Source organism: Hymenobacter sediminis (assembly GCF_003231285.1).
GTDB classification, from domain to species: domain Bacteria; phylum Bacteroidota; class Bacteroidia; order Cytophagales; family Hymenobacteraceae; genus Hymenobacter; species Hymenobacter sediminis.
On record NZ_QKNS01000003.1, the window covers coordinates 343029 to 400053 of the forward strand.

Here is a 57025-nt window from a genome sequence, read left to right on the forward strand (position 1 = left end):
GCGCGGCGGCCTCGTGCCCCTAGACGACTACCTGAGCATGCTGCACGACAAAGTGCAGTACGACCGCACCCGCACCGATACCACCTACAGCCTCAGCCGCCTGGGCCTGAACTCGTTCAGCGACGAGGGGCAGCGCCAGTACGGCAACATTTACCAGCGCGGGGCCCTCACGGCGGGCCTGCTGGATCTGCGCCTGCTGGAGCTGAGTGGCGGTAAGCGCGGCCTCCGCGACGTGCTGCTGGAGCTGGCTAAGCAGTATGGCCCCAACAAGCCCATCAGCGAGAAAAACTTCTTCCAGGACTTCACCAAGATGACCTACCCCGAAATTGGGGACTTCTTTAAGCGCTACGTACAGAATGCTGAGCCGCTGCCCCTGCAGGAGTACTACAGCAAGGTGGGCATCCGCTACGAGCCTATTCAGCACACCGGTAAGCAGGTGGCTACCCTGGGCGCACTGGGCCTAGCTCCGCGCGAAACCAGTGTATACTTCACCAAGGTAGGCGGCCCGCTGCAAGCCGCCGGCGTGCAGGTAGGCGACCAACTGGTGGCCGTAGATGGCGTGCGCAACGACTTCACGGCCCTGCGCCGGGTAGCCAGCCGCCAGCCTGGTTCTGAGCTTCCTCTCACCATCAGCCGCAACGGGCAGGAGCAGACGGTGCGCGTGAAGCTGGGCAGCACCGAAGAGGTGAAGCGCTACGTCTTCAGCCAAGACCCGGCCGCTACCCCCGCCCAACTAGCCATGCGCCAAACCTGGCTGAAAAACCTGTAGGCGCCTACCCCTCCATACAAGCAAAAGCCCCGGCAACACGTGTTACCGGGGCTTTTGCTTGTATGGAGGGGTAGGGCAGCTTAGGCGAACTGCCGGGTCCGGGCTAGTTGGGGGCGGTTAGTGGGCTGGCTGTGCGGGGGCTGCGGAACGGCGGGCGTCTGCACAATGGGGGTAGTGGCCGTGATGTTGCCAGCCGCGTCGCAGTAGCATACTACGTATTCAATCAGGCCAGTGCCAGCGGGTACTGCTCTGTCAATGTGGGGGCTGCAGGCATTGTGGGCGATGCACAGCCAAGGCTGGTTGGTCTGGCGGCGGTACACGTAGGCAAAAAGGCCGGGCATGCGAGAAAAGTCGAGCCGGCATCCGGCTGGCACCAGGTGCAATTGCAAATCAAGGGAAGTAACAGTCGGAGCAGTCATGCGTTTGAAAGAACTTAAGAATTTATTGGCTTATTCTGGTTGAAAGATAGACAAAGCCAACCTTGCTTTAGCTCCCGGGTTTCTACGTATTTGCTTCCGGGAAAACCCGTATTTCGTTGGTAATCTGAACGGTGAACGTCAGATGTAGGGCAGTTAAGTGAACGATACGGCTTCTTGAACGGCTCGTTTTGCTTCGGACCACCCGGCACGACACCCCCTTTCCCTGATCCTCTCCGCTGAAAATCCGCAGCATTGGGCGCGCTTACCTGCACCAACGGTAAGAAGGCATTGGGATGACCGTTTCCATTACAACGTCAGCACGCGAGATGCCTCGACCAGCTCGGCAGGACTTTCTGCAATAAGATGCGCTGCGCGCCTACCCTCGCGCGCTAGTGAGCATGGAAGGTGAGTACGGGCGAGGCAGCATGCAGCGCCACGTTTTCTGAGATGCTGCCTTGTAGCAGGTGGCCCAAACCGGCGCGCCCATGGGTTAGCATCACAACCAGATCGGCGTGGGCCTGCTCAGCAAAGCGCGGAATTCCGGTGCTGGCGTTCGGCGCGTCGAATACGTCGGGCTCGTAGTGGGTAAGCTGGTGACGGTCAGCGAAGCGGTGAATGCGCATCATGGCGGCCGTGCGCTGGTTGGGGTCTGGCACTACATCCAGCAGGTGCAGCAAGGCCTCCGGAAATATTTCCTGAACCCGGCGCAGGCTGGGCACGGCCAGGTCTGCTTCGGGGGAGAAATCGGAAGCGAAAACAATGTGGCGCACCTCGAAGTGAGGGGTAGGGTGCTTTACTGTGAGCACCGGGCAGGGTGCGCGGCGCACCATGTGCTCGGTGCGTGAGCCCCCGAAAAACTGCTCCCACGAGCTGTGTTCCTTGGCGCCCATTACTACTAGGTCAATCTGGCGCTCAGTAATGGTTTCCAGCATGGCCGCCTCGAAGTCGGCGGTGTGCACCACATCGCGGACCAGCACGCCGGGGGCAGTGCGGGCGGCTTCGGCCATCAGCTCGTGCATGCGGTGCTTTACCACTTGCAGCAGCTTAAGGGTGTACACATCGTTGAGGCCGCCACCCCCGGCCAAGCCACCTGTAGTGGCAAAGCGTGCCGTTTCGGGCAGGTCCACCACGTGCAGCAGGCTAATGTTGCCACCAGTGCGCTGGGCCATCTGCAGGGCCACTTCAAAGGCGTGGTGGGCCGTGGGCGAAAAATCTGTGGGTACCAGTAGATTCTTCATCGTAGTATGAGCTAGTGGAAGATAGGTAGTCCGGCAGCATGGGGTAAGGGTTGTATAATATAGATAAATGATTGGGTAATTGCAAGCATAGGGTTTGATGAATCCCTTATTTGAATAGTTCACCGGTTTCTGATTATATTGACCTAAGCTGTCGGGCTACGGCTGACCAAGCGCGTAGCGAATGCCGCCCAGCAGGTGACGCACGAACAAGGGCTCAGAGTAGCATTCGGGGGTGTGGCCGCCAGCCGTGTAAAAGGCGCGGCCTCCGTCGTAGGTGTGGTACCAGGCAAAGGGGTGGGTAGGGCCATTAGTGCCGCCGGAATAAGTAGTTTCATCCAGGGTAGCCAGAACCGTCAGGTCCGGCCGGATGCTCTTGAAGTTGTACCACTCATCGGTGCGGGGCCAGGCAGCTGGCAGAAAATTGGTAGCAGGGTGCTGTTTATCGACGACGCGCACGGTGGCAGCCTGAACTGCGGGGTGGCTGCTGAAATAGGCGCCTACCAACCCGTTGTACCAGGGCCAGTCGTACTCCGTATCGGTGGCCGCATGCACCCCCACAAAGCCCTTGCCCGCTCGGATGTACTGCTCGAAAGCCGTTTGCTGGGCCGGATTGAGGACATCCTGGGTGGTATTCAGAAAAACCACGGCCCCGTACGGGCGCAGCAAATCCGAAGTAAAGCGAGTGGCGTTGTTGGTGGTGTCAACCGTAAAGCCATGCTCCGCGCCCAGTTGCTGAATGGCGAGCAGCCCCGCCGGAATCGACTCGTGCCGGAATCCGGCCGTCTTGTAGAAAACCAGCAGGGCGGGTTTGGCCGGGTTATGAGGGGTAGCCGGATTGGAGCTGGTGCAGCTCAGCAGCAGGGCCGCTACCAGGCCAGCAGGAAGCCAGGATGTAATCATAGGGAAAGGGGGTAGGGAACAGAATGGAAGATACTCATTGCCAAGGGGGCAGCGTAGTGCTCAAGGTATATACTAGATGAGTAGCAAAAAGGCCGTCAGGCGGAGGGTTGCTCTACCTGGCGGCCTTTCACTACTCAAACGTCTTATGGCCTGCTATCTAGCGTTCCAGCTTGAAGTCGGGGTCTACCGTCACGCGCTGCGGGGCCGCTGATACGGCCCAGCCGGTGGCGTACATCCAGCGCGTCATGCGGGTGAGCTTGGCCACATCAATGCGCGAGGCCTCGTCGCGGGGCGTGTGGTAGTCGGGGTGGAGCAGGGTAGTGAAGAAGATGGCCGGGATGCCCGCGCGGGCGTAGGGCAGGTGGTCGGAGCGGAAGTACCAGCCCTCGGGGTGCTTGGCCTCGTCCCAGGAGGTGTCAAGGGCAAACTTGGTGTGGTCCTGGTTGGCTTTCAGGGCCATGTCAACTAGGGCCCTGGAGTTGCGGTGGGGCGGGATGGAGCCTAGCAAAGCGGCCGAGTCGGGCGCGTTGCGGCCCATCATATCGCCGTTCAGCACAGCCACAATGGAGGCCTTATTCACGGTGGGATGCTCGGCGTACCAGCGCGAGCCCAGCAGGCCGCGCTCCTCAGCTCCGTGCCACACAAACAGGGCCGAGCGCGCCCCCGGCCGCTGCTTCCAGGCCCGGCCAATGGCCAGCAGGGCCACGCTCACCGTCGCGTTATCATCGGCCCCGTTCCAGATGGAGTCGCCCTGTACGGGCGTCCCGATGCCGTCGTGGTCGTGGTGGCCGCTGAACAGCACATGCTCCGCGCGGCGGGCCGGGTCGGTGCCGGGGGCACGGGCTACCACGTTCATGGAAGGGTAGAGGTAGTCGTTAGCGGCCAGCTCGGCTTGCAGGCGGGCTCCCTTGGCCCGGAGTTGGGTAGCCACGGCCTGGCGCACCAGCAGCACCGGCACGGGAGAGGCGGGCAAAGGCATAGAAGGCAACAGGTACAGGCCATCTTCGTAGCGGTGCCCCACAAACTCCAGGCTGGGCTCGGCGGTGGCATCGGCAGTCAGCACAATGCCGGCTACCCCGCGGCTACGCAAGGCGGCGCTCTGCTGCCCGATGCCGGCCAGGGTGTAGCGCATAGCCCAGAGGCTCATCTTCGGGGCCGGGAGGGGGGTAGGCGCCTGCAGGGGCATGGCTACAATCTTGCCCCGCAGGTCGCGGCGTACGGTGTCGGCCAGGGAGTTAAGCCACACCACCGGCCCATCAAGGCGGGCGTTGAGCGGCGAGGTTACCCAAGCATCTTTCCAGAGGGCCAGTGGCTTGCCGCCAATGGTAAGGCGGGTAGAAGCGGCCACCGTTACGCGGCGCAGCGGGTAAAACTGGAAATACGTGCCATCGTCGCCGGCAGGTTCGAGGCCAGCTTCGCGGGCCCGCTCGGCCACCCACACGGCGGCGCGCAGCTCATCGGGAGTACCGGCGCGGCGGCCCCGGAAGTTATCATCGGCCAGGGCAAACAGGTCGCGCTTCACTTCATCTTCCCGAATAGCACTCAGCAGGGGCTCGCCGGGGGCTTTGGCAGCGGTGGAAGAGGTAGGGCCAGGAGTGCGGGCGCAACCCGATAGTACTATAGTAGCCAAACTCAGGCTCGCCAGAAGGGTAGTAAAGCGCATAGGCAGGAAGAAAAAGTAGAATAAGGCTTTGGAAGTCAGAAGGGGGTAGGAGCTTAGGTCCTGAAGGTAGGTAATTCAAGTTGCGAACGATAAATCAGAGCTAGAACTAGTTCCCCTCCTTAGATAAGGAGGAGCCAGGGGCGGTTGATAATCGGTGAACGATGCTGGAGTTCGAAGCTAAATAATGTTCCAGCGCTCCGGTCAACCACCCCCAGCCCCTCCTCAGCTGAGGAGGGGAGCTAGGTTCTATTTCTAACTTTAGCTACACACTGAGCCACTTGAAGCAGGCAGGGGCGCCCACCAAATTCCAAGAAATCAGCGGAATACGTTTGAAGCCGTGATGGTTACTCGCCGCCGTATTTGCTTTTGCCCCCGCCGCCGGCATCCATGCGCACAATGCGGGGGCGGAAAGAGCCGAGTACATCCACCAAATCTTGCTGGTGGGCCATTACCTGGTGAATATCCTTGTAGGCCTGGGGCGCTTCGTCGAGGCCGCCGCCGATCAGCTCGATGCCCTGGTCGCGCAGGAGGCGGCGCAGTTCTCCCTCGCTTACCTGCTGCTTGGCCTGGGTGCGCGAGAGGCGCCGCCCTGCCCCGTGGGAGGCCGACTGGATGGAATCCCGCTCGCCGCGGCCCCGCACAATAAAGCCAGGGGCCGTCATCGAGCCCGGAATTACGCCCAGCACGCCCTGGCCGGCGGGGGTAGCACCCTTGCGGTGCACAATGGCCTCGCGCCCATCGGGCAGCGTTTCTTTCCAGGCGAAGTTATGGTGGTTTTCCACTTTGGCCAGGGGCTTTTCGCCCAGTGCCAGACTGAGGCGGCGGTGAATGTCGCGGTGACAGGCCGAGGCGTAGTCGCCGGCCAGGTTCATGGCCCGCCAGTACTCCTGGCCCTCCTGGGTATCCAAGTCGAGCCAGGCGAGGTAGCGCGCCTCCGGCGGCAGGGGGCACTTCTGCATGGCTACTTTGGTGTAGTGCTGGGCAATGGCGGCGCCCAGGCCGCGGGAGCCGGAGTGGGACAGCAGCCCCAGGTATTGGCCAATGGGTACGCCCAACTCGTTGTCTTCGGTGGTAATATCCACGATGCCCCACTCCACGAAGTGGTTGCCGGAGCCCGAGGAGCCCAGTTGGTTGATGGCCGCCTCGCGCTTGCCCTTCACCACCGGAATTTCCCGGAACTCGGGCCGGTCCAGAATGGGGTCGTCGGCGGGGTTCTTGAACACTTCCTTGGCCCCGAAGCGGGTGTGGTTGTGCAGCAGCTTTTTCAGTTCCTGGGTGCGCTGCTCAAGGTAGCGCGGGGGCAACTCAAACACCGACAGGGCCATGCGGCAGCCAATATCCATGCCTACCCCGTAGGGAATCACGGCATTGTCTACGGCCAGCACCCCGCCAATGGGTAGGCCGTAGCCCTGGTGAGCATCGGGCATGAGGGCCCCATCCAGCGTTACCGGGAGCTTCATGGCGGTGTCCATCTGCTTGCGGGCGCCGTCTTCAATAAAGGCCTCGCCGTAGCGGCGGTAGTCCTTTATTTCGGGGCTCAGGGTCACGTCGCGGCTGGGGTCGGGCACGAATTCCTTGGCCAGTTCCCGCCACAGCGAGTCGCGGAGGTAGGCGTAAGGGTCTTCCTTGATTTTTTGAAGCAGAGCCAGGGCGCTGCCTTTGTCCATCTTCTTGAGTTGGCGGTCTTCCAGAATATCCAGGGCTAGGCTAGTGGCCCGGCCTTCGGGGTAGCCAATTTTGCGCAGGTCGTTGCCGCGCAGCTTTTGCGTTGCCATAGGAGGGAGGGGTAGGGTGGTCAGAAGGTTGTAGCGTGATTTCGGGATAGGGGTTATGGCCGAGCTTTCTTTCCCCCGCCCCGGTCCGACGCCACATGTGCCTGATCCATTGTCGCCTATACCGCTAAAACAGCATCCGCCTACCCCCTCTGCTTGCTTAAACCCGCCGGGCAAACGTCAGCATAAAACCAACCGGACGGAGGCATGCGGCGCTGCATCGGGGCGCGGAAGCGCTGGCCGAAGCAGAGGAGCCGAAGCCCGACTCACCAGCCGCTGCTACGGTTTAGCTGGCGGGTTTGCTGAGCACAACGGTGGAAACTTGTAGGGTCGTTTCGCGTTTTCGATGTCGTTGGTGCTTGCTTCCGCAGGCACCCTTTTGCTTTCTTCCTATGTCTGCTACCCCCCAATCAATAGATCAGGCTTCGTTCCAAAACTCCTTTGTGGAGGAGCTGCGCGGCGAAGCTTCCATGGATAAGCGCCCGCGCCAAGTGCCCGGCTACCACTACTCCCGCGTGGACCCTACCCCCGTGCAGGACCCCCACCTGCTGGCCTGGTCTGAGGAGCTGGCGGCCTTCCTGGGGCTGCAGCGCCCCCCAGAGCGCGGCCCGGCCGTAGAGGTGCTGGCCGGCAACCGGCAGGCTACTACCATGAAACCCTTTGCGGCCCGCTACGGCGGCCACCAGTTCGGCAATTGGGCCGGGCAGCTCGGCGACGGCCGCGCCATTTCTTTGGGCGAGCTAACCGCTGTGGATGGTACTACCTGGGAAATTCAGCTGAAAGGGGCCGGCCCTACGCCTTACTCGCGCCGCGCCGATGGGCGGGCCGTGCTGCGCTCCTCGGTGAGAGAGTTTCTGTGCTCCGAGGCCATGTACCACCTGGGCGTGCCCACCACCCGCGCCCTGAGCCTAGTAGCCACCGGCGACGAGGTAATCCGGGACATGTTCTACAACGGTAATGCCCGCCCCGAGCCCGGCGCCATTGTGGCCCGGGTGGCGCCTACCTTCGTGCGCTTCGGCAACTTCCAGATTTTCCTGGCTACCGGCGAAATCGACAACCTGCGTGCCCTGGCCGACTACGTCATCCGGCGCCACTACCCCGAACTGGGCGAGCCTTCGCCGGATGTATATGTGCGCTGGTTTGAGGAAGTCTGCCGCCGCACCGCCATCATGATTGCGCACTGGCAGTCAGTGGGGTTTGTGCACGGGGTAATGAACACCGACAACATGAGCATCCTGGGCCTCACCATCGACTATGGCCCTTACGGCTGGCTGGAGCCCTACGACCTGGACTGGACGCCCAACACCACCGACTTCGGCGGGCGGCGCTATGCCTTCGGACAGCAGCCGCGGGTAGCCCTCTGGAACCTGATGCAGCTGGGCCAGGCCATCCTGCCCCTCGTCAACGACATCGAGGAGCTGAACTCTGCCTTGCAGGTGTACGTGGATACGCTAGGCTCTACCCGCCACCATATGATGCTGGCAAAGCTGGGGCTTACTGACCTGACGCCGCCGGAAGATGAAGGGCTAATAGAGTCTTTAGAGCAGGCCCTGGCAGGATCAGAGGTCGATATGACCGTGTTCTTCCGCCACCTTTCGCATACGGCCCCGGCCGTGCTGGCCGCCCCGGAAAACGGCGACGCGCAGTGGCGGGAGCTACTGGCCGCCGCTGCCTATTCCATGGCTCCGGCCGAAGAGCAAGCGCTGCTGGGCTGGCTGCAACGCTACTTTGTGCGGCTGCAGCAGGAGCAGGCCAGTCCGGAGGCTATTCGGGAGAAGATGCTGGCCGCTAACCCCAAGTACGTGCTGCGCAACTACCTGGCCCAACAGGCCATTGAAGCCGCCGAAACCGGCGACCTGAGCCTGCTGAACCGATTGATGGAAGTGCTGAAAAAGCCTTTTGATGAACAGCCGGAACACAACGACCTGGCCGCCAAGCGCCCCGACTGGGCCCGTGAAAAGCCAGGTAGCGCTACCCTTTCCTGCAGCTCCTAAGCAAAGACGGGAGAAAAGCAGCCTGCTTTCCAGGGCTAGGAGGCTAACCTTATGCTTCAACTCAGCGTATCAGACCGTTTTTATGACCAAGCCCGCGGCTATGTAAGTAGTCGCGGGCTTGATTTTGCTCAGGAGCACCCGGTTACATGAAGTTAGTTGCTGATTTTCCCTACCTCAGTATTTACCTGCACACCAGCAAATGCCAAGTACTGGAAATGCAATGGAAGGGCTTTGTAAACAGCGCTGACTTTCGGCAAGCCATTAAAACAGGGTTGCAGCTGGCCCGACAATACCAGATAGTAGGGTGGCTGGCCGACGACCGGCTGCTGGGAGCAGTGCGCCCTAAAGACCTGGACTGGAGCTTCACGTACCTGCATCCTGAATTGGCTGCTAGTGGCGTAGAACGCTTTGCGCTGCTGGAAGCAGACGAAACACTTAACCGGTTCATCATTGGGCGCAAGTATGAGGAGGCCGCTTTACCATTTGCACTGCAGCGGTTCACCAACTTGGAAGAAGCGCGGGAATGGGTGTGCCGCTAACCTGAGGCACCCGTGTTAGCAGTTGAAGTCCTACACTGAGGTAGGCAGAGCATGAGAGTCCGGTCTTCCTTTCCCACCTTTGCCGCATGCACACGCTTGCTCAACTACGCGCCGGGGAACTAGCCGGCGCCACCCGCCTCGACTTATCCGAAGGACTAAGAGAGTTTCCGCGCGAAATCTTCGACCTGGCCGATACCCTGGAAATCCTGAACCTGAGCGGCAACCGCCTCTCGGCCCTGCCCTCCGACCTGAGGCGGCTGCAGAAGCTGCGCATCCTGTTCTGCTCCGATAATCAGTTTACTACCCTCCCGGAAGTGCTGGGCGAGTGCCCCGAGTTGAGCATGATTGGGTTCAAGGCTAACCAGATTCAGACCTTGCCCGCCGCGGCCCTGCCGCCCAAGCTGCGCTGGCTGATCCTGACCGACAACCAGATCCGGGAGCTGCCGCCGGAAATTGGAGGCTGTCTGCGCCTGCAGAAGCTGATGCTAGCCGGTAACCAGCTGCAGGAACTGCCCGAAACGCTTGCCAACTGCACCAACCTGGAGTTGCTCCGGATTGCGGCCAACCGCTTCAGCAGCCTGCCCGAGTGGCTCCTGACCATGCCCCGCCTGACGTGGCTGGCTTTTGCTGGTAACCCGTTCAGCCAGCCCGCAGAGGCCGCCGCGGAAGCTCGTAATCCTATCCGGAGTATAGCGTGGGGTAGCCTGGCTGTAGCGCAAAAACTGGGTGAAGGCGCTTCGGGTGTAATTTATCGGGCCCAGTGGGAGCCGTCCGGTAAGGCGGCAGAAGCGGTAGCCGTGAAGCTGTTCAAAGGTGCCCTCACCAGCGACGGACTCCCCCACAGCGAAATGGTAGCTTGCATCAGCGCCGGAGCTCATCCCAGCCTTATCCATGTGCAGGGCAAAATAGCGGAACATCCCACGCAGGCCGAAGGCTTAGTGCTGGAGCTGATTGATCCGACGTTCCGCATCCTGGCCGGTCCACCCAGCTTCGCCTCCTGCACCCGCGACGTGTATGTTCCCGAAACCCATTTCACGCCCGAAGTGGCTTTGCGCATTGCGCAAGGGGTAGCCGGGGCAGTAGCTCACCTCCACGCCCGCGGCATATTGCACGGCGACGTGTACGCTCATAACATTCTCACGAGCCCCGCCGGCCAGGCCCTGCTCAGTGACTTTGGAGCAGCCAGCTTCCTTACGCCCGGTCAGCCCGACACTGCCCTGGCCCTGCAGCGCCTGGAGGTGCGGGCGTTTGGGTGCCTGCTGGAAGAGCTGCTGGAGCGCACCGACTCGGCCACCTTTCCGGCCGCGGCGCAGGCGCTGTGGGCGCTTCAGCAGGAGTGCGTGCAACCCAACGTAGCGGCCCGGCCATTATTCCTTGAGGTTCAGAATGCTTTAGCAGAAATTTCGGTGTCGGGTCCGATGGGCATTGGGTAGCGCCTACCCCCAGCTTGGCAGTTAAGCGGCTTTAAGCCTGCCGCAGCAGCCAGGTGTAGGCGGTAGCCACGTCGTCAAACAGCACTACCATAGGCCTGGTGACAAACTGCATGGCCGTATCCATGGACTTGCGCGCCGACCAGTTGGGCGGGCACACCCAAGCCACAAACTGCATGCCTTCATCGGCCAGGGCCTGGTAGTACTCGCCGCCGACCCACCGGGCCCCCTCTTCCCAGCTGCTGGTTACCAGGCTGTTGTCGTTGAGCATCTTGTGGCAGGGATACCGGTGTAAGTGGCTCAGCACCAAGTTGCCACCCGCCTGAGCTGAAGCAGCGTCGTGCACGCCCCGCCATTCCACGTATAGCCAAATATGGTCAGGGTCAAAGGAAATGGAGAGGGGAGGGGAGTCGTAGAGAATTTTCATGCAGCAGACAGACTGAGCGTAGCGGATGTGCCTCGCTTACTATCTGAAAGTAAGCAGGTTAAGTGGTAACCTCAACACAAAGGTAGTATGATCCGCTGGATAGACGTCCTGAAGTTTGCCAAATACAGCAACCCCGAGCCACCGCGCCGCCTAGAGCTGCCGGAGGCCGCGTGGCAGGCCCGGCTTAGCCCCACCCGGTATCAGGTGCTGCGCCAAAAAGCCACCGAGCCGCCCTACCGCAACGCCTATTGCCGCTCCTACGAGCCCGGGGTGTACGCCTGCGCCGGCTGCGGCACGGTGCTATTTGACTCCGCCACGAAGTACCACGCCATATCGGGCTGGCCTAGTTTCACCCAGCCGGTTGCCAAAAACGTTATTCGCTACGCCTTCGATGCCAGCCATAACATGGACCGCATAGAGGCCCTGTGTAATATCTGTGGCGGCCACCTGGGCCACGTATTCCCCGACGGGCCCGAGCCCAGCGGCCTACGCTACTGCATGAACTCCGAGAGCTTGGTGCAGTTGCCGCCCAGCTAGGGGGTAGGGCGCCTGGTGTGCCTGAGCTACTGAACCCAGCCTGCGCCCTGCAGAAACTGAACCAGGCTCGGGTCATCAGCCGATAACGGCGGCAGCCAGATATCAACCTGCTCGCGGTGCCACCACAGGCCCTCGGGGTTGCCCGGTGGGGCAAAGCGGTAGCGGTAGCGCACTGCCCGAATGTAGCGCGGTGGCTTGTTCGGGAAAGGACTGCGGGCAAACAACCCTACCGCGCCGGGGTCATTGTGCAGTAGCTTCCAAACCAGGTGCAGGGTCCAGGGATACTCGTTGGGCGAGGCCATAGCGGCAAACCACATCTGCCAATCGAGGCGCAGCTGGTAGGGCGCAACCTGCGGCGGGCGCTGGTCGAGGGCTACGGGCAGGCCTCTATAAATGTAGGGTTGCCAGTTAGCCTGTTCGCTCGGGTTTTCGTCCAGGGTGCCCTCAAACACCACGTTTAGCCGCTCCTGACCTACCGTCCCGAAGGCTCCGTAGGTGTTTACCAGCTCCAGCGGGTCGAAGGACGTATTCATGATCTGGCCGGGCGAAACCAGGTTCAGCGCCGGCTGAATGCTCAGCAAGCCAACAATCCCTGTTACCACCCAACTCGTCAGGCGCATGGGCCGGGAGTCTTCGGCTTGCTCCGCCGCGGCGGCCGCCTTTCGGACCAGGCGCTGGGGTAGCACCCGGGCCCAGAAGCTGTCATCGAAGCAGGCCAGCGCCGGCACGATGGTCAGCCAGTTCAGAAACGAGAGGTTGCCGCTGACAATGATGTTGAGCTGAAACAGAATAATGGCTCCGCCTGCTAAGTGCCGCGCCAGCCGGGGGGCAAAAACGAAGAAAGGGGCCACCAACTCGGCCAGCCAGTTAAACCACACGCCCGCCTGCAACATCGGGCGCGGCAAAAAGTGAAACCACCGGCTCAGGGGCCCCGGTATGGGTTGGGTTTCGAAGTGGTAATAGAGAGCCGTGCTGTTGCGCCATATTTCGTCGCCGCGCACCTTAATCAGCCCCGCTCCCAGCATAATGCGAAAGGCCAGCCACCGAAACAGCACGATAATGGGGTAGGGCGGCGCGTACCGCGGAAAGGGCCGCATATCGAGCAGCGGACACAGAAAAATAGCCAGGAAACCCGTTTCCAACAGCTGAATCTCCCAGCCGTAGCCGTACCACTCCTGCCCTACGTGCACAAACGACATGTACAGCATCCAAAGCAGCGCCAGTACCAAGGCGTTGGCGAAGCCCGCTACGACCAGGCAGGAAAGCAACAGGCCCACCCAGGCTCCCACGAGCAGGGCAGTATCAGAATGCCAAAACCAGAAAAAAGAAGGCAGGCGCGCAAACCCCGCCCAATCGGAGCCCAGCACCTGGCTTATCTGGCTCAGGTAAGAGCCAACAGGCAAAAGGCCCTGGGAGCCCATCAGGGGTAGTACTTGCTGCACGGCCACCAGAAAGGCCACTGCATACAGCGCCCCCAACAGGCGCAGAAGTACAAACCGGGTAAGCCAGTACGTAGAAGGCGTACCGGGCACCAAACCAAGAGCAGAGCCGCTATCCATGTTGTGTTGAATGCCAGAATGCAGCCCTGTGGCAGGGCTGCCGGGGAGGATCACCGATATAGTGGGCGCGACCAGGTAGGGGTAGCTGAATACCCTTGTCTGGCAGTGGCCGCTGGCAACTACATACTACGGAACGGCAGGTTGGTTTTGGTCGAGTTTGGGCAAGCTGGACCCTGCAGCGCACTATTAAAGCCACCTACTGCGGAGGCTTACGCCGACATAAGGGGGGTAGAGCTGCGCTGCAAACTTCATCGAGCCAGCACGTAGCCCGCTGCCAGACCAATGGGCAGAAAAAGGCATTCTGCGGCGTGTATGATTACGGCAGGGGAAGTTGGTGCTGACGAAGATTATGTGGGTTCAGGCATGCTGCCTACCCCCGTCACCGGGCCGAATCTACTAGGCGGCCAACCGGTCTTCTTGTTCTTCTATGGCTGGGTGAAGCTCATACTCGAGCTGTTCCAGAAGTTCAAAATCCAGCTGCGTATACTCGTCCATCAGGATGAGCTCAGCAGCGGCAAAGGCGGAAGTGGAGTGCTGGGTCATCATACCTGCCTATACCCATCTGCTCCCGGCTAAGTTTCATTACCCCGCCCAAATGCCATCATCTTATGGGTGGATGCGTATGTCTTTCGGTACCCTTTTTCTACCCCCTTTCGGCGGCATGAGCTACTTCCACGATACCCTACTGCGCTATGGCTTTACGGAGCAGCGCGAAGGTTTCTATACTTACCCCACCGCACCGGGCGGCCCCCTGTACTGCCTGACCAGCGAAAGCGGCTACCCCCGGCAACTGCTGCTCTGGCAGCCGCACCGGGTCCTGCTGCAGGGCGAGGTAGTAACCCTGGCCGCGCTGGAGCAGGTGCTGGGCCGGGTGCTGCCTTCTGCCTAGAAAGCAGGGGCAGCCCGGGTTAGTCGAGGTGCTCTATCACCATTTTGCCGGGGTAGTATGTATCGTCATATTGGTAGTAATCGGGGCGAATGGGCGTGCTGACGCTGATAAAGCCGCGGTTGCCATCCTTGAACAGCTTGTAGGGGTACTGGCGGGTTTTCCAGGTCCGCAGGCGGCGGTAATCATTGAGGGAGAAGACCTCCACGGCCCTCCCCGAGGTGCCGGCGTACAGGGTCTGGGCCTCGGCATCAAAACCAAAGCAGGTAAACTCCCGGTTGCCGCTGCGTGGCAGGCTCGTCAGATACGTCATGCTGCGGCTGTACACCGCGCCCTGGGAGCCTGTCACGTACCAGTCGCCGGTGGGCGAGAACTCAAACAGGCGGCTATCGAGAGGGTAGTCGCTGTGGTAGAGGTCGTTCTGGGAAGACAATAGGCTGCCAGCGGGTGAAAAGCGGAAAAGGACCTGATCAGTAGGGAAAGAGGAAAGGGTGAGGCTGATCAGGCTGGTATTGGTGCCAGGTATTTTTTTCAGGCGCATACCGCTCCGGGCTCGCCAGTCTCCTTGCGAAACCTCTGCCTTCGTAGCCCGGTCGAAAGCCTTTAGCGGACTGCCGAAGGAGTAGTAGGTGCTCGACACAAAAAGCTGGTTATTGTTGGCTACTACGTCCGTTAGTTGGCCCATGTGAGTATCCAGCTCATCGAGTTTGGTAAGGGTAGCCGCGTCGTAAATCAGGATGCGGCCATCCTGGCAGGGTACGTAGAGTTCCTGCCGGCCCTGGTAAGAGCTTAAACTGCCGTACCCGATGGTCTGGCCTACCTGTATATCCTTAACCTGGCCGCTCTCCACACTGAACCTGCGGATGGTGCCACGCTTGTCAAAAAAGAACAGGCTCCGGCTCTGGCTGTCGTACTGCACATCGAAGGTAAAGGCCTCCACACTCTGCACGCCGGGCCGGCGGTGCGTGACGATGTTGCTTTCAATGGTGCGGCCCGAAGACAACACCCCCACCACCTGGTACTGCACGTAGCCGGTATAAGGCATACCCACGTCGCGGTGGCGGCCAATAAACTGTGCCCGGATGGGGAAGGTAGCTTCTGGTTTCGTTGGTTCGGTTGGGCTTTCCTTCCGGATAACGCGGTACTCCACAAAATCGGGGTTGTTGAGCGCCGACCACGTCAGGTTGGCAACGGAGTCGCCCTGCAGCTGTAGCTCGTTCAGCTTGATGCTGTCAGTGAGCGGCGCAGTGGGGGCGGGGTCTTCGGTTTTCTTGGATTCGCAGGCCGCCACTAAGGTCAGCAGAAACAACAGGAAGGGTAAAGGTTTAGGCATAGATAGGGGGTAGGGAGTGGTAATAGAAAGGGGAAAATGGAGAGGTAATAATAAGCTTGTGCCCAGAAGCGTGTCCTGCTGGCCAAGCCTTCGGAACGGTAATATTAGGTAGGATTTTGGCCAGCTAAAAATGCCGGCCGCTACCCCCCGCGGCGGTCCTGTTTTTCACGCGCTAATCAGAGCCGCGCAGCAGGCAGGCCATAACCCTGAGGGCAGGAAACTGGTAACAGCAGGGACTGGCTGCGCTCGGGCCAAAGCTACTACCCCACTGGCAGCCCCGAGCGCGTCGCACGGGCCCACTCTCCTCCGCTATGGCGAAATCTTCGCAGACTCCTACCCCCGGTTCACCCTTCAACGGCTTCGTGCAGGTGCGCGGGGCCCGGGAGCACAACCTCAAAAACATTGACGTAGAAATTCCGCGCGACGCGCTGGTGGTGTTTACCGGCGTATCGGGCTCGGGCAAATCAAGCCTGGCCTTCGGCACGCTCTACGCCGAAGCTCAGCGCCGCTACCTGGAGTCGGTGTCTCCGTACGCGCGGCGCCTGTTTCACCAGATGGCCGTACCCGAGGTAGATGGCATTGAGGGCTTGCCCCCGGCCGTGGCCCTGCAGCAGCAGCGCGGCACACCCACCACCCGCTCGTCGGTAGGCTCGGTCACCACGCTTTCCAACCTGGTGCGCATGCTTTACTCCCGGGCCGGCGACTACCCCGCCGGGCAGTCCATTGTGTACGCCGAGGGCTTTTCGCCCAACACCCCCGAAGGTGCCTGCCCCACCTGCCACGGCCTGGGCCGCATCTATGAGGTAACCGAGCAAAGCATGGTGCCCGATCCGTCCCTGACCATTCGGGAGCGGGCCATTGCGGCCTGGCCCCAGGCCTGGGGCGGCCAGAACCAGCGCGACATCCTCGTGACTCTGGGCTACAACGTGGACATTCCGTGGCACGAGCTGCCCCAGGAGCAGCGCAACTGGATTCTGTTCACGGAAGAGCAGCCGGTGGTGCCCGTGTACCCTGGCTACACCCCCGAGGAAACCCAACGGGCCCTCAAGCGCAAGGAGCCGCCAAACTACATGGGCACTTTCAGCAGCGCCAAGCGCCATGTGCTGCATACTTTCGCTAACACCCAGAGCCCGCTCATGAAAAAGCGCGCCCTGCAGTACATGCTCAGCACCGAGTGCCCCACCTGCCACGGCAAGCGCCTGCGGCCCGAGTCGTTGGCCGTGACGTTTGCCGGGCTGGATATTGCCGATATGTCGGGGTTGCCGCTCAAGCGGGTGGCGCAGCTACTAAAGCCTTATGCTGAGGGCAACGCCACCGGGCGCAAAAAGCAGGATGCCGCCCACCCCGAGCAGGCCATTGTGGCCCAGCGCATTGCCCAGGACCTGTGCGCCCGCCTGTCGGTGCTGCTGGACCTGGGGTTGGGCTACCTGCAGCTGGAGCGCAGTACGCCCACCTTGTCGCCGGGGGAGCTGCAGCGCCTGCGGCTGGCCACCCAGCTGTATTCCAACTTGTTCGGGGTCGTGTATGTGCTTGATGAGCCCTCAGCCGGCCTGCACCCATCAGACACCGAAGCTCTCCTGAAAGCCCTGCACAGCCTCAAGCAGGCCGGCAACTCCTTGTTTGTAGTAGAGCACAACCTCGACGTTATTCGGCAGGCCGATTGGCTGGTGGACGTGGGACCCGCGGCCGGAGAGCAGGGCGGGCAAATCCTGTACAGCGGTCCGCCCGCGGGCCTGGCTGAGGTAAGCGCTTCTCAAACACGCCGCTTCCTGTTCGCAGAGGGCGAGGGGGTAGGCGCCCCGCAGCCCCGCACTCCCACCGGTTGGCTGCGGCTGCAGGGCGTGCGGCGCAACAACCTCGAAAACCTGACGGTGGAGTTTCCGTTGGGCGTGTTTACTACCGTCACGGGCGTGTCGGGGTCCGGCAAATCCAGCTTGGTAAGTCAGGTGCTGGTGGAGCTGGTGGCCGAGTGCTTGGGGCAGACCGTGGAAGCCGAGGAGGAAGAGGCCGACCCGCTGGAGCGAAGTGCAACGCCGCAGACCGGTGGTAAAATTGTGAGTGGGATGGAGCACATCAAGCGGCTGGTGCGCGTCGATCAGAAGCCCATTGGCCGCACGCCGCGCTCCAACATGGCCACCTACACCGGACTCTTTGACCATGTGCGCAAGCTGTTTGCCGCCACCCCCGCCGCCCGCAAGCGCCGCTACGATGCCGGCCGTTTCTCCTTCAACGTAGCCAAAGGCCGCTGCGAAAACTGCCAGGGCGAAGGCTTTGTGATGGTGGAGCTACTGTTTCTGCCCTCGGTGTACGCGCCCTGCCCGGTGTGCCACGGGGCCCGCTACAACGCCAAAACCCTGGAAATAACCTACCGCGACAAAAACATTGCCGAGGTGCTGAGCCTGACCGTGGATGCGGCCTGGGAATTTTTCGATGAGGAGCCCACCATTCAGCGGGCCCTCACGGTGCTGCGCGAGGTAGGGCTGGGCTACCTGCGCCTGGGGCAGCCGGCCACCGAGTTGTCGGGCGGTGAGGCCCAGCGCATTAAGCTGGCCACGGAACTGCAGCGGGCCCAGCGCGGCAACTCCCTCTACGTGCTTGATGAGCCCACCACCGGCCTACACCCCTCCGACGTGGAAAAGCTGCTGGTTCAGCTCGACGGGCTAGTGGAAGCCGGCAACACCGTCATTGTGGTGGAGCACGACATGCGCGTGGTGGCCGCCTCCGACTGGGTGATGGACATCGGCCCTGGCGCCGGCGACGAAGGCGGGCAGGTGGTAGCCGCTGGCACGCCCGCCGAGGTAGCTCGCCATAAGCAAAGCCGCACCGGCCCCTATCTGGCGCGGTTTCAACGAGGCGCCGGGGGTAGCTGATGCAGCCTGCATAGACAGGAACTTCCTGTCGAGCTGGCCGAGGCATCTCGCGTGCCGTCTGGTTAGTAGCACAACGTCAGCACGTAAGATGTCTCGACCAGCTCGACATGACCTGTCTAGAAAAGCACGCGAGGTGCTACGCATTGGTTGATAAATGTCATCTGAGCAGAAGCCGCTTCTGTACAAAACCAGAGAACTACCTGGCCCTGAAACAAGGCATTCGCTACCCCTCCATACCGCTCAAACCTTTCTAGCTAGTATGCTTTCCCCTTTTGTCGAAGAGTTTTTCCGCAACCCGGCCACGGTTGGCTCGCTTACACCCAGTTCTCCGGCCCTGACCGGTAAGGTGATGGAGCCCATTGACTTTGCCACGGCTTCCTGCATTGTGGAGTACGGACCCGGTACGGGCGTTTTTACCGATGCCCTCATGAGCCGGCGCCGGCCCGAAACGGTGTTGGTGCTGGTGGAAGCCAACCGCCGCTTTGCCCAGTTGCTGCGCCAGCGCTACGCCGGCCACGCAGGCGTCCACGTCGTGCACGGCTCGGCCGATAAAACCGGGCAATACCTGCAGGAACTGGGGGTAGGGCAGGTTGATTACGTGGTGTGCGGCCTGCCGTTTTCCTCGTTGCCGCGGCGCCTAGGGTGGCGAATCCTTGAGCACACGGCGCAGATACTTGGCCCAGAAGGCAAGCTTATTCTTTTCCAGTATTCTTTGCAGAATAAGCGGCTGTTCGAGCGTTTTTTCCGGCCGTTGCAGGAGGAGCATGTGCTGCTGAACCTACCCCCGGCCTACGTGCTAACCTACGTGCCTACCCCACCAGGCAAGGTGTAACCTACTCCCGGTCAGTGGCTACGCGGTACTCGGGGTCTTCCAGAATATTGACCTCGATGAGGGCGCCAGCGTTGTGCAGGAGCTGGCGGCAGTCGGGGCTGAGGTGGCGCAGGTGCAGGGTTTTGCCCAGGCGGCTGTACCGTTCGGTGAGCTTGTTCAGGGCCTCGATGCCCGACATATCGGCCACGCGGCTGTCCTGGAAGTCGATGATGACCTGAGTGGGGTCCTGCTGCACGTCGAATTTCTCTGTGAAAGCCTGCACCGAGCCGAAAAACAGCGGCCCAAAGATTTCATAGTGCTTGGCCCCGGCGGCATCCACAAATTTGCGGGCCCGGATGCGCTTGGCGTTTTCCCAGGCAAAGGCCAGCGCCGATACCACTACCCCCAGCAGTACGGCCAAGGCCAGGTTCTGCGAAATGGCCGTTACCAGCGTCACGAGCAGCATCACCAGCACATCGGTCAGGGGCATACGGCGCAGGATGCGCAGACTGGCCCACTCAAAAGTGCCAATCACCACCATAAACATCACGCCCACCAGCGCCGCGAGGGGTAGGCGCTCAATGAGAGAGGAGCCCACCACCACAAACAAGGCCAGCGCCACCGCCGCCACTACCCCGGAAAGGCGCCCGCGCCCCCGGGATTCCAAGTTCACCATCGTCTGCCCAATCATGGCGCAGCCGCCCATCCCGCCGAACAAGCCCGAGGTAATGTTGGCCAGGCCCTGGGCCACACAGTCCTGGTTGCTGCGGCCGCGGGTGTCGGTTATTTCATCCACTACCGTGAGCGTAAGCAGGCTTTCGGTAAGGCCGACCAACGCCATAATCACGGAGTAGGGAAAGATGACGACCAGCGTGTTCCACTCCAGCGGCACCTGCGGCAGATGGAACTGCGGCAGCCCCCCGGCAATAGAGGCAATATCGCCCACCGACTTGGTTTCCAGTCGGCCCAGTATCACCAGCGCCGACACCACTATAATAGCCGTGAGCGAGGCCGGCACCGCCTTCGTGAGCTTGGGCAGAAAGTACACAATGGCCATAGTCAGGGCCACTAGTCCCAGCATCAGCCACAGGGCCGGACCCGTAAGCCAGTGCTCGGCACCCGCGGCATCATGCACCTTAAACTGCTCTAGTTGGGCCATGAAGATGATAAGTGCCAGGCCGTTGACGAAGCCAAATACCACCGGCTGCGGCACCAGCCGGATAAACTTGCCAAACCGCAGCAACCCCACGGCCACCTGAAGCAGACCCATCAGGGCCACGGCGGCAAACAGGTACTCTACCCCGTGCTGCACCACCAAGCTCACAATCACGACGGCGACGGAACCGGCCGCGCCCGATATCATGCCTGGCCTACCCCCGAATACGCTGGTAATAAGACAGATGATAAAGGCTGAGCCGATGCCCACCAACGGGCTGATATGGGCCAGCAAAGCAAAAGCTACTACCTCGGGCACCAGGGCCAAAGCCGTCGTGAGCCCGGCCAGGATTTCGTTTTTGGGGTTGACTTTATACTGCGCGAGGTAAGCGGAAACAGAAAGCATAAGAAGACTGAGAAAAGGCAAAAACAGAGAAGCCCGCTTCCGACAGAAAGCAGGGGTGGGGAGTTGGTTGGCCAGTTCTCAGGGTGGGGTGAGGGCGAAAAGACGAGGAAAGCAACAGCACATAGGCGCCACAAAAATAAGCAACCTGTTTTTGGCGCCCCGACAGCCTAGGCCGAAATCATGGGTAGGAACAAGCCAAGTGTTACTATTTTGCCTCTGCCAGGTGCCTGTCGGTAAAACTTGGTAGCTTGGCTGCGCATTGCTCACGAACAAGCCGTGCCCTACCTCAGCTTCCTGACTATGAAGGGTCAGTGGGCTACGGCTTTATTCCAGGTCTTCTATCTAATTCTTACCGCTATTATGAAACCACTGGTTCTATCCGCTTTACTGCTCCTCTCGCTGGGTGCCTGCCAGAAGGAAAAGGACGTGCAGCCCACTCCCGCATTCCAAACTGAATACGCCGAGTGGTACGCCCTCAGAGCCCCCGATGACCGGGCTATTGAAGCGGTTTCGGGCAATCTGGATGGTACCTTGGTGATTAGTACTGCCTTTCACATCTACCAGACCAAGGACCGGGGCAAGACGTGGAAGCAGGGAAACTACCCAAGTAGTATTGGTGTCATGGGTTTCGCACAGATTCAGGATACTCTGTTGGCGCTGACGGGCCAAGTGAATACAGCCCCGAACACAAGCTATGCTACACACCCCTCTGTTTTCAGCCTGGATGAAGGCCTGACCTGGCAGCGTTACCGTAACTGGAGGCGGGAACATTTCGATCCTCGCGTGGCCCGCGCCGTGGTTACCACCCCAAGTGGCACAGAATATAGCCTAGCGTACAAACTCACGCCAACATCGCCCAACTCCACTTCGTCTTATGTAGAAACGGTAGGCGTTAATTCTTCGGCCGGCCAGCAACTTACCTTGCCGCAGGAGCATCAGCTCAAGACCTTGTACCTGGATAAGCAGTCGAGACTATATGTGGCCGGCTCTGCGGCTCTGTGTGGCCGTCGTGAAAAGTTTGCTTTCTGTGGGGAGCAGAATGGCGTACTGTACGTTTCGAAGAAGCCGCAGCCGTAAGAGGGGGTAGGCCCCAAGCACACCTTGCACTAGACCCCAACTGCCGGGTGCTACCCCCTCATGAGGTGGCAAACCACTCCGTGGGGGGTAGCACCCGGCAGCTACTCACTCAGGGGTTAGGCTTGTTCCCGAATGCAGGTGTGCAGGGCATCCACGAACGTGTCGATTTCCTGGGTGGTGTTAAAGAAGCCAAACGAAATCCTGACAACCCCTTCCAGGCTCAGGGCTTTCATCAGGGGCTGCGCGCTCAGCTCGCCGGCGCGCAAGGCAATGCCCGTGTGCTTGTTAAACCAGCTTTCTGCGTCCTGGGCCTTGATGCCGTCGATGGTGAAGGACACCAGCGGTTCCTTTTCCGGGGCCGTGCCGATAATAGTAACCCGATCAAGGGGCTGCATTTTCTCGGTGGCGTAGTGCAACAGGCTTTCCTCGTATTCCTGAATCTGCTGGCGGCCGATTTGCTGGAGGTAATCTACTACGTGCCCAAAGGCAATAATCTCGGCGAAGGCGTGCGTACCGCCCTCAAACCGCATAGGCGCTGACGCGAATTTGGAATCGGGGGAGGACAGCGTGCGAGCAATGCTGACGGTTTCCACCATGTCTTCGCCCAACTGATAGGGCGGCAGCTTATCGAGCCACTCTTTCCGTCCGTACAATACGCCTACCCCGCTGGGGCTGCCCATCTTGTGGCCCGAAAAAGTATAGAAGTCACAGCCCAGCTCCTGCATATCCACGGGCATGTGCGGGGCGGCTTGCGCGCCATCTACCAGCACCGGAATGTTGCGGCGATGAGCCAGCTCTACCATCTGTTTGATGGGGTTGATGGTGCCCAGCACGTGCGAGGAGTGCTCAATGGCTACTATCCGCGTCTTGTTGGTAAGGGCCTGTTCGAATTGGTCGAGGTCGATTTCGCCGCTGGGCGTGATGGGTAGCACCTGCAGAATGGCCTTGTTCTGGCGGCAGGCCATTTCCCAAGGCAGGTAGTTGGAGTGATGCGCCATTTGCGTCACCAGTACCTCGTCGCCGGGCTGCAGCATGGCCCGCTCGAAGCAGGTAGCCACCAGGTTGATGCCTTCGGTGCAGCCCCGCACAAACACCACTTCATCTTTGGAAGCATTGATCAGATCGGCCACCTTTTGCCGCGCCTCTTCTTTCTGCGCGGTAATGGCCTTACTCATAGGGTGGTTTTCGTAGGGCTTGGCGTACTCGTGCAGGTAGAGGCGCTCCAGGTGCGGCAGGAGCAGAGCCGGTTTGTGGCAGGAAGCGGCCGTATCGAGGTAGATGAGGGGCTGGCCGTTTACCTGCTGCTGCAAGGCCGGGAAGTCGGCCCGGACCCGTTCCACGTCGAAAGGAGCAGAAACCGATTGGGCGAAAGATGAGCTTTGGCTAAGGGCTTGGGTGGACATGAGTTAAGGTTCAGGTGAGGGGAGTTAACCGACGCTGTTCATGGTCCTTATACGGCTTGCGCCTACCCTGCATTTTCTCAGGAAACACCCATTTTGCAGTGATAACCACGGATTATTCAGGCTGTGCCCTCGGTATTTTAACGCGCTGTCCGGGCTCTGTTCTGCTGCCACACGTAAGCGCCGGCCACGGCCGCTACCACGGCGGCTCCCCACCAGGCCCCGCGGCGGCGCGGAGCCGCGGGCGCAAGCCAGCCCCCGGAAACGTCGGAGCCGTGGGGCGCGGGCTGGGGGCGGAACAGGCTGTTTTCGGAAATGGGGGCGGGCTTGGCCTGCGCTAAGTAGCCTCTGAATAGGCGCGCGGTAGTCCAGGCGGTAGTTTGCGGAGCCAGCTGGTACAGCAGCCGGAACACCGGCCCCGACCACCCGACCATGGTAGAGGCTTGCGGGTGCCGGGTCAGGCGCAGAATAGTATCCGCTACTTTCTGGGCCGGAAAAACGGGTGGCGCAGGCTTAATCAGGCGGCCGGTGTAATTGGCTCCGTGCTGGAAACCAGGCGTGTCAATGTACGAGGGGTGCACGTCGCAGATGTGGATGTGGGGCTCGGCGCTCAGCTCAGCGCGCAGCGTGTCCATCAGGCCCCGCAGGCCGTATTTGCTGGCGCTGTAAGAAGCAGTAAACGGCTCGGGCAGCCAGGAGCCCAATGACACCACGTTGATTAGGGTGCCGTGGCCTTGCCGCCGGAAGAGGGGTAGCACCGCGTAAGCCCCATAGAGGTAGCCAAACAGATTAAGGCGCAGCACTTGCTCGTGGGCCGCCAGCGGTACTTTCTCAAACTCCCCAATGGCCCCGCTGCCGGCGTTGTTTACCCACACAGAAATGCTACCCCTGCCAAACTCCGTAGCGGCGTGGGCTAGGCGCTGCACCGCCTCGGCATCGGTCACGTCCGTCGGGACGGCCAGGGCACGGGCACCCAGCCGCTCACACTCCGCCACTACCTCGGCCAGCACCTCGGCCCGCCGGGCCGCCAGCACCAGAGTAGCGCCGTGGCGGGCAAATGTGAGGGCGGTGGCGCGACCAATGCCGCTGGAGGCTCCGGTAATAACAACGGTAGCGTGGCGAAGAGAAGGCTGAGGCATAGCAGAGTACGAAAGGGTACAAGAGTAGCTATACCGCCCGCCGGGCCCCAGAGTTATTGTCGAGCGAGAAGCCAGAGTTTTCTGCCAAGGACACTCTTTCAGAAGAATTTATCCGGCAGTTCATCTTCTTCAATACGGGAAACGTACCTATTTTAGGCGGTGCTTCCTACGTGGTCGGGCAGACTAGTGCCGAGGATATCGAACCTATTTTTAAAGGTAACAACACCAGTGGAAGCTAGGCAACGCTTCTGAGGTAGGCGCCAGCAAACCAACCTTCGTGCTTATGAACGACGACGTGCGGCTATTACTAGATAACGAGGAGCGGTTTCGGTCATTGTTCAATAACAACCCCGATGCAGTGCTTTTTCAAGATAGGACCGGTGTTATTCTGGATGCCAACCCGGCATTTCTGGAGCTGGTACACCAATCTAAGCTTGAGGTACTGAACCGGCCCTTCTCCGATTTTCTGCCGTCGGATGTAAGAAGCCTGTTTAATGAGAAGCTGGCTGAAGCCTTCCGGGGCCGCAAGGTGGGGTTTGAGGTAAGCACGCAACTGCTCGGCGATGTGCCCAGGGTGTTTCACATCACCAAAGTGCCCCTGATAATAAATGAGCAGATAGTGGGCGTGCACATGGTGGGCAAAGACATCACCCAGGAAGCAACCTCCCGGGCCATCATTCATCAGCAAGCCAAGCGCCTCAACACCATTTTCGAAAGCATTACGGATGCTTTCTTTATGCTTGACCGGCACTGGACGTTCAGCTTCGTAAACTCAGAGGTAGAGCGCCTGCTGGGCCTGAGCCGCGCGGAACTGCTGGGCCGCATTATTTGGCAGGTATTCTCCCCAGCCGTAATCAGCTCCTTGTGCATGTTTTCCCGAATCATGCGGCCGTTTTTTATCAGCAGCAGCTTCCGGGGTTTGGTTAGGCGCTGGAAGAAGGGGTAGTGGTAGCCCAGCCAGTTCAGCAGCCAGCTCCAGAAAATAATGGTGCCCACCAGCAGCAGCCCCTCCGGCACCGAGCGGTAGTCGTCGGACATGCCGTTCTGGGCCGCGTCGGCAATGAGCACCACCAGTAGCATATCGGTAATGCCCAGCGTGCCCGACTCGCGCTTGAGCAGCACCCGCAGCAGCACAAAAAGCCCCAGGTACACGAGGCTGCCTCGCACAAAAATTTCCAGTAGCGGCGTTTCGGGCACAAATATGCCCTGCCAATCAACCTCTTCGAACATGGGGTAGGGGTAGGCAAGTACTACAACAAGGTCACCATGAGGGGGCTGGCGCTGAAGCCTATACGCAAAAAAGCACCCCACTGCCGAAGGCGGCGGGATGCTTTTTAAGTAGATGCCATGCTGTGGTCTTGCCGGAGGGTTGGAGGGTCAGGCAGGGGTAGGGGCCAGATGAAACAGCCGATTCAGTTGCAGCAGGCTCAGGCAGCGAGCCAACATGGGGTCAACATTATTAAGCCAAACGTCGGCACCGGCGTTGTGCAGCACCAGCAGCTCCGATATTACGTGACTCACGCCCAGGCTGCGCAGGCATTTTAAGTGGCCGCAGTCAATCAGCAGGCGTGGGCGCGGCTGCCACGCACCGCGTGCCAGGGTGCGAGCGGCTTGAGCAGCCGGTACCACATCTAAATCTACGGTGCTGAAAGCGTGGGTCCAGTTCGGGATAGAATTTGGGGCTGTGGCTGGCATAAGAATAGGCTGGAGGTGTACGGAAACAGAAAGAGACCCGAGTTCCTTTCAGAAGAAAAGGTCTTCAAGCAACCTGCTTATACAAAGCTACCCATCAAATAATCAAGAATATAGAGTTTAAATACTGATTCGGATATCCGTACTTGCCTCTGTTCTGTTGCCGTACTTTTTCCTGAGCCAGCGCCTGTCTAGCTTACGCTGGGCTGCGTGCGGGGGCGGCACTACGTAGTTTCACCGGGGTAGGTGCTGCGGGCCGCCAGCTCAGGAATAAATAGGAAGTTGGCTATTAAAAGCTGAACTTAACGGCCTCGCCGCGGCTTGACACTAGTACCAGCCCCTGCTTTTGCTGGCCCCTCATCTTGTGGGGGCTTGCTGTCCTCTCTGCCCGGCGTATCTGCTGCGGCCTCTCCCGCCGAAATCCTTTTCTCTAATGTCTTTTTATCAGCCAACCGCCGGGCTGTTGCACGCGCTTGGCTTTGTGGCTTTTGCCTCGCCGCCCCGGCAGCAGCGCTACAGTCGGGCCAGCGCCTGCGGGCAGGAAACCATTGTGCTCTACGACGACCAGGAGCTCACCCTGCTGGAAGTAGTGAACGGCCAAATGCTGTACAATTTCCAGGGTAGGGTAGCATCCGAGGCTGAATTTCGGGTGCTCCTGCGCCAAGTCAACTGGGCCGCCGAGCCCTCCTCTTTTCCATAATTTCTTTTTCTATCCTGATCATGACTGATTCTTACCTGCGAAGCCTGGGCTTTGCTGCCACCGATGATTCCCGCAGCTCCTCCCGCCCGACCCATGCCCGGGCCTGGCGCTACCAGCATCAGTCGCTGGCCCACGACGGGGCACAGCTGTTTATTGAGCATCCGTTGGGCATTGATAGCTGCCGCCTGAGCACGATGGCCGCTCCACTGGACGCTCAGGACGTATTTGCTACCCTCTCGTTGCACGATGGCCCCGCGCTGGAAACGGCTATTTCGGCTTTCTATGCAGCGCACGGAGGGGTAGGCACGCTGGCTCCCGTCAGTACTCCCAATGTGTATCGGCCCTACCGCCGACAGCTTTAGGCTAACCGCCTTTTTTCACTTCAACATTCTTCATCATGGATCAGGACTTACAGCTTAGTCTAGCCAACAATGCGAAGGAATGGCTGGCCTTGTCGCTTTCCATCTCCTCGGCCGAAAAACAGGCGTTCAGTAAGATCCATGACGGATTTTTTACGACTTACGGGTCTGAGTTCATGGCGCACGTCTATCGGACGACTTTTGAACAAGTGCTGCAGAGCATGCCCGATGTGGAGCGCGAAAAGCTGCTGGCAGCCTTTCAGCGGTCCATGGCCCAGGCCATTGACGAGCATTATGCCGCGCTGCACTCCTAGGGTGTTCCCGCTGGCAAAGAGCGGTTACTAGCACCTCATAAAAAAGCCCCGGCACATGGCCGGGGCTTTTTTATGAGGTGCTACCTCGAAGCCAAGCTGGGGCGTAAGCCAAAGCCCTGCCAGGAAAAGCTGCTCAGGTAACCTTAGGGATGCACGAAATATAGAGCCGCTCTGGATGCTATAAGTCGGAAGTACTACCTTAGAGAGCGAAGCGCGCCCTCTGGTAGCTGGGCCGCCGCCGTAAGTTCGGACCTTTCGCTAGTGCTGGTTTCTGCTATGGATGCTCTGAGGCGCAATAACGTTACGGTTCTCGGAACCGGCTCACAGGCAATGGTACTGGTGCACGGTTTCGGCTGCGACCAGCGCATGTGGCGCCTGATAACCCCAGCCTTCGAGGCGTGCCACCGCATTGTGCTGCTGGATCTGGTGGGTGCCGGTAACTCGGCCCTCGGCGTGTATGACCCTGTTCGCTACAGCTCCTTGCAAGCCCACGCCGAGGATGTGCTGGACGTGCTGCGCGCCCTCAATCTGCACCAGGTGGTGCTGGTGGGGCACTCCGTAAGCGCCATAATTGGGATGCTGGCCGCCATTCGGGAGCCTGAGCGGTTTGCCTGCTTGGTGCTGGTAGCACCTTCGCCGAGCTTTATTAATGATGGCGACTACATCGGGGGCTTTGAGCGCGAGGACATCGACGAGCTACTGGAGGCCATGGACAACAACTACCTGGGCTGGTCAGGCTCTATCACCCCCGTGATTATGGGCAACCCGGAGCGGCCGGAGCTGGCCGAAGAGCTTAACACCAGCTTCTGCCAGACGGACCCCACCATTGCCCGGCATTTTGCCCGCGCTACCTTTCTGGCCGACCACCGTCCTGATTTGCCTCGGCTGCACACGCCGGCCCTGATTCTGCAATGCGCCCAGGATACCCTTGCCCCGCGGCAGGTAGGCGAGTATATGCATGAGCATCTTCCGGATAGTGAACTGATAGTATTGGATACCTCGGGACACTGTCCGCACCTGAGCGCCCCGCAGGCCACTGTGGCTGCCATTCGCCAGTATCTGGTGCCTACCCCTACGCTGAAGCTATGAGCACTGCGAGCCCCCACAACAAGGAGCAACTGCCGGAGCTGGATCTGCGCCTGACTCAGGAAAACCTGGATGATCTTTATGAGCACGCCCCCTGTGGCTACTGCACCTGCCTGCCCGATGGCACCTTGGTGAAGGTCAACCAAACTCTGCTAGGCTGGCTCGGCCATACCAAAGCCGAACTGGTAGCCCGCCGGTGCCTGCAGCAACTGTTTACTGTGGGCGGCCGCCTGCACTACGAAACCTACGGGGTGCCCATGCTGCTGTTGCAGAATCATGTGCGGGAGTTTAGCTACACACTGCGGCGCAAAGATGGCAGCACGCTGCCCGTGCTCATGAATGCCGTACTGCTACGCGACAATGATAGCCAACCGCTAGCTGTGCGCGTAACGCTGTTTAACATCACTGAGCGCCGCAAGTATGAGCAGGAGCTGTTGCGCGCCAAGCAGCAGGCTGAAGAGCAGCGCGAGCAGCTGGCCCGCGCCAACGAGCAGCTTGTCAGCAAAAACGAACAGCTCAGCCGCATCAACGCCGACCTGGATAGCTTTGTATATACGGCCTCGCACGATCTGAAACAGCCCATTGATAACATGGCGGGCTTGTTCCAGGAACTTCGCCACACCGTCACGTTTCATGACCCTGAGGCCACCGCAATGCTGAATATGTTTGCCGAGGCCCTGCAGCAGATACTAAGTACCATTAAGGGCCTCACGGAAGTAGTGCAGCTGCAGCGCCAGCTAGAGCAGGTGCCCGTGGAGATGATAGCGCTACGGCCTTTCACCGAAGAAATTATCCGGAGCCTGCAGCAGCGTCTGGACGAGCACCAGGCCTCGTTTACTCTCGATTTTGAGGCTGCCCCTACCGTGTGCATGGCTCGCTCTGGCCTGCACAGCATGCTCTATAACCTGCTCAGCAATGGCTTGCGCTACGCCGAGCCCGACCGGGCGCCCCACATCAAGGTCAGCACCACCCGCGCCGCCGATAACGTGGTGCTCAGCGTGCAGGACAACGGCCGAGGCATTGATCTGGCCCGCCACGGCCGGGAGCTGTTTCAGCTGTTTCGGCGGTTTCATCCGGAGGTAACCGGCTCCGGCATGGGGCTGTACCTGGTCAACCGGTTAGTAAACCAGGCCGGGGGTAGGGTAGAGGTAGATAGCGCCGTGGGCCAGGGTACTACCTTTCGGGTACACCTGCCCATGGGAGGCTTCTTGCCTACCCCCAGTTCTTCAGCAAACGGCGCAGCAGAATAATCTGGCCAGTGTGGTAGGCGGTGTGGTCGCCAATGAGTAAGGCCTCGCGGAGCAGGGTTTGGCCGGTGCCGTGGGGTAGGGGGGCCAGCAGGTCTTGGGCAGGATCTTGAAGCAGCGCCAGAAACCGTTCCCGGTCCTCCTGTATCTGGTGGAGCGTATGTTGCCAGTCGGCTTCCTGGGCCTGCTGTTCCGGCGCGGGCCAATACTCATCGGGCCACTTCGGCGACTTATGCTCTGGGCTCAGGCAAAACTCCACGATGTCCCACTGCGCAATCCGGATGTGCTCGGCCAGCTCCCAAAGGGTGTAGGGCAGGTCGGGCACCCGCTGGTTCAGCAGCTCCGCCGGCACATCGGCGCAGGCTTCCTCAAAAGTTACGTGGGCATTGCCCTTGGTCAGCAGCTCGCTGAGCTCCTTAACGATGCCTTCTCGGGTGCTTTGTTCCATGATGAGCCAGGGGGTAGGAAGGGAGGAAAGTGCTGAGGCTTAAGACACGAGTGCCAGCTGGACCTGCTTTTGTACGTGCCACTGGTGCTAAAGGCTGAGAGCTGGTTTCCTACCCCAGGTGAGGAAGGAAACCAGCTCTCAGTTACTCAGTCCAGAATTTCGTAGCCAATGGGCTTGAAGGCGTAGTTGTTCGACATTTCTGCCGAGCAGGCCGTCATGCCCACCAGTAGGTCGGTTTTGGCTTCCAGAATCACGTAGTCGCCGGCCTTGCTTTTGGGGGGTAGCACATCCACTTTGCCCGTGTTGCCATCCACGGTTACGTGCATGAAAATGTTGAAGCAAATGGGAATGGCATCGGGGCTGATGCCGTACTCCTTCAGGGCCTCGCAGAGGTTGCCGAAACACCCCCGGTGCGGGTGCTGGTGCCCGTAGATAATGCGAAAGGTATCGGCGCTGCAGGGTGTGAGCAGGAAGTCGTGGCGGCCTACCGTGTCTTCTACCAGCTCAAACATAATGTTGCTGCGGTTGGAGTAGAACGGGTGCCCCTTGGTCAGAAAGATGGTTTCAGCGTAGTCGATGGTGCGGCCCGAGGACAGGTATTCGGCCCGGTCTTCGAGGTTGTAGCAGACAAAGTCGGATACCTGCTCGCCCTCCACATCTACAACTTTCAGCTTCTGACCTTTGCGCAGTACAAAGGCGGTGCCGCTACGCGGCGGAATGATGGTTAACTGACTCATGTTGACTTAAAAAGGGACATTTCCAGGCTTGGTCGTAGGCTTTACCGGTGTATTGGTAGGCTTCCGAGGCTTCGCCGAAATCCTGGAGCATCGGGTTGATAGAGCCAGAGTACGCCACGTCGCGGGTGCGAATGGTGTTGCGCAAGTTGTCGTAGCGGCCGTTCGCCCTAATCTGCTCAAACTGGGCGTGGGCATTGAACACCAGCGTGGGGTAGGAAAACTGCCGGGCCGGCCGCGAGCTGCCAGGGTGCAAGCCAATCACGAAAAAGGCTTCTTCCTTCAGGCTAAAGCTGAAATCAGGTGAGTTTGGGTCAGCTACTACCCGCCGGTCGTAGTCGTAGCGCTGGGCATCTAGGTTCGACAAAGCCTGCATGCGCTGCCAGAACAGCTCCTCAAACAGGGCCTCGTTGGGTGTTTCAGGTCCTTTGAAGATGACAGCCGCGCTGTGGTAAAGCTTATCCGACTCCCGGTAGGCGTCTACAAACTCATAGATGAAGTCCAGAATAGCAGCGTCGTCTTTGGGGCAGGCAAGGTGGTCAACTACCAAGCAGTGAAGCTGATTCCAGGTTAGAGCTGTCTTGGCAGCTACGCAGGGGAATTCTTTCTTATTTATAAAAGAAAGATATTCCCTAGTATATATATTATCTTGAATGTCAGTCATGTGAAGATTCGCGTAGTGGCGATAAGAATGGAATAGTTAAAAATTCCTTGTTCAGCCTTTACGCGAAAACTCATCTATATGTTGACATCGTGTAGCTACATGTATTGCGTTTAGCTAATGCAGTTTTGGCCTGTTGAAGCTCAACTGAGTCAGGGGTTAAACTGCTAAGCTGTTAGCTCAGCGGTGTTTACTCGTCTGTTCTATACTACGGGCAAACCACAGTTGAGTATCAGAAAATGTGCAGATAGCGCAAGGCGCAACAGTAACTAGCATAAAATCATGTACGAAAGAATAACCTACTGTTCTGCTTGCTGTTGAGGTGTGCTGACCGTAAACCAGAGTGTAACTCCACAGCCTCCGCAGCAGGCAGTTGACTCAGATAGGTAGCCACCCCCAGCGCCAGCCAGAACCTCTCAGTAGTTCAGCCCTGGCTGCTGTGCGCCAGAACCAGGAAGGCCCCGACATGCGCCGGGGTCTTCCTAGTTCTGAAAAGAATGCTCTTTGGGTTTCTATTCCAAAACCACCCGTTTCGTGAATTGCTCCTGGTCCAGCGTGCCATGCAGAGTATAGACTCCCAAGGGCAGACCAGCGGCATCCATTTCAACAGTAGCACCGTTGCCGGGCACACGGAGGGTCTGCGTCCGGACTATCTGGCCCAAGCTGTTGCGCAGGGTCAGCGTAAGGGAAGCAGCCTTGCCTTGAGCGGGTACTACCAGGCTGAAGCGCTGGTGGGCCGGGTTAGGATAGAGAGAAACCTGGGCTGCTAATGCCGCCGACTGCACTGACGTAACAGTCCCCGCGGGGTTTAGGCTAATGCCGGCGTAGCCATCTGAGTAGCTGGCTAGCAGCAGGTCTAAGTCTTCGTCCCCGTCGAGGTCAGCCAAGCAGATACCCGCAGGGTTCTGGCCGGCGCTAAGGGTAGTGCTGCCACTAAACCGCCCGGTACCATCGTTCCGCCGAACTGAAACGGAGTACGCATCCGCATTGGCCGTCACCAAGTCCTGGTCCCCGTCGCCGTCGATGTCGCCAAGGGCCATATTGCGGGGGTAGTTGCCTACTCTTACCTCGGACCCATTTGTAAAGCCGCCAGCTCCGTTACCCAGCAATACTTGCACGCGCGATTCAAAGAAGCCCACCAGTGCATCCTGGATACCGTCGTTATTCACATCGGCTATGCGTAAGCTGCGCGCAGTGCCCGGCAAGGTCAGGAGGTAGCTGCCGCTAAAGACGCCAGTACCATCGTTCAGCCGCACCGCAATGGAGTTGGGCCCCTGATTGGCTGTAATCATATCCAAGTCACCGTCCAGGTCCACATCGGCTACGCCTACCCCCACCGGCTGCAGGAAGGGAGCCTGGCTATTTCCGATTGTCACATCCGGACTGGCTACAAAACCGCTGCCGCTGTTATTAAGCCGCACAGATACACTATGGCCGGAAGAGTTAGCCGTCAGCATATCTGGGTAGCCATCGGCATTCACATCGGCCGCCACCAGATCAAGTGAGCCTTCTCCAATCGGTACATTGAAGCCATCTGAGAATGCTGTGCCCGTGCCATTATTAAGACGCACTGAAACTCGCCGGCTATCATTTACGGTGAGCGCATCCAAGTCACCGTCGTTGTCCACATCGGCCAGAACCAGCTTAAAAGCCGTTGATAACACCCCAAAGTTGGTTGTGCCGCCGAAGGTAGCATTGCCATTGTTTAGGCGGACGGAAACCGAGCTGAAGCCATTAGGCGCGTAGTTCAGCGTAACAATGTCAAGGCGACCGTCGCCGTTCATATCGGCCGCGGCCACGTCGAGGGGGTTATACTGCACTACAGCGCCTCGGGCCAGGGGCGGAAAGCTGCCAGATGCTACCCCGGCGGCCGTTGTAAACTGAAATACCTGGCCAGCCGCCAGACTGCGGCCACCTGCACTTCGGGCGGCGGTTGTAAGCGTTGCCGTAACCGTTTCGCCGGGCTGGTAGGGGGTAGTAGGTCGAAAGGTGATGGTGTTTCCGATGGCCAGTGCCGTGCCGGCCTTATAGCCGCCGGCTTGCTGGCTATGTACCCGCAGTGCGCCCAAAGTTGCCGCACCGCTGCCCACCGCCTTATCAAAACTGGCACTGGCCAGGCTGTTGCGAGGCGCCGTGTTATAGTTGCGCGTAGGCAGCACTGAGCTAACGGTAAACGAGCCGGTAACCGTGAAGAACTCGGCACTGCTGCTGGTACCGCCGGAGCTAGTAACGGACACCGGGCCCGTGGTGGCAGCTGCAGGCACTACAGCAGTAAGCTCTTCAGCAGAGTTTATGGTGAACTGGGCTGGTACCCCGTTAAATAACACGGCGGTGGCACTCGTGAAAGAAGTGCCCCTGAATGTTACTGTTGTACCGGGGGCACCGCTGGCCGGGCTAAAGCTCAGGAGTTGGGGCGCCGGAGGCTGGTTCAGGCGCACGCTGACTGTATAAGCCGTGGTATTTCCTGAGTTAGCCGCCAGCAGGTCGATATCCCCGTCTCCGTCCAAGTCGCCGGTAGCCAGACCTCTGGAGCCCACACCAGTAAAGGTGTTGGTATCTACTACCGGGTCGAAGCCGTCGCTAAATCGGCCGGTGCCATCGTTAAGGCGAATGCTGACAGTGTTAGTGGCCAGGCAGGACGTCAACAAATCCAGGTCGCCATCGGCGTCTACATCGGCGGTAGTTACCTGGGTAGGGGCTGCCCCTACCTCGGCCTCCGAGCTGGCCATGAAATGTCCCTTGCCATCGTTGAGCCGCACCGAAACAGTGGAGCCGGCACCCTGCCCAAAATTGGAGGTTAGCAGGTCTAGGTTGCCATCGGCGTCCAGGTCGGCTACGGCTACGTGGCTGGGCCGGGGGCCTACCGGCACGCTCCCACTGCCGCTAAACTGGCCGGTGCCGTCGTTGAGGCGGATAGCAACGCTGTTGGTGCCCGCAATAGAAGCCAGCAGGTCCAGGTCGCCGTCGTTGTCCACATCGCCCACGGCCACCCCTGAGGGATTTTGACCCAGGGCTAACTCAGTAGTGCCGCTAAAATGGCCAGTACCACTATTAAAGCGCACTGAAATGGAGTTACCACTGCCCTGCGCGTCGTTGGCCGTCAGCACATCTAGGTCACCATCGTCATCCAGATCGGCTAGCGCCAGGGCCCGCGGCGAGCCGCCCACAAAGAAGCTCTGGCCGCCCATGAAATAACCGTAGCCATAATTGATCAGCACACTCACGTTTCCGGTGTTGGCGTTGGCTGTCACAATGTCCAGGTCGCCATCTATATCTACATCGGCGGCAGCCACATCTATTACCCCAGTGTTATTTCCGTACACGTTGTGGTAATAGCCCGTCCCGAAGTTGCCTTTGCCGTCATTGGGCAGCACACTTACGGTTGTGCCGTTGCCAGAGCCGTAGTTCGCCGAAATCAAATCCAGGTCACCGTCATTGTCTATGTCGGCCGCTGTTATCTTGCAAGGCGAGTCCTGCACCTGTGGGTCGGAGCCGTATTGAAAGTTGCCCCGGCCGGTGCCGCTGGCTGCTGTTGTGAATTGGGAAACGCGTGGAGTAGCATCAACGCCGGTGGCACTTTGCACCGTGGCGGGCACGGTGAGGTAAACTGTTTCGCCGGGCTTAAAATCCGTAGTGGGGTCGAAACGCAATTGCGTGCCACCTGCTGTATAAGTGCCCGCTTTCCGGCCGCCAGCCTGAGCGCTGTACACCGCCACCTTGCTGGCAGTAGGCAGGTTCAGGTTCTGGGAAAACGTAAGGGCGAGAGATGCGCTGGGTACTACGGTAATAGCATTGGCAGCCGGCAGCTGACTGCTAACCACCATGGTTTGCGCCAGAAGAGAAACCGGCACCCCCAGTAGCAGCAGCCCAATACAGGCAAAGGCAGACGCCTTAGGTCGCAGGAGAGTAGAGATTAACACAAATTGGAATAGGTATAATTCAAAAGATTAATGCGCTTAGCCCCTTGCGAATGCTATCCACGCACAAAAAAGAGACCGAGCGCAAAACAAGCTGGACAAGTCGGCATTAAAAGTACGGGGTTTCCTGCGGTCTGTCATTTCACATGGCTCTGTTTAATCCAACTTTTAATTGCCGGGTAATTCCCTGGTCTTGAGGCTGCTTTTGCTTGATATAGCAACAGGTTGCCACATTGGGGAGGGGTGATAGGGGAGAGAGGGGTAGCAAACTCGGCCTGTATGAGGCGGGTGCTTCAGTCTTATCAGAGTGCTTACCTCTTCTGTGCCGGTGAAACGAGGTAGTAGCACACTACCAAATATCTGCCCGAACCATGCGCTACTTTTATAACACTAGCTTAAAGCGGTTACATTTAGCTTCCACACTACTACCCCTGTTCTACTCGTGAAGCACCTGTTTCTATCGGCAGCGCTGGCTGCGGCCCTGTTGGGCACTCTGATGAGCAATACGGCCGCGCCTGTGGCCCCTGCCGATTCGCCGGCCCTGGCCACCTTGTTTGAGAAGTACTGGGACGAGCGCGCCAAACTCTACCCCCTGGAAGCTACCTCCCAAGGCGACAACCGCTACAACGACCAGCTCCCCAACGACGGCACCGTGGCTTACCGCCAGGCCCAGCAGCAGTTCTTTCAGCGGTACCTGGAGCAGCTCCGCAAATTTGACCGCGCCAAGCTTTCTGCCGACGACCAGGTGAGCTACGACATCTTCCTCTATGAGATGCAAATGCGCCTGGAGGGCCTCAAGCAGCCCACCTGGATGATGCCCTTTACCCAATTCAGCGGCTTGCCTATTTCGCTGGCCCAATTGGGGGCGGGCTCCGGCAATCAGCCCTTTAAAACCACCCAGGATTACGACAACTGGCTGAGCCGGGTACGCGCCTACCCCGTGTGGGCTGACACAGCCATTAGTAACTTCCGCCGGGGCATGCGCACCGGTGTAGTGATGCCCCGGCCGTTGGTGGAGAAGATGCTGCCCCAACTCCAGGCCATGGTTACACCCGACCCCGCAAAAAGCATTTTCTACGGGCCAGTTACCAAGTTTCCGGCGGCTGTGCCCGCCGCCGAGCAGCAGCGCCTCACGGCAGCCTACCAACAGGCCATCCGGGAGCAGGTGGTGCCTACCTACCAGAAACTGCACGACTTCCTCAAGAACGAGTACCTACCCAAGGCCCGCACCACCACCGGCATTTCGGCAGTGCCCGGCGGCGAGGGTATGTACCGCTACGCCGTAAAATACTGGACCACCACCAACCGCACGCCCGAGCAGATTTACCAGACTGGCCTGAGCGAGGTGAAGCGCATCCGGGGCGAAATGGAAAAGATTAAGGCCGAAGTAGGTTTCAAAGGCGACCTGAACGCCTTCTTCACCTACCTCAACACCGACCCCAAGTTCATGCCTTTCAAAACGCCGGAGGAAGTGCTGAACGCTTACCGCGCCATCCAGACGAAGATTGACCCCAATCTGAAAAAAATGTTTGGAAGGGTGCCCAAAACCGGCTTTGAAATCCGGCAGACCGAGGCCTTCCGCGCTGCCTCGGCCAGCGCTCAGTACAACCGCGGCTTGCCCGATGGCTCGCGCCCCGGTATCTTCTACGTGCCCATCCTCGATGCCACCAAGTACAACGTGACGCGCGGCATGGAAAACCTGTTTTTGCACGAGGCCATTCCGGGTCACCACTACCAGGTTGCCCTGCAGCAGGAAAACGAGAAGCTACCCAAGTTTCGCCGCTTTGCCTTCTACAGCGCCTTCAGCGAAGGCTGGGCTCTGTACACCGAAAGTCTGGGCAAAGAGCTGGGGCTTTACACCGACCCCTACCAGCGTATGGGGGCTCTGAACGGGGAAATGCACCGGGCCATCCGGCTGGTAGTAGATGTGGGTATGCACACCAAAAACATGACCCGCGAAGAAGCCATTCAGTACATGAAAGACAACCGCTCCATCGGCGACCAGGAAGCTACCGCCGAAATTGAGCGCTACATGGCCTGGCCCGGCCAAGCTTTGGCCTACAAAACCGGCCAGATGAAAATTATGGTGCTGCGCAGCAAGTACCAGAAGCAGCTAGGCGCCAAATTCAACCTCAGCGCCTTCCACGACGAGCTGCTGCAAAACGCCGCCATGCCTTTAGATATTGCTGAGAAAACGATGAACACCTGGGCTGCTAGGCAGAAGTAAAACTAGCCTTGGCGCCATGCCTACCTTAAGTTGACACAGAAAACGCCCCGGAACCTGAGTTGCGGGGCGTTTTCGTTCCAGCCTAAATTGAGCCTAGATGATTTACCCTTCAAGTTGGGCTAATAGCTCCGCTACCAGGGGCGCATCCGTCTGGAGGAGAGAAACGTCGAACTCCGTGGGGGTTGGGGCCTGAGAAAGGGGTAGGGGCCGGGTGGCGCTGGCATGAAACTCAGTGGCGCCTGTGCGGGCGGCCACGGCTCGGATGTTGTGCGGCCGGATGCCCGCGCCGGGCATAATGCTGATGCGCCCTGCCGCCTGCTCAACTAGTGTCGCCAGCTGGGTCTGCCCCGCTTCAGCCGTGGCCTGGCCACCGGAAGTCAGAATGCGCTGGCAGCCCAGGGCCACTACGTCTTCCAGGGCCTGCAACTGGTTGGGGCATACATCGAAGGCGCGGTGGAAGGTAACGGGTAGCGGACCGGCCACCTCCATAAGCGCCTGGCACTGGGGCACAGCTACACGGCCCTGGGCATCGAGAACACCGAGCACTACCCCGTCGCAGCCCAGCAGCCGGCACTGGGCAATGTCGGTGGCCATGATGGCCACCTCATCGGGGGAGTAGCAGAAGTTGCCGGGCCGGGGCCGAATGAGAGCAAACACTGGGATGCTGAGCAACTCCCGCACCCGCTGCACCAAGCCGTAAGAGGGCGTGATGCCGCCCTGCTCCAGGTTCTGGCACAGTTCAATGCGGTGCGCTCCGCCCGCCTGCGCCGCCACCGCCGACTGCACCGAGTTAGCGCAAATTTCTAGGGTTCGGCTCACCGCAGGAGGTAGTCGCTTTGGATGAGCTGCCGCTGATTGGTAGCGTCGCAAACGGCATAGCTGAAGCCCTTTTGCAGAGCGAAAGCGCCGTGCTGGCCCTGGTTATTCACGGCAATAAAGCACACCTGAATGTCGCGGGCCTTGTCGCCTTTGATTTTGGCAATGCGCTCAACTGCGGCCTTACAGGCGGCTTTCGGCCCGAGGCCCTGGCGCATAAGCTCCACCACGGTGTGGGCACCGGCTATGCGAATCACGTCTTCGCCCTGGCCGGTAGCGGCGGCCGCACCCACGGCATTATCCACGTACAGGCCCGAGCCAATAAGGGGGGAGTCGCCGAGGCGGCCGCGCATCTTGAAGCCCATGCCGCTGGTAGTGCAGCTGCCGCTGAGGTTGCCGCGCGCATCCTGGGCCAGCATGGCAATGGTATCGTGGTTGTTGGCCCCGCCTACCGGCCCCACCGACTTTTTGCTACCCGAGTTTTCGATGTTCACGACGGGCTTATACTGGCTGGTTTTGAGCCACTCCCGGTAGGCCTTTTCGGCGTCGGGGCTGAGCTTCTGGGGTTCCAGCGGAAAGCCCTGGGCCACGGCAAACTGCTGAGCGCCCTGGCCTACCAGCATAACGTGGGGCGTGCGCTCCATCACGCGCCGGGCTACGCTGATGGGGTGCTTGATGCGCTCCAGAGCCGCCACGCTGCCGCAGTTAAACAGCTCATCCATAATGCAGGCATCCAGCGTCACAATGCCCTCCCGGTCGGGGTTGCCGCCCAGGCCCACGCAGCAGTTTTGCTCCGCTTCCGTCACCATCACACCGGCCTCTACCGCGTCTAGCGCCCTACCTCCCTGGCTTAATACTTTCCAGGCTCCCTGGTTGGCGGCTATTCCGGTATCCCAGGTAGAAATGACCAAGGGCTTGCCCGCAACGGGCAGCGGCGGCAGTGCAACGGCTTCGGCCGACTGGCCCACGGCTAATGCCGCCAGTGAGGCGGCCGAGGAAGTAAGAAACTTGCGGCGAGAAGGCATAGGGCAGAATACTGGTGCAGAGAGCCCAAAGAAAGAAAATTTCACCGTCGTACCATACTCCTGGTCCCTACCCCCGCAGAAGGCGCGAACCGTTACTACATCTGAGTGGCTTTGCTGAGTGGCTCGTAAACCAGCTGGGGCAGTCTAGCGTCGTGCCAAGACGTGGGGGTAGCAAACGAAAAGCACGTCATGCTTTGCCACCGGCTCTGCATGACGTGCTTTGGGTACAGCCTATATCAGCTGCTTCTGTACTTAAAGTCAATTATTGAATTACAACCCGGTGGGCGGCCGTCGTGTCGCCGTTAAAGCGCAACATGTAAATACCCGGCTTCAGCTGGTTGCTCGGGATGGTCAGCACGTTCTGCTTGCCTACCGTCACGCGCGACAATACGCGGCCGGTAACGTCCACCACGTCAATAGTTTTCACGTTGAGCTTGTTGGCTCCCAGCCGGATGTTGATTTTATCGTGGGCCGGGTTCGGGTAAGCCTCTATGCCACTGGCAGCGGCCTTGGTAGCGGTGGAGGAAACGGTGCAGTTGGTGGCCGTTGCGCCCAGGCCGCTGATGGAATTCATGGAGGTAGCCAGCACCACTTTATCAAGCTGTGCCCCGCCGCCGGTATTGTAAGCAATGGTCAGAGTATGCGGACCTACGGGCAGCACCATATCCTTCAGCTTAGTCCAGCCCCAGCCGCCACCGGCATTTACCTCTTTCACGCTCACGTCATCGATGTAGTAAGTATTGGCTGCCTGGCCCATGTCGAACAGAAAGGTGGTGGAAGCTATGGAGGCCGTGATAGTCCAGGAAACCTGTTTCCACTCCGTGTCAATGGTCTGATCGGCCTGGTACTGGGCCCCGGAAGGACCCGTGGAGAGGCGGATGGAACCCCCGGCGGTGGCCGCTTTTACCCAGTAGGAAATGGTGTACTGCTTGCCCACGGTAGTTGGGAAGGCGGCGCTGGTTACCTGCACCCGCCACTGGTTGCCGGGCTGGGCGGTGGGGTTCACCACTTTCAGGGAGCCGGTGCCGCTGTGAGCTTCCGCTGCTACAGTATTCGCCGTGATGGTTGCGCCGGTCGTGTTCAAAGCAGTCCAGCCGGTCAGTCCGTTCTCAAACCCGCCGTTGGATACCAGTTGGCTGCCTACTGACTGAAAAGCCTCATTATCAACCTTAAGCCAGTAGCCGTATTCTTCTCCGGCCGGTACGTTTTGCCGGGCCACCAAGTTGTAGGTAGCGGCGCTGTCAATGGTGAAGGGCAGGGTCAGGTAGGAAATGGCGTCGGTAGGGGCGGCGGTGGGGCTGGTCAGGCCGCTTTTTACTTTCACGTACTTACCGCCCGATGCGTCAGCATTCGACACTACCTCCCAGTTCGAGCCCACTGTGGCGCATTCGGCTTCCAGCCAGATGCGTTTGCCCAGCGGCTCGGCCGGTAACACGGCATTGCTGGTGCCCCACCACTTGTACCAACGTTGGTAGTCCAGGGCGGGGTAGGGGTGGGTGGTGATGTTGGTGTTGACGCTGGTGTTGCCCAGCAGGAATTTGTCCACGAAGGCCTCAATGGCGGGGCGCTGGGTGGTAGGAATAGCGCAGTGGTTGTGGCCGCCATCAATGAAAAAGCCGAACCGGTCGCCGATGCCAAACGTCTTCCACACTTCGTGCGCGGCCCTGGCCGATACGTAGGCCGAGGGGTTCGACAGCCACTCGAAATCGGTGTTGCCGGTTACCAGCAGAGCGCGGGGCGCAATCATGGCCATCAGCTCGTGGTGGTCGTGGGGGAGCTTGGCTACGTTGGTGTTCTCAAACCGCTTCATATCGTCCCGAAACCAGCGGTAATCGGTGGCGCCCAGCTTTTCTACCGCCCCCAGGGTCTCGGAAACGCGCCAGGCCGGGGCCCCACCACCGCCCGACTCCTGGGCAATGGTAAGGGCAATGCGCTCATCAAGCGCCCCGGAAAACAGGGCCATTTTACCGGCGTAGGAGCAGCCCGTCACGCCAATGTGCTTCAAATCAATGGGCAGGCTTGATTGCACCAGCTCCAGCCCATCAATCAGGCGGCTCACGCCCCAGGCCCAGGCGCTGTACTGGCCCGAGTTATCGAGGTTCTGCTCGGGGTAGAGTTTATAGTAAGGGTCCGTCAGCTGTGGGTTGCCGTAGCCCGTTACCTGGTTGTGGCTAAAGGTGATGCGGGCTACATTGCGGCTGCTGAAAATATCGGCCGGCAGGCTGCCAGTGGCGCTGTTCATCCCGATGATGGCCGGAAACGGACCGGTGCCCGTCGGTAGAGCTACCTGCGAGGTCAAGACCAAAGTCTGGCCATTTACAGTCACGTTCACGGTAAGTACGCCGGTGCCGGCCGTAGTACCAGGGGCGTAGCTGGCGGTAATGGTTTCGGGCTTGGCCGGCTTCCGGCCTATCTCATAGTTCTCAATTTCAGCCCTGATTTCGTTGCGCCGGCACTCCCAGTCGCTGAAGCTGGTGGATCGGCCGCGGCCATCTGACCACATAAACGGGTCGGGAAGGGGGGCAATGGCGGGCAGCTGGTCGAAGCTAGGCAGGGGAGGCGCTGCGCAGGTGGTGCCGGTATTTTCAGAAGAATACACCAGCGGAATTTGCTGGGCAAAAGAGCTGAGGCCGAGCACGCTCAGGACCAGCGTTGCAACGAAAGCCTTTGCTGTTCGCGCCGCTCGGGCTTGTTGTGTAGAAGTGTTATCAGAAGAGGAAGTCATTGTTTTCATGCGGTGGGAGTTTGGTTTAGGACAGAAGCAGGTCAGGGGCTTATCTTCATAGGCAAGGGTTTAGTGAGAGTGACAACATGAGGTTTAGCGCCTCCGACAAGCCGCGGCCTGCAGCTGAATGCAGGACGACAACCGAAGCGTGTTCATCGAGAGATGCAATTGGGAGCGGGTAGTTAGCTGGCCGGCTGATGGAGGACCGTATAAGCTTTGGAGAGCCCTAGAGCCTATTTCCCTCGGAAGATAGTAGCCAGTTCATGGGGTAGGAACACCGCCAAAGGATATAGGCAAAATGAAAAGACCGGAATCGTTACCGGAAACGTTTGTATATAAAAGATGATAAAATATTGTTATGATAATGTGAGTGATGACTTGCTCACCAATACAACTAATGGTTGAAATAAGGCATTCGCAGAATAAAAGCGTCCTAGTCCATGCAGGCTCAGGCTCAGGAAGGGGGTAGGGCTTTTGGTGATTCGACTGTGGTGCCTTTTCTCAAATCCGGGCGTGGTCGGGCGCCAACTGCCAGGGACAGATCTGCACCTGACAGTTTGCAACAGGGCAACCTATCTAAAAAAGCACCGTTGCAAGAGAGTATGAAAGAAGAAACCACACTCAGCCGACGTCAGATAATCAGCGGTTTAGGCGCCAGCTTAGCCGTAGCTACTGTAAGCCCTCTATTATCTGCCGAAGCTGCTATCGGCTCTGCCGAAGCAGCCCCCGAACCCCTGAAAGACCCGACCACCGCCTACCCCCGGCCCCCATTCAAAAGCCAGACGCAGCCCTGGCCCGGCCTAGCTGGCAAGATGGAGCCCGTGCCCGACCACGGCGAAAAAAGCTACAAGGGCTCGGGCCGCCTCAAAGGCCGCAAAGCCCTGATTACGGGCGGCGACTCCGGCATGGGCCGTGCCGCCGCCATTGCCTACGCCCGGGAAGGCGCCGATGTGGCCATCAACTACCTGCCGGCCGAGGAAGCTGACGCCAAAGAGGTAATTGCCCTGATTAAGGCCGCCGGCCAGAAAGGGGTTGCCATTCCCGGCGACCTACGCGACGAAGCCTTCTGTAAGAAGCTGGTAGATGAAACTGTGCGCCAGCTTGGCGGCCTCGATATTGTGGTGAGCAACGCGGCGCGGCAACAGCAGCGCCAGTCCATCCTGGACCTGACCACCGAGGACTTTGATGCGACGATGAAAACCAACATCTACGCTCCGTTCTGGATTATCAAGGCGGCGCTGCCCCATCTCAAGCCCGGCTCGGCCATCATCGGGACTACCTCCGAGCAAGCCACCGACCCCTCCGAAGACCTCTACGACTACGCCCAGACAAAAGCGGCTACCACCAACTACGTCCGCTCCTTGGCCAAGCAACTGGCCCCAAAGGGAATCCGGGTGAACGGGGTAGCCCCCGGCCCCATCTGGACGCCCCTGCAAGTGAGTGGCGGCGCTACCCAGGAAAAGCTGCAGAAATTCGGCGGCGATACGCCCATGAAGCGGCCCGGGCAGCCCGTGGAGCTGGCCTCCATCTATGTGCAGCTCGCCGATCCGCAGGCTAGCTATGCTACCGGTCAGGTGTATGGAGCTGCCGGCGGCAAAGGCATGCCGTAATGCGCTGCGGTAGCACCAGCGGAATTACAAGGGAGTGCGCGAGCCTGGCAAACTAGAAAAACCAGCTCTGCGCCCCAGGTAACTCCGCCGCATAAAGCAACGAGAAATAGTTGGCGGCTTGTTTTTTACTGAAAACAAGCCTGCCAATACGCCATCCGGCGCAGCACGAAGAAGCTTATTACGTTAGTACGAGGCGTTAGCCAGTCGTTGCAGCGTAATAAGCTTCTTCGTGCTGCGCCGGATGATGCGTTAATGGGGGGTAGGACCATCACTCAAGATGAACGTTAGGCTTGCTGTGGCTTCCATGATTGACGCCCTCTGCTGTCCTTCCTAAGGCGCTATTTATCTGACAACAGAAAAACCTTGCTGAAAAGCGTCTGACCGAACTCTACCCTAGCGTACCCAAGACGGTTGCGGCCGTTAAGAGAGGTAGCGACAATCAGGGGCGGTATGGAAGCATCAGCGCGTAGTTTGAAAGGGCTTGACTGGGTTAACCTGTTAATGGCCGATGTAAAGGACGGAGTGGGCGTGTACCTCTCGGTGTATTTGCTCACGGTCAGGAACTGGCAGCCCGATGAAATAGGGCTAGTCATTGCTGTACCCGGCCTGGTGGGTATTCTGGTGCAGGCTCCGGCAGGCGCCCTCATCGACAGAACCCGGCACAAGCGCGTGTTGCTGATGGCGGCATCGGTGATTATTGCCGTGTGCTGCCTGGTGGTGGTGCTCAGCCATGGGTTCTACCCCATCTTTTTGTCGCAGGCCGTGGTAGGGCTCACCCAATCGGTGTATGCGCCGTGTGTGGCGGCCATAACCCTGGGCATGGTAGGGCACAGCCTACTGGATAAGCGCATCGGCCGCAATGAGAGCTTCAACCACTTGGGCAACATGCTGGCGGCCATTATTGCGGGCCTGATCGGCCGGTTCATCTCCTACGAGGGCATCTTCTATTTTTCCATTGCCCAGTGCCTGGCCCTGATCGTAGGGGTGCTGATTATCCAGGAGAAAGACATCGACCACGAGCTGGCCCGAGGAGCCAGTACAACGGACCAAGCCCCGAATACGGCCGGGCTAAAAAGCCTGTTTGCCAACCGCAATATCCTGGTTTTCACGCTGGCTATGGCGCTGTTTCACCTGGCCAACGGCGCTATGCTCCCGCTGGTGGGGCAGAAAATGGGCCTGGTAGATCCCCAAAACTCGTCCTTGTACTTGTCGGCTGCCATCATTATTGCCCAGGGCGTAATGGTTTTCGTGGCTTCTTTTGCGGGCCGCACTGCCGAACGTGGGCGCAAGAAAATCATGGTGCTAGCCTTCCTGCTGCTGCCGGTGCGGGCCCTATTGTTCGCCTTCATCGACGACCCTTACGTGCTCACCGGCATTCAGCTCTTGGATGGCATTGGGGCAGGTATTTTCGGGGTAGTCAGTATCCTGATGATTGCCGACCTGAGCAAGGGCACGGGCCGGTTTAACCTGCTGCAGGGGGTAGTGTACTCCGCCATTGGGCTAGCCGCCGCTCTTAGCAGCATTCTGGCCGGCTACATTGTCAAGCACTTCGGCTATGCGGTTGGGTTTATGTCGTTGGCAGGTATAGCGGTGCTCGGCATTCACTTCTACTGGCTCTCAGTGCCCGAAACCAAGGACATCAACGCTTCAGAAGCACCCAACCCAGCCGAGCAGCCCCTGGGGCTACAGGTGCAAACCGGGGCCTGAAGCAATACTCCGGAAAGGGAAAAGTGCCCTCTGCCTAAACGGCAAGTAAACCGGGGGCCACGGTAAGGTTTGTAGGGATATGGCTATCAGCCACCGGCTGCCAAACGGGCCGGAGCTGCTGGGCAGAGGCTGCTAATGGTCAGTACAATATCGTTGCTCCGGCCTATTATCGGTACCTGGAAAAGGTAAACCAGTTTTGGGCGCTCGTGAGTATCGGCAAGGGCCTTTGCTACTGAAGCTGGTTGGGTTTTATGTTGCATAGCTAAGTAAAGTTAGGACTTGGCATAGGTGGTAAACGGGCATAGCATATACTCAGGAGCTGTGCACGAAACCGTTCACTTTCCTGGAGGCTGCGTTAAATACCATTCGTAGCTTCCTATTATGCTTTTATGGACCCTAACAAGTCTCTTGCTCAGGAGTTGCAGGCCCTGGAAACAGTGCCTGATTCATATATCGTCGTGTCGCCTGAACTGATCATTCTTACCGCCAGCGACGCCTACCTTCGGGACACCCTGAAACGGCGCGAGGAATTGGTGGGGCGCTACCTCTTCGATGCCTTCCCCGACAACCCTGCTGCGCCCAACGCCCATGCGGTGCGCAATTGGCGCGCCTCGCTGGAGCGGGTAATTGCCACGGGCCAGCCTCACCAAATGGCTTTGCAGCACTATGATGTGCTCGACCCTGAGCGGCCAGGGCATTTTGTGGAGCGGCACTGGAAGCCCCTGAATACGCCTGTATTTGACGCCCAAGGGAAGCTGCGCTACATTATTCATAGCAGCGTAAACGTAACCGAGGAGGTGCTGTCGCGCCGGGCTCTGCGCATCAGTCAGGACCGGGAGCATGACGCCCTGGCCGAAGCCGAGCGGGAGCGGCAGCGGCTGAGCCACTTGGTAATGCAGGCCCCGGCCGCCATTTGTCTGCACTCCGGGCCCGAGCTGGTGTACGAGTTCGTCAACCCCAGCTACCAGCAGCTGTTTCCGGGCAAGGGGCTGGTGGGGAAGCCCCTGCTGGAAGTTGTGCCCGAGCTACAAGGCACGCCCATCTGGCAGCAGTTGCAGGAGGTGTATCAGACCGGGCGAAGCCAGCAGCGCCACGATGTGTGCATTCAGCTAGTGCGCCCTGCCGATTCGGAGCCCTCCGACGCGTATTTCAATTACACGTTTCAGCCCCGCTACAACGAACACCAGCAGGTTGATGGCGTGTACGTGTTTGCCTTCGAGGTAACCGAGCAGGTGCTGGCCCGCCAGCAGGTACAGGCACTTAACCAGGAATTAAACCAAACCAACCAGCAGCTTACGCGCGTCAATGCCGATCTGGACAGCTTTGTGTACATGGCGGCCCACGACCTTAGAGGCCCCATTAATAATCTGGAAGGGCTGGTACAGGCCCTGCACGATTCACTACCTACCCCGCCTGCCGAAACCAGTGTAGTGCTCAATATGATGCGGGACGCCGTGACACGCTTCCAGCGAACTTTGGTGCAGCTCAATGATGTGCTGCAACTGCACCAAGCCCACGACCCCACCGCCCCGCCCACGGAGCTGGCCACCGTAGTAGATGATTTGCGTCAGGACCTGCTGCCGGCTCTGCAGCAAACCGGCGGCACATTGGAGGTAGATGCCGATGCCTGCCCCCTGGTAGCCATGCCAGCCAAGAGTTTGCGGTCTATGCTGTACAACCTGCTCAGTAATGCCATCAAGTACCGCCACCCCGACCGGCCGCCTCATGTGCGCCTAAACTGCCACACCCAGGATGGGCTCTGGCACCTGACCGTGCAGGACAATGGCCTCGGCCTGACCGATACCCAGCAGGCTTCCCTGTTTGCCCTGTTCCGACGTTTTCACAACCACGTGGAGGGCTCCGGCCTGGGCCTTTATACCGTCAAGAAAATAGTGGAAAACCTGGGTGGCCGGGTGGAGGTGCAAAGTGAGTTGGGGGTAGGCTCTACCTTTTCGGTTTACATTCCGAGCTAGCTGGCCGCCCGGCCGCCCAGCCGTTGCTTGAATTGCTTTAGTGGCGAAGCGAGGTAACGCAACAGGGCAAGGTATGTAGCTATAGAAAGATCATAGGCCGTCATGCTTGCGGTGGTGTCCGCTTACCGATGCATGACGGCCTATGGGCAATAACGCCTTCCTACTTACATGGCCTGTTTATCCTGCCTGGGTAGCGAAGTAATGCCCCTGTTCCAGGTCCGCTAGCAAGTCTGGGCCGCCGGGGTGCCAGCTTAGGCGCTGCTGGGTAAGGGTGCTGGAGGCGGCCAGGTCGAGGCCCGCAAAACCCGCCATCCAGCCAAAATGCGCCGGAGCTTCCGCCGCCGACTTGCTGATTACCGGCACCTGCAAGTGACGGCCAATGACGTCGGCAATGGTGCGCAATGAAACACCTTCGTCGCCGACAGCGTGGTAGCAGGCACCCGCCGTGCCGTTTTCCAGCGCCAGCCGGTAGAGGCGGGCCGCATCGAGGCGGTGCACGGCGGGCCAGCGGTTGCTGCCGTTGCCGATGTAGGCTGCTACCCCCTTCTGCCGCGCAAGGTCAATAAGCATGGGTACAAAGCCGTGGTCGTTCTGGTCGTGCACGGAGGCTGCCAGGCGCATGACCATAGCCCGCACACCGCGCGGCACCAGCGCCAGGGCCGCGTCCTCGGAGTGGCGCATGGCGGGCACATTAGGGTTGCGTGTGTCTTCTTCGGTCATTAGCTCTCCTACCTTCGTGAGCCCCGCAAAACCCGACGTAGCAATAAACGGCCGGTTTGAGCCCGCCAGCGCATCGCCTATGGCCTCAATAGCACGCCGGTCAGCTTCGGCTGCGGCCGCGTACTGCGTGAAATCGTGAATGAACGCGCAGTGAATGACGCCATCCGCCGCTTCTGCGCCGCGCCGTAGGCTGTCGAGGTCGTCGAGGGAGCCGCGGTGTACCTTGGCTCCGGCGGCAGTCAATGCTTGCGAAGCTTCTTCGGAGCGGGCAAGGCCGAGCACTTGGTGCCCCGCGCCAAGTAATTCCTGAACAACGGCCGAGCCCACAAAGCCCGAAGCGCCGGTTACGAAAACTTGCATGTGTTTAATCCTTTAGTGGAGTTGTGAATTGCTCCACAAAGGTGGCCTAGCCCGGTTGCTACCGGTTTGCGCCAAGTAAACCGTTTACTGAAGAAATCAAACAATCCAGCAGTAGCATCTTATTGAGTAGGCTATTCTCTTTTCTATCAAGGAAGGCCAGATAAAGCTCACCGAAGCATGCTTGCTTGTGTACGGTATACTGGCAAGTTAACGCAGCACGCCAGATGCTTGGGCAAGCTCGGAATGATGGTCATAGAAAGTGCCTGGGATGTTTCAGCTAACCCGGCCATCCGGGTGAGGAGTCGAACGCCGAAGCGCTACCTTTGGCTGATCAACCGACCGTCTGCTGTGTCTTTGCAACCCATCAGCACCTACAACCCTCAGGCTTACTTGCAAGAGTTTCTCTCGGAGCCGGCGGCGCTGCAGCACCTGCTGACCCCGGAGGCGGAGCGGTTTTTTATTTTGGCGGTGGAGCAGATGTATCCACTCTTCACCCGCCCGCTGCCGCCGGGGCGGTCTACGTCGCATAATCTGCTGTATGTGCGCACAGGCTCGGCCCGCATGCACATCGGCCCCGAAACGTACACTATTGGGCCCCACGAGGTGCTGTTGGTGCGTGCCGGGCAGGTGTACTCGTTCGGGCCGGGCGATGTGAACACCGGCTATATCTGCCACTTCCACGACGACCTGCTGCTTGGCGGCCGCGGTGGCGCGGCGGAAGCCCTGGCCCCGTTTGAGTTTCTGCGCTTCTGGGGGCAGCCCGTCATTCGGCTGGGGGCGGAAGTCGGCGAGTTTGCCGAGCAGCTCCTGCGTCGGCTGCTGGTGGAGTACAGCACCCAGCAGCTCCGCTACCCCGAAGTTATCCGGGCTTACCTGCTGGCTTTGCTGCACGAGCTGGGCCGGGCCTACACCGCGGCCGAGCCTGCCGAAACCAGCGCGGCAGCCCACATTACTGGCCGTTTCAAACAGCTGCTGGCCGCGTCCGTGGCTACCATGCACCGCGTAAGCGACTACGCCGAGCAACTCCACATCACCCCCGACCACCTAAGTAAGTGCGTGCGCCGCCTGACGGGCAAGTCGCCGGCCCGCTGGATTGAGGAAAGCATTGTGCTGGAAGCCAAGGTGCTGCTAACCCAAACCACCTGGCCGGTAAGCGAGGTAGCGCTGGCCGTGGGCGTGGCCGATGCTTCGTACTTCAGCCGCCTGTTTCGCAAGCACACGGGCCTCACGCCGCTGGCCTTCCGCAAACAGCAGGATTTGTCCTGATTCCGGCCGGCTGCGTGCTAGCCAAAAAATGGGTAGGGGCGGAGCTTTGCGGCCGTACTCATTGCCCTTGCCTTATGCCCCTGTACCTGCCTGCTTTTTACCTGTTTGGCTCCGCTGCCTTAGCAGCAGGGCCAGCCCGCCAGCCCTGTTTTACCCGCTGCTTGGCCTAGCCTCATGTATCTCACGCTGCTTACGCTCCACTAGCTAATGCGGTGGGTGGTGCTAGCCGGACTGCTGTTCGGCCTGTTTAGGGGCTACCGCGGCTGGCTCGGCCGGCACACCTTCGCGCCCCTCGACAACACCGTGCGCCACACGGCCGCTACCCTAGCCCATGTGCAGCTGCTGCTCGGGTTCGGGCTCTACGCCGTCAGCCCGTTGGTGCGCACCTTCCACCTCCGCGACGCTGAGCACGCCCCCGGCGCCTTGTTTTTCGGCCTGCTGCACGCCGTGCTTATGGTTACGGCCATCGTGGTCCTGACCATCGGCTCGGCCCTGGCCAAGCGCCGCCCCGACAATGCGGCCAAGTTTCGCACCATGGCGCTATGGTTTACGGCGGCGCTGCTGCTCATGCTACTGGCCGTGCCGTGGCCGTTCTCGCCCCTGGCTAGCCGCCCATACTTCCGCTTCTGACACTTCACTCACACTGCCTAGCCTACCTTGGTTCAACTGTTGAACTCTGGGTTGGAAAGCAGTGAGGCAAATAACAGAATCCCCATGCTGAAATCCTCTATTGGCCGCCTGCGTTTGTTGGGCTACGCCGAAGGCTTGTCGTTGCTGCTGCTTATTGGCGTGGCCGTACCTCTGAAATACGTTTACCACAACCCGGCCCTGGTACGGGCGCTGGGGCCGGTGCACGGCGCATTGTTTCTACTGTTCATCGTTAATACCCTGCGCATAGGACTCGAAGACCGTTGGCGGGCGGCCACGCTCGGTAAAGTTCTATTGTCCTGCATAATCCCGTTCGGGACGTTTTACGTGGATAAGGTGATTCTGAAACCATTGCAGGAAACCGCCTCAGACCAGTAACAAGCCCGCTAACGTTGCCAACGGAATGGTCATATCGAGCTTGTCGAGACATCTCGCGTGCTGACGTTGTGATGCTACCTCAACGATTCGAGCGAGATGTCTCGACAAGCTCGACATGACGTTTAGTTATTTCAACAACACTTTTTGTCCTCTATACTTTCTACCCCCGGAAAGCACCTGGAACCAGGCCGGTCTGGCGTTTGAAGAAGTTGCAGAAGTGGGCTACGTCGGCGAAGCCCAGGGCGTCGGCAATTTCGGAGACGGTCCAGGTGGTTTGTTTGAGGAGCATCTTGGCTTCCTGGGCTACGCGGCTGCCGATGAGGGCGGTGGTGGTGTGGCCGGTGGTTTCCTTCAGGACCCGGTTAAGATGGTTGACGTGCACGGCCAGGGCATCGGCGTAGTCCTTGGCCGTGCGCAGGTGTAGCTGCTGCTGGGGGGTAGCCAGCGGGAACTGGCGTTCCAGCAGATCAGTGAATTGGGCTACTACCCGCGCCGAGGCGTTGTGGGCGAGGGCCAGGGCCGGCACGGGCTGCAGCTTCTGGCCCGCATGAATCAGCTCCAGCAGGTAGGCGCGCAACAGGTCGTACTTAAAGGTGTAGGCGGAAGCCATTTCCTGCTCCATCTTCCGGAAAATAGTCTCCAGGGTGGTGTATTCGGCCTGGGTGAGGGGTAGCACGGGGCAGCCGCCCGGCTGGAAAACCGGCAGCTCCTCCACGGGCGCGCTACCCCTGGCCGGGAGCAGAAACTCCTCGGTGAAGATGCAGAAATACCCGCGCTGGTCTTGGTCGTGGGGGAGCCAGCGGTAGGGCACCCGTGAGGTAACAAACCACAAGGCATGCGCTTCCACCTCCACGCTTTGGTCGGCGTACTCGATGCGGCTGCGGCCCTGAATCAGGCTGATTTTATAGAACGAGCGCCGGTCGAAGGTCATTGGGGGGCGCTCGTGGCGGCGGTTCATGAGCACCGCCACGTTAAACACGTTGAAGTGCCCGATTTCCCGCTGCAGCTCCGCTGGGGATACCGCGCCGGATTCCGGGCTGCCCTCCAGGCGGATTTTGGTATAAAATGCTTCGAGTGAATTCGGATCCATAGCCAATAGCCGCTGTAAAAATCAAAGGTAAATGATTCGCTGGGGTCTGGTCGCGGTAGTCAGCTGCCGTTTCGGCGGTTGTGTTTCCCGGTAGGTTGAGGGGCTGACCATTCCTATACCGCAGCCTAGCTACCTTAGGGCAGGATTTTACTTTAGTAACCGCTGGAATATGGGTAGTAAGAGCATCATCATTCTATTAATGGCTGCAGGCATAGGCCTAGGGGCATGCTCGCAGGGTAATACCCAGCAGGAAGTGTCTACAGCGGATAACGTTTCGCGTGCTACTCCTACGGCAACCGCGGCTACTGCTACCCCCGAAACTGCCGAGGATGTGGTCATCAACGGCAACAATACGGTGCAAACTCAGGCCGTAAGTGGTCAGAACATCGAGGTGACCGGCGACAGCAACTCGGCCACGTTTACGGGTCACAGCCAGGAGTTCAACCTCACGGGCAGCGACAACGTGGTTGTGCTGGAAAACGTGAAAGCCATCGAAGTAACCGGTGACAACAACACCGTAACCTGGCGCGGCAGCACGCCCACCGTCACCAACCTGGGCCAGCACAACGTAATAGAGCGGGCCAAATGAGCGGGGCACTTTATAGCCCGAGATAGAGCTAACCCAGCTTAATCAGGAGCGGCACTTTGGCAGCGGTTTGCGTAAGCCGGTTTGCTAGAATTACATTGTATCCCTACCCCCTCTGCCAATGGTTATCACTCGCATCTGGCACGGCATCACGGCCGCCCACCACGCCGATTCCTACCTGCAGTACTTGCAGGAATCGGGTATTGCCGACTATAAAACGACGCCCGGCAACCTGGGCGTGCAGGTGTTACGGCGAGTGGAGGCCGATGTCTGCCATTTCTGGACGGTAACGCGCTGGGACAGTTACGAGAGCATCAAGCGCTTTGCCGGGGAGCAATACGAGCAGGCCCGCTACTACCCCGAGGACGCGCAGTACCTACTGGAGTTCGAGCCCACCGTACTGCACTGCGAAACCTTCGAGTTTTAAGGTACGGCCGAAACTCCGCCACGGTCTTGCTTCAACTGGTTTTTGCCGAGGCCTAGATACCCGTGGGCTTGCCGTCGATGCTGCGGGCGTTGCGGTTGTGCCAGTACTGCGCTACCTGCTCGGGGCCGCGCTGTTCCATGTAGTCGTTTAGCTCGTCGCGCTCGGCCCGGTACTCGAAGAAGGGCACGGCCATGCCGCAGGAGGTTTGCACTAGATCTACCGCTACTACCACTATCTGCCGAGAGCCGGGCAGGGGCGGGAACAGGGGTAGCAGCTCGGCCCACTCCGCGTCGCGGGGGTGGTACACAGTGGCGGTGCCGTAGAGGCGCAGGATGTTGGGTTTGCCCTCGAAGGCGCACCACATCAGGGTAATGCGGTTTACCTCCAGCAGGTGGGCGGCGGTTTCGTTGCCGCTGCCGGTCAGGTTCAGCCAGGCCACGCGGTTGGCATCGAGCACGCGCAGGGTGTCCTGACCCTTGGGCGAGATATTGACGCGCCCATCCGCAGCGGCCGTGCCCACGAAGAACACATGCTGCTGCTCGATAAAGGCTTGAATGTCGGCGCTGATAGCGGGGTATTGCTTGCCCATAAGGGAGAGGAGTTTAGAGTGGCTATGCTCTTCCTAGCACAGACGAAATTGGAGCCGATTATACATAAGCTCGTGTCAGTTCAAGGAAGTGGGCATTAATACGTCAGTGAACGGTGTTGGCGGAGGTCACTTTCTGTAAATAAACTATCTTTCGCACAGGATGCCGTAACAGTAACGCCTTCCTTGGAAAAGCGACGAGCCATGATCAATTCACTTGAAGTCAAAAACTATAGAAGCCTAAAAAATCTTTTAGTTCCTTCTTTCGGACGTGTTAATCTCATCACTGGTAAGAATAATTCTGGTAAATCGACTTTGCTAGAAGCAATATCTATACTCTCAAGTAAAGGTGATATTCAATGGATATATGGATTGCTCACTGAACGAGGTGAAAATTATAATAGCGCTCGAAAAGACAGTACAGTCGATAACTATATAAGATCATTGTCCTCTCTATTCTACAATAGAGATATTGACTATAGTAAAGACGGTCTGATATGGATCAGTGAATTAGAACCAGGTTTGTTCGGTCTTCAAGGCGTTAGTTCAAATACTGTATCCATGCGCTTTGTGAGATATGCCAATGAGTTTATTCAAGCTGATAATTTAGTAGACGAAAGAGTTGCACTTCGTTCCAAAAGAGTTATTATAGAGGAGCCTGATTTATATGTGGGTAATGCAGGAGAGTTTGGAATAGGATTTGAAATAAAAGTTGGACAAGATACTCGTTTATTGACGTTAGATGATGAGAGATTATTTGAAAGATTGAGGTTTGGTGCTCGAACTCAGATGTATAGTAGTAATTTTCAATACATCAGAACGAGAAATATAGATAAAGAAGTAAATGGTAAGTTGTGGGATAATGTTGCGCTGACAGAGAAAGAAGCTTTTGTTATTGATGCTCTACGAGTGATTGAGCCTAAGCTTGAGAGAATTGCTTTTATTGGTAGTGACGAATATGGAGGAAGAACCACTGTTGTAAAAATAAAGGACAGTAGTAAAGTTCTTCCACTTAGGAGTATGGGTGACGGTATAAATAGAGTTCTTACCATAATTTTAGCTTTAGTTAACTCGGACAATGGATATCTTTTTATAGATGAATTTGAAAATGGCCTGCATTATTCCGTTCAAGAAAAAATATGGGGGATAATTTTTGAGGTGGCTAGAAAGCTCAAAATTCAGGTATTTGCTACTACACATAGTGAGGATTGTATAAAAGCGTTTGGTAGTATTTTTCAACGTCAGGATTATTACAAAGATAGAAAGCTTATTAGGTTAGAAGGTGAAGATGGGTCTATAAGAGTGGTGGATTTTGACTCAAATGAACTATCTGTAATTGCTGATCAAGATATTGATCCTCGATAATGTCTAAAGAGAGATTCAAACAAAAATTACTTGTTGAAGGAAAAGATGATCAACATGTTGTATGGGCTTTGTGTGAGCGTTTCTCATTAATTGAAAATTTTGATGTAATAGACTGTGATGGTATAGAGAATGTTCTTTCTCAATTGCCAATAAGATTGAAGCAGGCAGATATAAGAGCCGTACTTATTGTAGTAGATGCGGATCTGTCTATGGAAGATCGTTGGAGGTCGTTGTCAGGCATACTAGTAAATGCTGGATATACGGTTCCTAATATATTGCCTGAAGAAGGGTTGATGCTTAAGCAATTGAACAGGCCTACTGTAGGGGTGTGGTTAATGCCAGATAATTCTATGTCGGGTATGTTAGAAGATTTTATAAAATTTCTGGTTCCAGATACAGATAAACTTTTACCTGAAGCAATAAGTGCTATTACGAAAATAGAAGAAGAGGAAATTCAAAAGTATAGTGATGTGCATCGAGCAAAAGCATTAATACATACTTGGCTAGCTTGGCAAGATTCACCTGGGACGCCACTAGGCTTAGCAATAACCAAAAGATATTTATCCACTGAGCTAAATATTTGTCAGCGTTTTGTTCATTGGTTGAAAACTGGATTTGAATGCTAAAACTTGCCACATATTTTGTGGCAAGTTTACTCCTTCCTCAACGCCTCCCGAATCCCGCTCAGGCCTCCGGCAATGCTTTCCAGCTTATCCAGCATCTGCAGGAGCTGGCCGGCGCCGGAGTTACGGAGGTTGTCGCGGAAGGTGGCTTTGATTTCCTGCCAGCGGGCCTGCTCGGCGGGGGTGAGCCAGCCCAGTAGTTCGCGCAGCTTGAGCAGGTTGGCTTCGGTGGCGCTGGTCAGGGTTTGGGCTTCGCTTTCGTAGTGGGCGGCCAGCAGGTCGGTTATTTCCTGGTCGTTCATCACGGGGCGCACTTTCTCGGCTAGCTTGTTCATGTTGCGGTAGGAGCCCTGCAGCTTGAACGGCGGCTCGGTGCGGTAGGCGTCGGCCTGGGCGGCGCTGGCAATGTAGGCGGCATTCACGCGGGCCACCACGTCGCGCAGGCGCAGCAGCTTTTGCAGCACCGCCACGTACTCGTTCAGCTCCTCGGGTGAGTGGTTTCCCTCCAGGCTCAGGCCGTCCTGCTGCCCGGTTTCGGCGAGGCGGATGAGGGCGGGCACGTCCTGGGGGCTTTGGGTGGCGAGGCGGCCCAGGGCGGCGTTGCTGGTGAGGGCGTTTTCGAGGTAGGAGAGGCGGAAGGCTTCTTCGGAGCCGGTGCTCAGGATGTCGCCGAGGTTGTAGATGTCGGCGCGGTTGGCCAGCATGTCGGGCAGCTGAAACACGTCGCCGCTTTCGGTGTAGGGGTTGCCGGCCATCACCACCGCCACCTTGCGGCCGCGGAAGTCGTAGGTGCGGGCGCGGCCCTCGTACACGCCCTCAATCTTGCGCTGGGCGTCGCAGAGCGAGATAAACTTCTGCAGAAACTCGGGGTTGCAGTGCTGGATGTCGTCCACGTAAATCATCACGTTGTCGCCCATCTCGAAGGCCAGGTTCAGCTTTTCCAGCTCCTGCCGCGCCCCGGCGTTGGGGGCCTGGGCGGGGTCTACGCTGGTTACGGCGTGCCCAATGGCCGGCCCGTTGATTTTCATAAAGATGAGGCCCAGGCGGTTGGCCACGTACTCCATGAGCGTAGTTTTGCCGTAGCCGGGCGGCGAGATGAGCAGGAGCAGGCCCATGAGGTCGGTGCGCTTGCCCTCGCCCGCCGTACCGATCTGCTTGGCCAGGTTGGCCCCAATCAGCGGCAGATACACTTTATCAATCAGCTGATTGCGCACAAACGAGGTGAGCACCCGCGGGCGGAAATCTTCTAGGCGCAACTCCTGGGCGGCCCGCACCAGCAGCTGCTTCTTCAGCTCCTGAAACTGCTCGAACTGTGGCGCCAGCACCCGGTCGTAGTGCAGGAGCCGGCGCCGGAAGTCGGGGAAGTTGAGGTGGTAGCTGGGGGTAGGAGCCTTCGGGTCTTGGGGGCTTG

The 57025-nt window shown here is 58.9% G+C and carries 50 protein-coding genes (2 of these 50 only partly in view); 26 read left to right on the forward strand and 24 right to left on the reverse strand.

The genetic code is table 11. The features are described 5' to 3' along the window. Positions 1-769, forward strand: partial view of a M61 family metallopeptidase gene (locus DNI29_RS10565; protein WP_110978069.1) — the 3' portion only. It extends 1031 nt beyond the left edge of the window; the window shows 769 of its 1800 coding nt (coding positions 1032-1800); its start codon lies off the left edge, out of view; its stop codon occupies positions 767-769. Positions 770-849: 80 nt separating this feature from the next. Here DNI29_RS10565 and DNI29_RS10570 read toward each other — a convergent pair whose 3' ends face one another. The 5 genes from DNI29_RS10570 to DNI29_RS10590 all read right to left on the reverse strand — a co-directional run bounded on the left by DNI29_RS10570 (position 850) and on the right by DNI29_RS10590 (position 6764). Further along, a complete protein-coding gene (locus tag DNI29_RS10570; RefSeq protein ID WP_123823205.1) occupies positions 850-1188 on the reverse strand; it encodes a hypothetical protein in 339 nt (112 codons plus the stop codon). 389 nt (positions 1189-1577) lie between these two features. After that, the gene (locus DNI29_RS10575) at positions 1578-2426 is read right to left on the reverse strand and encodes a universal stress protein (protein WP_110978071.1); all 849 of its coding nucleotides are present in this window, start codon (positions 2424-2426) and stop codon (positions 1578-1580) included. Positions 2427-2582: 156 nt separating this feature from the next. Continuing rightward, positions 2583-3326, reverse strand: coding sequence for a ThuA domain-containing protein (locus tag DNI29_RS10580; protein ID WP_110978072.1), 744 nt, complete (start codon positions 3324-3326; stop codon positions 2583-2585). Between the two features lie 157 nt (positions 3327-3483). Then, a complete protein-coding gene (locus tag DNI29_RS10585; protein ID WP_110978073.1) occupies positions 3484-4989 on the reverse strand; it encodes a M28 family metallopeptidase in 1506 nt (501 codons plus the stop codon). Positions 4990-5333: 344 nt separating this feature from the next. Further along, positions 5334-6764 carry an RtcB family protein gene (locus tag DNI29_RS10590; RefSeq protein ID WP_110978074.1) on the reverse strand — a complete coding sequence of 477 codons (1431 nt, stop codon included), beginning with the start codon at positions 6762-6764 and terminating at the stop codon, positions 5334-5336. A 389-nt stretch (positions 6765-7153) separates the two neighbouring features. On the opposite strand from DNI29_RS10590, the gene DNI29_RS10595 reads away from it, so the two are divergent. The 3 genes from DNI29_RS10595 to DNI29_RS10605 all read left to right on the forward strand — a co-directional run bounded on the left by DNI29_RS10595 (position 7154) and on the right by DNI29_RS10605 (position 10727). Continuing rightward, a complete protein-coding gene (locus DNI29_RS10595; RefSeq protein ID WP_110978075.1) occupies positions 7154-8755 on the forward strand; it encodes a protein adenylyltransferase SelO in 1602 nt (533 codons plus the stop codon). Positions 8756-8901: 146 nt separating this feature from the next. Further along, a complete protein-coding gene (locus DNI29_RS10600) occupies positions 8902-9294 on the forward strand; it encodes an STAS/SEC14 domain-containing protein (RefSeq protein WP_110978076.1) in 393 nt (130 codons plus the stop codon). A gap of 86 nt (positions 9295-9380) precedes the next feature. After that, the gene (locus DNI29_RS10605; protein ID WP_110978077.1) at positions 9381-10727 is read left to right on the forward strand and encodes a leucine-rich repeat-containing protein kinase family protein; all 1347 of its coding nucleotides are present in this window, start codon (positions 9381-9383) and stop codon (positions 10725-10727) included. 31 nt (positions 10728-10758) lie between these two features. Here DNI29_RS10605 and DNI29_RS10610 read toward each other — a convergent pair whose 3' ends face one another. After that, the gene (locus DNI29_RS10610; protein ID WP_110978078.1) at positions 10759-11151 is read right to left on the reverse strand and encodes a hypothetical protein; all 393 of its coding nucleotides are present in this window, start codon (positions 11149-11151) and stop codon (positions 10759-10761) included. A gap of 87 nt (positions 11152-11238) precedes the next feature. Here DNI29_RS10610 and msrB point away from each other — a divergent pair, with 87 nt between their 5' ends. Then, positions 11239-11688 (forward strand): peptide-methionine (R)-S-oxide reductase MsrB, encoded by a 450-nt coding sequence (msrB, locus tag DNI29_RS10615; protein WP_110978079.1) that lies wholly within the window; start codon positions 11239-11241, stop codon positions 11686-11688. Between the two features lie 26 nt (positions 11689-11714). Here msrB and DNI29_RS10620 read toward each other — a convergent pair whose 3' ends face one another. Next, entirely contained in the window at positions 11715-13247 is a 1533-nt protein-coding gene (locus tag DNI29_RS10620; protein WP_110978080.1) for a lipase maturation factor family protein, read from the reverse strand. Positions 13248-13643: 396 nt separating this feature from the next. Beyond that, positions 13644-13793 carry a hypothetical protein gene (locus tag DNI29_RS24465; RefSeq protein WP_162303576.1) on the reverse strand — a complete coding sequence of 50 codons (150 nt, stop codon included), beginning with the start codon at positions 13791-13793 and terminating at the stop codon, positions 13644-13646. A gap of 76 nt (positions 13794-13869) precedes the next feature. Between DNI29_RS24465 and DNI29_RS10625 the strand changes: the two genes are divergently transcribed. Then, complete coding sequence (locus DNI29_RS10625; protein ID WP_110978081.1) at positions 13870-14136, forward strand: hypothetical protein; 267 nt, start codon at positions 13870-13872, stop codon at positions 14134-14136. Between the two features lie 19 nt (positions 14137-14155). Here the strand turns inward: DNI29_RS10625 and DNI29_RS10630 are convergent, their stop codons facing one another. Further along, positions 14156-15466 carry a WD40 repeat domain-containing protein gene (locus tag DNI29_RS10630; protein ID WP_110978082.1) on the reverse strand — a complete coding sequence of 437 codons (1311 nt, stop codon included), beginning with the start codon at positions 15464-15466 and terminating at the stop codon, positions 14156-14158. Positions 15467-15777: 311 nt separating this feature from the next. Here DNI29_RS10630 and uvrA point away from each other — a divergent pair, with 311 nt between their 5' ends. Beyond that, a complete protein-coding gene (uvrA, locus tag DNI29_RS10635) occupies positions 15778-18336 on the forward strand; it encodes an excinuclease ABC subunit UvrA (RefSeq protein ID WP_110978083.1) in 2559 nt (852 codons plus the stop codon). A 259-nt stretch (positions 18337-18595) separates the two neighbouring features. Continuing rightward, positions 18596-19168 (forward strand): class I SAM-dependent methyltransferase, encoded by a 573-nt coding sequence (locus tag DNI29_RS10640; protein ID WP_110978084.1) that lies wholly within the window; start codon positions 18596-18598, stop codon positions 19166-19168. Position 19169: 1 nt separating this feature from the next. Here DNI29_RS10640 and DNI29_RS10645 read toward each other — a convergent pair whose 3' ends face one another. Next, positions 19170-20708, reverse strand: a complete 1539-nt coding sequence (locus DNI29_RS10645; protein ID WP_110978085.1) for a SulP family inorganic anion transporter — start codon at positions 20706-20708, stop codon at positions 19170-19172. Positions 20709-21068: 360 nt separating this feature from the next. Here DNI29_RS10645 and DNI29_RS10650 point away from each other — a divergent pair, with 360 nt between their 5' ends. Next, positions 21069-21785 carry a hypothetical protein gene (locus DNI29_RS10650; RefSeq protein ID WP_123823209.1) on the forward strand — a complete coding sequence of 239 codons (717 nt, stop codon included), beginning with the start codon at positions 21069-21071 and terminating at the stop codon, positions 21783-21785. Positions 21786-21901: 116 nt separating this feature from the next. Here DNI29_RS10650 and DNI29_RS10655 read toward each other — a convergent pair whose 3' ends face one another. Continuing rightward, positions 21902-23188, reverse strand: coding sequence for an aminotransferase class V-fold PLP-dependent enzyme (locus tag DNI29_RS10655; protein WP_110978087.1), 1287 nt, complete (start codon positions 23186-23188; stop codon positions 21902-21904). 137 nt (positions 23189-23325) lie between these two features. Continuing rightward, positions 23326-24324 carry an SDR family oxidoreductase gene (locus tag DNI29_RS10660; protein WP_110978088.1) on the reverse strand — a complete coding sequence of 333 codons (999 nt, stop codon included), beginning with the start codon at positions 24322-24324 and terminating at the stop codon, positions 23326-23328. 283 nt (positions 24325-24607) lie between these two features. Here DNI29_RS10660 and DNI29_RS10670 point away from each other — a divergent pair, with 283 nt between their 5' ends. Continuing rightward, positions 24608-25270: a PAS domain-containing protein gene (locus DNI29_RS10670; protein ID WP_110978090.1), complete on the forward strand. Its 663-nt coding sequence runs from the start codon at positions 24608-24610 to the stop codon at positions 25268-25270. A 431-nt stretch (positions 25271-25701) separates the two neighbouring features. Here DNI29_RS10670 and DNI29_RS10675 read toward each other — a convergent pair whose 3' ends face one another. Beyond that, positions 25702-26019: an STAS domain-containing protein gene (locus DNI29_RS10675; protein ID WP_110978091.1), complete on the reverse strand. Its 318-nt coding sequence runs from the start codon at positions 26017-26019 to the stop codon at positions 25702-25704. 430 nt (positions 26020-26449) lie between these two features. Between DNI29_RS10675 and DNI29_RS10680 the strand changes: the two genes are divergently transcribed. From DNI29_RS10680 to DNI29_RS10700, 5 genes are all read left to right on the forward strand, one after another. Beyond that, positions 26450-26716, forward strand: a complete 267-nt coding sequence (locus tag DNI29_RS10680; RefSeq protein WP_110978092.1) for a hypothetical protein — start codon at positions 26450-26452, stop codon at positions 26714-26716. Positions 26717-26736: 20 nt separating this feature from the next. Beyond that, a complete protein-coding gene (locus tag DNI29_RS10685) occupies positions 26737-27078 on the forward strand; it encodes a hypothetical protein (protein ID WP_110978093.1) in 342 nt (113 codons plus the stop codon). Between the two features lie 35 nt (positions 27079-27113). Then, positions 27114-27389, forward strand: coding sequence for a hypothetical protein (locus DNI29_RS10690; protein WP_110978094.1), 276 nt, complete (start codon positions 27114-27116; stop codon positions 27387-27389). Positions 27390-27665: 276 nt separating this feature from the next. Further along, positions 27666-28478: an alpha/beta fold hydrolase gene (locus DNI29_RS10695; RefSeq protein WP_110978095.1), complete on the forward strand. Its 813-nt coding sequence runs from the start codon at positions 27666-27668 to the stop codon at positions 28476-28478. Beyond that, the gene (locus DNI29_RS10700) at positions 28475-29725 is read left to right on the forward strand and encodes a sensor histidine kinase (protein ID WP_110978096.1); all 1251 of its coding nucleotides are present in this window, start codon (positions 28475-28477) and stop codon (positions 29723-29725) included. The genes DNI29_RS10695 and DNI29_RS10700 overlap by 4 nt, the downstream gene beginning before the upstream one ends. Here the strand turns inward: DNI29_RS10700 and DNI29_RS10705 are convergent. The 4 genes from DNI29_RS10705 to DNI29_RS10720 form a co-directional block, all read right to left on the reverse strand. Further along, positions 29688-30170, reverse strand: a complete 483-nt coding sequence (locus DNI29_RS10705) for a DinB family protein (RefSeq protein WP_110978097.1) — start codon at positions 30168-30170, stop codon at positions 29688-29690. The two genes, DNI29_RS10700 and DNI29_RS10705, sit on opposite strands and share 38 nt — an antisense overlap. A 146-nt stretch (positions 30171-30316) precedes the next feature. Next, complete coding sequence (locus tag DNI29_RS10710; RefSeq protein WP_110978098.1) at positions 30317-30907, reverse strand: DUF1989 domain-containing protein; 591 nt, start codon at positions 30905-30907, stop codon at positions 30317-30319. Next, positions 30876-31568 carry a guanitoxin biosynthesis heme-dependent pre-guanitoxin N-hydroxylase GntA gene (gene gntA / locus DNI29_RS10715; RefSeq protein WP_110978099.1) on the reverse strand — a complete coding sequence of 231 codons (693 nt, stop codon included), beginning with the start codon at positions 31566-31568 and terminating at the stop codon, positions 30876-30878. The genes DNI29_RS10710 and gntA overlap by 32 nt, the downstream gene beginning before the upstream one ends. Before the next feature lie 509 nt (positions 31569-32077). Next, a complete protein-coding gene (locus DNI29_RS10720; protein WP_123823210.1) occupies positions 32078-35485 on the reverse strand; it encodes an FG-GAP-like repeat-containing protein in 3408 nt (1135 codons plus the stop codon). A gap of 439 nt (positions 35486-35924) precedes the next feature. Between DNI29_RS10720 and DNI29_RS10725 the strand changes: the two genes are divergently transcribed. Further along, positions 35925-37709: a DUF885 domain-containing protein gene (locus DNI29_RS10725; RefSeq protein ID WP_238388061.1), complete on the forward strand. Its 1785-nt coding sequence runs from the start codon at positions 35925-35927 to the stop codon at positions 37707-37709. Between the two features lie 102 nt (positions 37710-37811). On the opposite strand, the gene DNI29_RS10730 is transcribed toward DNI29_RS10725, so the two are convergent. The 3 genes from DNI29_RS10730 to DNI29_RS10740 form a co-directional block, all read right to left on the reverse strand. Next, positions 37812-38528, reverse strand: coding sequence for a copper homeostasis protein CutC (locus DNI29_RS10730; protein ID WP_110978101.1), 717 nt, complete (start codon positions 38526-38528; stop codon positions 37812-37814). After that, complete coding sequence (locus DNI29_RS10735; protein ID WP_110978102.1) at positions 38525-39550, reverse strand: glycosylasparaginase; 1026 nt, start codon at positions 39548-39550, stop codon at positions 38525-38527. The genes DNI29_RS10730 and DNI29_RS10735 overlap by 4 nt, the downstream gene beginning before the upstream one ends. 262 nt (positions 39551-39812) lie before the next feature. Further along, on the reverse strand, positions 39813-42284 hold the full coding sequence (locus DNI29_RS10740) for a T9SS type A sorting domain-containing protein (RefSeq protein ID WP_123823211.1): 2472 nt from the start codon (positions 42282-42284) through the stop codon (positions 39813-39815). 593 nt (positions 42285-42877) lie between these two features. Here DNI29_RS10740 and DNI29_RS10745 point away from each other — a divergent pair. The 3 genes from DNI29_RS10745 (at position 42878) to DNI29_RS10755 (ending at position 47565) form a co-directional block, all read left to right on the forward strand. Next, positions 42878-43885, forward strand: a complete 1008-nt coding sequence (locus DNI29_RS10745; protein WP_110978104.1) for an SDR family oxidoreductase — start codon at positions 42878-42880, stop codon at positions 43883-43885. Positions 43886-44356: 471 nt separating this feature from the next. Further along, entirely contained in the window at positions 44357-45592 is a 1236-nt protein-coding gene (locus DNI29_RS10750; RefSeq protein WP_162303577.1) for an MFS transporter, read from the forward strand. Between the two features lie 389 nt (positions 45593-45981). Next, positions 45982-47565 (forward strand): sensor histidine kinase, encoded by a 1584-nt coding sequence (locus tag DNI29_RS10755; protein ID WP_110978106.1) that lies wholly within the window; start codon positions 45982-45984, stop codon positions 47563-47565. 177 nt (positions 47566-47742) lie between these two features. Here DNI29_RS10755 and DNI29_RS10760 read toward each other — a convergent pair whose 3' ends face one another. After that, a complete protein-coding gene (locus DNI29_RS10760) occupies positions 47743-48645 on the reverse strand; it encodes an SDR family oxidoreductase (protein WP_110978107.1) in 903 nt (300 codons plus the stop codon). Between the two features lie 348 nt (positions 48646-48993). On the opposite strand from DNI29_RS10760, the gene DNI29_RS10765 reads away from it, so the two are divergent. The 3 genes from DNI29_RS10765 to DNI29_RS10775 all read left to right on the forward strand — a co-directional run bounded on the left by DNI29_RS10765 (position 48994) and on the right by DNI29_RS10775 (position 50937). Beyond that, positions 48994-49911, forward strand: coding sequence for a helix-turn-helix domain-containing protein (locus tag DNI29_RS10765; protein ID WP_162303578.1), 918 nt, complete (start codon positions 48994-48996; stop codon positions 49909-49911). A 207-nt stretch (positions 49912-50118) separates the two neighbouring features. Beyond that, complete coding sequence (locus tag DNI29_RS10770) at positions 50119-50541, forward strand: hypothetical protein (protein WP_238388062.1); 423 nt, start codon at positions 50119-50121, stop codon at positions 50539-50541. Between the two features lie 84 nt (positions 50542-50625). Next, positions 50626-50937, forward strand: a complete 312-nt coding sequence (locus tag DNI29_RS10775) for a DUF3817 domain-containing protein (protein ID WP_110978109.1) — start codon at positions 50626-50628, stop codon at positions 50935-50937. Positions 50938-51097: 160 nt separating this feature from the next. Here DNI29_RS10775 and DNI29_RS10780 read toward each other — a convergent pair whose 3' ends face one another. Continuing rightward, a complete protein-coding gene (locus tag DNI29_RS10780) occupies positions 51098-52027 on the reverse strand; it encodes a helix-turn-helix domain-containing protein (protein ID WP_110978110.1) in 930 nt (309 codons plus the stop codon). Between the two features lie 199 nt (positions 52028-52226). Between DNI29_RS10780 and DNI29_RS10785 the strand changes: the two genes are divergently transcribed. Both DNI29_RS10785 and DNI29_RS10790 read left to right on the forward strand, forming a co-directional pair. After that, complete coding sequence (locus DNI29_RS10785; RefSeq protein ID WP_162303579.1) at positions 52227-52616, forward strand: DUF3060 domain-containing protein; 390 nt, start codon at positions 52227-52229, stop codon at positions 52614-52616. Positions 52617-52734: 118 nt separating this feature from the next. Continuing rightward, positions 52735-53040: an antibiotic biosynthesis monooxygenase gene (locus DNI29_RS10790; protein ID WP_110978112.1), complete on the forward strand. Its 306-nt coding sequence runs from the start codon at positions 52735-52737 to the stop codon at positions 53038-53040. A 52-nt stretch (positions 53041-53092) separates the two neighbouring features. Here DNI29_RS10790 and DNI29_RS10795 read toward each other — a convergent pair whose 3' ends face one another. Further along, entirely contained in the window at positions 53093-53629 is a 537-nt protein-coding gene (locus tag DNI29_RS10795; RefSeq protein ID WP_110978113.1) for a pyridoxamine 5'-phosphate oxidase family protein, read from the reverse strand. 201 nt (positions 53630-53830) lie between these two features. Here DNI29_RS10795 and DNI29_RS10800 point away from each other — a divergent pair, with 201 nt between their 5' ends. Together DNI29_RS10800 and DNI29_RS24130 are read left to right on the forward strand one after the other, a co-directional pair. Continuing rightward, the gene (locus DNI29_RS10800) at positions 53831-54991 is read left to right on the forward strand and encodes an AAA family ATPase (protein WP_110978114.1); all 1161 of its coding nucleotides are present in this window, start codon (positions 53831-53833) and stop codon (positions 54989-54991) included. Further along, positions 54991-55617 carry a DUF3226 domain-containing protein gene (locus tag DNI29_RS24130; RefSeq protein WP_123823212.1) on the forward strand — a complete coding sequence of 209 codons (627 nt, stop codon included), beginning with the start codon at positions 54991-54993 and terminating at the stop codon, positions 55615-55617. The genes DNI29_RS10800 and DNI29_RS24130 overlap by 1 nt, the downstream gene beginning before the upstream one ends. A gap of 26 nt (positions 55618-55643) precedes the next feature. On the opposite strand, the gene DNI29_RS10810 is transcribed toward DNI29_RS24130, so the two are convergent. Beyond that, positions 55644-57025, reverse strand: the final stretch of a protein-coding gene (locus DNI29_RS10810) for a DNA repair ATPase (RefSeq protein ID WP_110978116.1). Its footprint extends 3556 nt past the window's final position; 1382 of the gene's 4938 nt are visible here — the last part of the coding sequence; its start codon lies beyond the right edge, outside the window; it ends in the stop codon at positions 55644-55646.

Bases quoted from the DNA above. Each gene is read 5' to 3' on its own strand.
- DNI29_RS10570 (WP_123823205.1), bottom strand. From the start codon at position 1,188: ATGACTGCTCCGACTGTTACTTCCCTTGATTTGCAATTGCACCTGGTG.
- DNI29_RS10575 (WP_110978071.1), bottom strand. From the start codon at position 2,426: ATGAAGAATCTACTGGTACCCACAGATTTTTCGCCCACGGCCCACCAC.
- DNI29_RS10580 (WP_110978072.1), bottom strand. From the start codon at position 3,326: ATGATTACATCCTGGCTTCCTGCTGGCCTGGTAGCGGCCCTGCTGCTG.
- DNI29_RS10585 (WP_110978073.1), bottom strand. From the start codon at position 4,989: ATGCGCTTTACTACCCTTCTGGCGAGCCTGAGTTTGGCTACTATAGTA.
- DNI29_RS10590 (WP_110978074.1), bottom strand. From the start codon at position 6,764: ATGGCAACGCAAAAGCTGCGCGGCAACGACCTGCGCAAAATTGGCTAC.
- DNI29_RS10595 (WP_110978075.1), top strand. From the start codon at position 7,154: ATGTCTGCTACCCCCCAATCAATAGATCAGGCTTCGTTCCAAAACTCC.
- DNI29_RS10600 (WP_110978076.1), top strand. From the start codon at position 8,902: ATGAAGTTAGTTGCTGATTTTCCCTACCTCAGTATTTACCTGCACACC.
- DNI29_RS10605 (WP_110978077.1), top strand. From the start codon at position 9,381: ATGCACACGCTTGCTCAACTACGCGCCGGGGAACTAGCCGGCGCCACC.
- DNI29_RS10610 (WP_110978078.1), bottom strand. From the start codon at position 11,151: ATGAAAATTCTCTACGACTCCCCTCCCCTCTCCATTTCCTTTGACCCT.
- msrB (WP_110978079.1), top strand. From the start codon at position 11,239: ATGATCCGCTGGATAGACGTCCTGAAGTTTGCCAAATACAGCAACCCC.
- DNI29_RS10620 (WP_110978080.1), bottom strand. From the start codon at position 13,247: ATGGATAGCGGCTCTGCTCTTGGTTTGGTGCCCGGTACGCCTTCTACG.
- DNI29_RS24465 (WP_162303576.1), bottom strand. From the start codon at position 13,793: ATGATGACCCAGCACTCCACTTCCGCCTTTGCCGCTGCTGAGCTCATC.
- DNI29_RS10625 (WP_110978081.1), top strand. From the start codon at position 13,870: ATGTCTTTCGGTACCCTTTTTCTACCCCCTTTCGGCGGCATGAGCTAC.
- DNI29_RS10630 (WP_110978082.1), bottom strand. From the start codon at position 15,466: ATGCCTAAACCTTTACCCTTCCTGTTGTTTCTGCTGACCTTAGTGGCG.
- uvrA (WP_110978083.1), top strand. From the start codon at position 15,778: ATGGCGAAATCTTCGCAGACTCCTACCCCCGGTTCACCCTTCAACGGC.
- DNI29_RS10640 (WP_110978084.1), top strand. From the start codon at position 18,596: ATGCTTTCCCCTTTTGTCGAAGAGTTTTTCCGCAACCCGGCCACGGTT.
- DNI29_RS10645 (WP_110978085.1), bottom strand. From the start codon at position 20,708: ATGCTTTCTGTTTCCGCTTACCTCGCGCAGTATAAAGTCAACCCCAAA.
- DNI29_RS10650 (WP_123823209.1), top strand. From the start codon at position 21,069: ATGAAACCACTGGTTCTATCCGCTTTACTGCTCCTCTCGCTGGGTGCC.
- DNI29_RS10655 (WP_110978087.1), bottom strand. From the start codon at position 23,188: ATGTCCACCCAAGCCCTTAGCCAAAGCTCATCTTTCGCCCAATCGGTT.
- DNI29_RS10660 (WP_110978088.1), bottom strand. From the start codon at position 24,324: ATGCCTCAGCCTTCTCTTCGCCACGCTACCGTTGTTATTACCGGAGCC.
- DNI29_RS10670 (WP_110978090.1), top strand. From the start codon at position 24,608: ATGAACGACGACGTGCGGCTATTACTAGATAACGAGGAGCGGTTTCGG.
- DNI29_RS10675 (WP_110978091.1), bottom strand. From the start codon at position 26,019: ATGCCAGCCACAGCCCCAAATTCTATCCCGAACTGGACCCACGCTTTC.
- DNI29_RS10680 (WP_110978092.1), top strand. From the start codon at position 26,450: ATGTCTTTTTATCAGCCAACCGCCGGGCTGTTGCACGCGCTTGGCTTT.
- DNI29_RS10685 (WP_110978093.1), top strand. From the start codon at position 26,737: ATGACTGATTCTTACCTGCGAAGCCTGGGCTTTGCTGCCACCGATGAT.
- DNI29_RS10690 (WP_110978094.1), top strand. From the start codon at position 27,114: ATGGATCAGGACTTACAGCTTAGTCTAGCCAACAATGCGAAGGAATGG.
- DNI29_RS10695 (WP_110978095.1), top strand. From the start codon at position 27,666: ATGGATGCTCTGAGGCGCAATAACGTTACGGTTCTCGGAACCGGCTCA.
- DNI29_RS10700 (WP_110978096.1), top strand. From the start codon at position 28,475: ATGAGCACTGCGAGCCCCCACAACAAGGAGCAACTGCCGGAGCTGGAT.
- DNI29_RS10705 (WP_110978097.1), bottom strand. From the start codon at position 30,170: ATGGAACAAAGCACCCGAGAAGGCATCGTTAAGGAGCTCAGCGAGCTG.
- DNI29_RS10710 (WP_110978098.1), bottom strand. From the start codon at position 30,907: ATGAGTCAGTTAACCATCATTCCGCCGCGTAGCGGCACCGCCTTTGTA.
- gntA (WP_110978099.1), bottom strand. From the start codon at position 31,568: ATGACTGACATTCAAGATAATATATATACTAGGGAATATCTTTCTTTT.
- DNI29_RS10735 (WP_110978102.1), bottom strand. From the start codon at position 39,550: ATGCCTTCTCGCCGCAAGTTTCTTACTTCCTCGGCCGCCTCACTGGCG.
- DNI29_RS10740 (WP_123823211.1), bottom strand. From the start codon at position 42,284: ATGAAAACAATGACTTCCTCTTCTGATAACACTTCTACACAACAAGCC.
- DNI29_RS10745 (WP_110978104.1), top strand. From the start codon at position 42,878: ATGAAAGAAGAAACCACACTCAGCCGACGTCAGATAATCAGCGGTTTA.
- DNI29_RS10755 (WP_110978106.1), top strand. From the start codon at position 45,982: ATGGACCCTAACAAGTCTCTTGCTCAGGAGTTGCAGGCCCTGGAAACA.
- DNI29_RS10760 (WP_110978107.1), bottom strand. From the start codon at position 48,645: ATGCAAGTTTTCGTAACCGGCGCTTCGGGCTTTGTGGGCTCGGCCGTT.
- DNI29_RS10770 (WP_238388062.1), top strand. From the start codon at position 50,119: ATGCGGTGGGTGGTGCTAGCCGGACTGCTGTTCGGCCTGTTTAGGGGC.
- DNI29_RS10775 (WP_110978109.1), top strand. From the start codon at position 50,626: ATGCTGAAATCCTCTATTGGCCGCCTGCGTTTGTTGGGCTACGCCGAA.
- DNI29_RS10780 (WP_110978110.1), bottom strand. From the start codon at position 52,027: ATGGATCCGAATTCACTCGAAGCATTTTATACCAAAATCCGCCTGGAG.
- DNI29_RS10785 (WP_162303579.1), top strand. From the start codon at position 52,227: ATGGCTGCAGGCATAGGCCTAGGGGCATGCTCGCAGGGTAATACCCAG.
- DNI29_RS10790 (WP_110978112.1), top strand. From the start codon at position 52,735: ATGGTTATCACTCGCATCTGGCACGGCATCACGGCCGCCCACCACGCC.
- DNI29_RS10795 (WP_110978113.1), bottom strand. From the start codon at position 53,629: ATGGGCAAGCAATACCCCGCTATCAGCGCCGACATTCAAGCCTTTATC.
- DNI29_RS10800 (WP_110978114.1), top strand. From the start codon at position 53,831: ATGATCAATTCACTTGAAGTCAAAAACTATAGAAGCCTAAAAAATCTT.
- DNI29_RS24130 (WP_123823212.1), top strand. From the start codon at position 54,991: ATGTCTAAAGAGAGATTCAAACAAAAATTACTTGTTGAAGGAAAAGAT.